The 57,671-nt window shown below is 55.4% G+C and carries 45 protein-coding genes and 3 tRNA genes (2 of these 48 cut by a window edge); 13 read left to right on the top strand and 35 right to left on the bottom strand.

The genetic code is table 11. The features are described from left to right. From ACPXSQ_RS13965 to rlmD, 6 genes are all read right to left on the bottom strand, one after another. Positions 1–356, bottom strand: the beginning of a protein-coding gene (locus ACPXSQ_RS13965; protein WP_022623104.1) for an endonuclease/exonuclease/phosphatase family protein. It extends 760 nt beyond the left edge of the window; 356 of the gene's 1,116 nt are visible here — the first part of the coding sequence; it begins with the start codon at positions 354–356; the stop codon falls past the left edge of the window. A gap of 239 nt (positions 357–595) precedes the next feature. After that, positions 596–1,891: a phosphopyruvate hydratase gene (gene eno, locus ACPXSQ_RS13960; RefSeq protein ID WP_013026946.1), complete on the bottom strand. Its 1,296-nt coding sequence runs from the start codon at positions 1,889–1,891 to the stop codon at positions 596–598. Positions 1,892–1,967: 76 nt separating this feature from the next. Beyond that, positions 1,968–3,605: a glutamine hydrolyzing CTP synthase gene (gene pyrG, locus ACPXSQ_RS13955; protein WP_013026947.1), complete on the bottom strand. Its 1,638-nt coding sequence runs from the start codon at positions 3,603–3,605 to the stop codon at positions 1,968–1,970. Between the two features lie 229 nt (positions 3,606–3,834). After that, a complete protein-coding gene (gene mazG / locus ACPXSQ_RS13950; protein ID WP_426144100.1) occupies positions 3,835–4,623 on the bottom strand; it encodes a nucleoside triphosphate pyrophosphohydrolase in 789 nt (262 codons plus the stop codon). A gap of 92 nt (positions 4,624–4,715) precedes the next feature. Continuing rightward, on the bottom strand, positions 4,716–6,947 hold the full coding sequence (gene relA, locus ACPXSQ_RS13945; RefSeq protein ID WP_013026949.1) for a GTP diphosphokinase: 2,232 nt from the start codon (positions 6,945–6,947) through the stop codon (positions 4,716–4,718). A gap of 32 nt (positions 6,948–6,979) precedes the next feature. Then, complete coding sequence (gene rlmD, locus ACPXSQ_RS13940; protein ID WP_105078923.1) at positions 6,980–8,299, bottom strand: 23S rRNA (uracil(1939)-C(5))-methyltransferase RlmD; 1,320 nt, start codon at positions 8,297–8,299, stop codon at positions 6,980–6,982. An 86-nt stretch (positions 8,300–8,385) separates the two neighbouring features. Here rlmD and barA point away from each other — a divergent pair, with 86 nt between their 5' ends. After that, positions 8,386–11,115, top strand: coding sequence for a two-component sensor histidine kinase BarA (gene barA, locus ACPXSQ_RS13935; protein WP_026020900.1), 2,730 nt, complete (start codon positions 8,386–8,388; stop codon positions 11,113–11,115). A 56-nt stretch (positions 11,116–11,171) separates the two neighbouring features. Here barA and ACPXSQ_RS13930 read toward each other — a convergent pair whose 3' ends face one another. The 6 genes from ACPXSQ_RS13930 to ACPXSQ_RS13905 form a co-directional block, all read right to left on the bottom strand. Continuing rightward, positions 11,172–12,311 (bottom strand): glycerate kinase, encoded by a 1,140-nt coding sequence (locus ACPXSQ_RS13930; protein WP_014605158.1) that lies wholly within the window; start codon positions 12,309–12,311, stop codon positions 11,172–11,174. Positions 12,312–12,385: 74 nt separating this feature from the next. Further along, entirely contained in the window at positions 12,386–13,270 is an 885-nt protein-coding gene (garR, locus tag ACPXSQ_RS13925; protein WP_013026953.1) for a 2-hydroxy-3-oxopropionate reductase, read from the bottom strand. Positions 13,271–13,288: 18 nt separating this feature from the next. Next, positions 13,289–14,059, bottom strand: coding sequence for a 2-dehydro-3-deoxyglucarate aldolase (gene garL / locus ACPXSQ_RS13920; RefSeq protein ID WP_019104734.1), 771 nt, complete (start codon positions 14,057–14,059; stop codon positions 13,289–13,291). A 46-nt stretch (positions 14,060–14,105) separates the two neighbouring features. Then, a complete protein-coding gene (gudD, locus tag ACPXSQ_RS13915) occupies positions 14,106–15,437 on the bottom strand; it encodes a glucarate dehydratase (protein ID WP_024471447.1) in 1,332 nt (443 codons plus the stop codon). A 10-nt stretch (positions 15,438–15,447) separates the two neighbouring features. Continuing rightward, a complete protein-coding gene (locus ACPXSQ_RS13910; RefSeq protein ID WP_426144096.1) occupies positions 15,448–16,794 on the bottom strand; it encodes an enolase C-terminal domain-like protein in 1,347 nt (448 codons plus the stop codon). 9 nt (positions 16,795–16,803) lie between these two features. Beyond that, positions 16,804–18,147 (bottom strand): MFS transporter, encoded by a 1,344-nt coding sequence (locus ACPXSQ_RS13905; RefSeq protein WP_014594458.1) that lies wholly within the window; start codon positions 18,145–18,147, stop codon positions 16,804–16,806. A 511-nt stretch (positions 18,148–18,658) separates the two neighbouring features. Between ACPXSQ_RS13905 and garD the strand changes: the two genes are divergently transcribed. After that, positions 18,659–20,218: a galactarate dehydratase gene (garD, locus tag ACPXSQ_RS13900; RefSeq protein WP_426144094.1), complete on the top strand. Its 1,560-nt coding sequence runs from the start codon at positions 18,659–18,661 to the stop codon at positions 20,216–20,218. 119 nt (positions 20,219–20,337) lie between these two features. Here the strand turns inward: garD and ACPXSQ_RS13895 are convergent, their stop codons facing one another. The 4 genes from ACPXSQ_RS13895 to syd all read right to left on the bottom strand — a co-directional run bounded on the left by ACPXSQ_RS13895 (position 20,338) and on the right by syd (position 23,033). Next, complete coding sequence (locus ACPXSQ_RS13895; RefSeq protein WP_015699618.1) at positions 20,338–20,784, bottom strand: flavodoxin; 447 nt, start codon at positions 20,782–20,784, stop codon at positions 20,338–20,340. Between the two features lie 12 nt (positions 20,785–20,796). After that, positions 20,797–21,576: a tRNA pseudouridine(65) synthase TruC gene (gene truC, locus ACPXSQ_RS13890; RefSeq protein WP_014594461.1), complete on the bottom strand. Its 780-nt coding sequence runs from the start codon at positions 21,574–21,576 to the stop codon at positions 20,797–20,799. Further along, on the bottom strand, positions 21,576–21,905 hold the full coding sequence (locus ACPXSQ_RS13885; RefSeq protein ID WP_013026961.1) for a YqcC family protein: 330 nt from the start codon (positions 21,903–21,905) through the stop codon (positions 21,576–21,578). The genes truC and ACPXSQ_RS13885 overlap by 1 nt, the downstream gene beginning before the upstream one ends. Positions 21,906–22,484: 579 nt before the next feature. Then, positions 22,485–23,033 carry a SecY-interacting protein gene (gene syd / locus ACPXSQ_RS13880; RefSeq protein ID WP_019104739.1) on the bottom strand — a complete coding sequence of 183 codons (549 nt, stop codon included), beginning with the start codon at positions 23,031–23,033 and terminating at the stop codon, positions 22,485–22,487. A 61-nt stretch (positions 23,034–23,094) separates the two neighbouring features. On the opposite strand from syd, the gene queF reads away from it, so the two are divergent. From queF to xni, 3 genes are all read left to right on the top strand, one after another. Then, on the top strand, positions 23,095–23,940 hold the full coding sequence (queF, locus tag ACPXSQ_RS13875; protein WP_024471444.1) for an NADPH-dependent 7-cyano-7-deazaguanine reductase QueF: 846 nt from the start codon (positions 23,095–23,097) through the stop codon (positions 23,938–23,940). A 169-nt stretch (positions 23,941–24,109) separates the two neighbouring features. Continuing rightward, a complete protein-coding gene (gene ppnN / locus ACPXSQ_RS13870; RefSeq protein ID WP_014605152.1) occupies positions 24,110–25,474 on the top strand; it encodes a nucleotide 5'-monophosphate nucleosidase PpnN in 1,365 nt (454 codons plus the stop codon). A gap of 33 nt (positions 25,475–25,507) precedes the next feature. Further along, the gene (gene xni, locus ACPXSQ_RS13865; RefSeq protein WP_014605151.1) at positions 25,508–26,266 is read left to right on the top strand and encodes a flap endonuclease Xni; all 759 of its coding nucleotides are present in this window, start codon (positions 25,508–25,510) and stop codon (positions 26,264–26,266) included. Positions 26,267–26,308: 42 nt separating this feature from the next. Here xni and rlmM read toward each other — a convergent pair whose 3' ends face one another. The 4 genes from rlmM to ACPXSQ_RS13845 form a co-directional block, all read right to left on the bottom strand. After that, positions 26,309–27,409 carry a 23S rRNA (cytidine(2498)-2'-O)-methyltransferase RlmM gene (gene rlmM / locus ACPXSQ_RS13860; RefSeq protein ID WP_013026966.1) on the bottom strand — a complete coding sequence of 367 codons (1,101 nt, stop codon included), beginning with the start codon at positions 27,407–27,409 and terminating at the stop codon, positions 26,309–26,311. Continuing rightward, positions 27,402–27,797: a DUF423 domain-containing protein gene (locus ACPXSQ_RS13855; RefSeq protein ID WP_014605150.1), complete on the bottom strand. Its 396-nt coding sequence runs from the start codon at positions 27,795–27,797 to the stop codon at positions 27,402–27,404. Before ACPXSQ_RS13855 ends, rlmM begins: the two co-directional genes overlap by 8 nt. A 50-nt stretch (positions 27,798–27,847) precedes the next feature. Beyond that, positions 27,848–28,765 carry a transcriptional regulator GcvA gene (locus ACPXSQ_RS13850; protein ID WP_426144089.1) on the bottom strand — a complete coding sequence of 306 codons (918 nt, stop codon included), beginning with the start codon at positions 28,763–28,765 and terminating at the stop codon, positions 27,848–27,850. A 336-nt stretch (positions 28,766–29,101) separates the two neighbouring features. Then, positions 29,102–29,323: a YgdI/YgdR family lipoprotein gene (locus ACPXSQ_RS13845; protein WP_013026969.1), complete on the bottom strand. Its 222-nt coding sequence runs from the start codon at positions 29,321–29,323 to the stop codon at positions 29,102–29,104. 211 nt (positions 29,324–29,534) lie between these two features. On the opposite strand from ACPXSQ_RS13845, the gene csdA reads away from it, so the two are divergent. Next, positions 29,535–30,743 (top strand): cysteine desulfurase CsdA, encoded by a 1,209-nt coding sequence (gene csdA, locus ACPXSQ_RS13840; protein WP_105091895.1) that lies wholly within the window; start codon positions 29,535–29,537, stop codon positions 30,741–30,743. A 2-nt stretch (positions 30,744–30,745) separates the two neighbouring features. Further along, on the top strand, positions 30,746–31,195 hold the full coding sequence (gene csdE / locus ACPXSQ_RS13835; RefSeq protein ID WP_013026971.1) for a cysteine desulfurase sulfur acceptor subunit CsdE: 450 nt from the start codon (positions 30,746–30,748) through the stop codon (positions 31,193–31,195). On the opposite strand, the gene tcdA is transcribed toward csdE, so the two are convergent. Together tcdA and mltA are read right to left on the bottom strand one after the other, a co-directional pair. Continuing rightward, positions 31,192–31,992 (bottom strand): tRNA cyclic N6-threonylcarbamoyladenosine(37) synthase TcdA, encoded by an 801-nt coding sequence (tcdA, locus tag ACPXSQ_RS13830; protein WP_014594469.1) that lies wholly within the window; start codon positions 31,990–31,992, stop codon positions 31,192–31,194. The genes csdE and tcdA overlap by 4 nt on opposite strands. Positions 31,993–32,041: 49 nt before the next feature. After that, on the bottom strand, positions 32,042–33,190 hold the full coding sequence (gene mltA / locus ACPXSQ_RS13825) for a murein transglycosylase A (protein WP_019104743.1): 1,149 nt from the start codon (positions 33,188–33,190) through the stop codon (positions 32,042–32,044). A gap of 204 nt (positions 33,191–33,394) precedes the next feature. Here mltA and ACPXSQ_RS13820 point away from each other — a divergent pair. From ACPXSQ_RS13820 to dsdA, 4 genes are all read left to right on the top strand, one after another. Further along, a tRNA-Met gene (locus ACPXSQ_RS13820) sits at positions 33,395–33,471 on the top strand. Between the two features lie 61 nt (positions 33,472–33,532). Then, positions 33,533–33,609, top strand: a tRNA-Met gene (locus ACPXSQ_RS13815). A 60-nt stretch (positions 33,610–33,669) separates the two neighbouring features. Next, positions 33,670–33,746, top strand: a tRNA-Met gene (locus tag ACPXSQ_RS13810). 196 nt (positions 33,747–33,942) lie between these two features. Then, the gene (gene dsdA, locus ACPXSQ_RS13805; RefSeq protein ID WP_426144085.1) at positions 33,943–35,271 is read left to right on the top strand and encodes a D-serine ammonia-lyase; all 1,329 of its coding nucleotides are present in this window, start codon (positions 33,943–33,945) and stop codon (positions 35,269–35,271) included. Positions 35,272–35,401: 130 nt separating this feature from the next. Here dsdA and amiC read toward each other — a convergent pair whose 3' ends face one another. Then, positions 35,402–36,646, bottom strand: a complete 1,245-nt coding sequence (gene amiC, locus ACPXSQ_RS13800) for an N-acetylmuramoyl-L-alanine amidase AmiC (RefSeq protein WP_128391887.1) — start codon at positions 36,644–36,646, stop codon at positions 35,402–35,404. A 234-nt stretch (positions 36,647–36,880) separates the two neighbouring features. Here amiC and argA point away from each other — a divergent pair, with 234 nt between their 5' ends. After that, positions 36,881–38,209 (top strand): amino-acid N-acetyltransferase, encoded by a 1,329-nt coding sequence (gene argA / locus ACPXSQ_RS13795; RefSeq protein WP_013026976.1) that lies wholly within the window; start codon positions 36,881–36,883, stop codon positions 38,207–38,209. Between the two features lie 34 nt (positions 38,210–38,243). Here the strand turns inward: argA and recD are convergent, their stop codons facing one another. The 12 genes from recD to rppH all read right to left on the bottom strand — a co-directional run bounded on the left by recD (position 38,244) and on the right by rppH (position 56,549). After that, entirely contained in the window at positions 38,244–40,091 is a 1,848-nt protein-coding gene (recD, locus tag ACPXSQ_RS13790; protein ID WP_013026977.1) for an exodeoxyribonuclease V subunit alpha, read from the bottom strand. Continuing rightward, complete coding sequence (gene recB / locus ACPXSQ_RS13785) at positions 40,088–43,627, bottom strand: exodeoxyribonuclease V subunit beta (protein WP_426144082.1); 3,540 nt, start codon at positions 43,625–43,627, stop codon at positions 40,088–40,090. Before recB ends, recD begins: the two co-directional genes overlap by 4 nt. Continuing rightward, positions 43,624–46,515 (bottom strand): pitrilysin, encoded by a 2,892-nt coding sequence (ptrA, locus tag ACPXSQ_RS13780; RefSeq protein ID WP_426144080.1) that lies wholly within the window; start codon positions 46,513–46,515, stop codon positions 43,624–43,626. The genes recB and ptrA overlap by 4 nt, the downstream gene beginning before the upstream one ends. A gap of 101 nt (positions 46,516–46,616) precedes the next feature. After that, a complete protein-coding gene (recC, locus tag ACPXSQ_RS13775) occupies positions 46,617–49,994 on the bottom strand; it encodes an exodeoxyribonuclease V subunit gamma (protein ID WP_015699608.1) in 3,378 nt (1,125 codons plus the stop codon). Positions 49,995–50,106: 112 nt separating this feature from the next. Continuing rightward, complete coding sequence (locus ACPXSQ_RS13770; RefSeq protein ID WP_019104747.1) at positions 50,107–50,433, bottom strand: prepilin-type N-terminal cleavage/methylation domain-containing protein; 327 nt, start codon at positions 50,431–50,433, stop codon at positions 50,107–50,109. Then, positions 50,393–50,797: a DUF2509 family protein gene (locus tag ACPXSQ_RS13765; RefSeq protein ID WP_426144077.1), complete on the bottom strand. Its 405-nt coding sequence runs from the start codon at positions 50,795–50,797 to the stop codon at positions 50,393–50,395. Before ACPXSQ_RS13765 ends, ACPXSQ_RS13770 begins: the two co-directional genes overlap by 41 nt. Next, the gene (locus ACPXSQ_RS13760) at positions 50,794–51,321 is read right to left on the bottom strand and encodes a prepilin peptidase-dependent protein (RefSeq protein ID WP_028715745.1); all 528 of its coding nucleotides are present in this window, start codon (positions 51,319–51,321) and stop codon (positions 50,794–50,796) included. Before ACPXSQ_RS13760 ends, ACPXSQ_RS13765 begins: the two co-directional genes overlap by 4 nt. Further along, positions 51,318–51,788, bottom strand: a complete 471-nt coding sequence (locus tag ACPXSQ_RS13755; protein WP_013026984.1) for a prepilin peptidase-dependent protein — start codon at positions 51,786–51,788, stop codon at positions 51,318–51,320. The genes ACPXSQ_RS13760 and ACPXSQ_RS13755 overlap by 4 nt, the downstream gene beginning before the upstream one ends. Before the next feature lie 192 nt (positions 51,789–51,980). Next, positions 51,981–52,775: a thymidylate synthase gene (gene thyA / locus ACPXSQ_RS13750; RefSeq protein WP_014594480.1), complete on the bottom strand. Its 795-nt coding sequence runs from the start codon at positions 52,773–52,775 to the stop codon at positions 51,981–51,983. Further along, complete coding sequence (gene lgt / locus ACPXSQ_RS13745; protein ID WP_024471441.1) at positions 52,772–53,653, bottom strand: prolipoprotein diacylglyceryl transferase; 882 nt, start codon at positions 53,651–53,653, stop codon at positions 52,772–52,774. The genes thyA and lgt overlap by 4 nt, the downstream gene beginning before the upstream one ends. A gap of 109 nt (positions 53,654–53,762) precedes the next feature. Next, positions 53,763–56,009, bottom strand: a complete 2,247-nt coding sequence (ptsP, locus tag ACPXSQ_RS13740; protein WP_028715746.1) for a phosphoenolpyruvate--protein phosphotransferase — start codon at positions 56,007–56,009, stop codon at positions 53,763–53,765. A 12-nt stretch (positions 56,010–56,021) separates the two neighbouring features. Beyond that, positions 56,022–56,549, bottom strand: a complete 528-nt coding sequence (gene rppH, locus ACPXSQ_RS13735; protein ID WP_013026988.1) for an RNA pyrophosphohydrolase — start codon at positions 56,547–56,549, stop codon at positions 56,022–56,024. Between the two features lie 686 nt (positions 56,550–57,235). Between rppH and mutH the strand changes: the two genes are divergently transcribed. Then, on the top strand, positions 57,236–57,671 hold the 5' portion of the coding sequence (mutH, locus tag ACPXSQ_RS13730; protein WP_426144073.1) for a DNA mismatch repair endonuclease MutH. It continues 242 nt past the right edge of the window; the window shows 436 of its 678 coding nt (coding positions 1–436); its start codon is at positions 57,236–57,238; its stop codon lies beyond the right edge, outside the window.

The following is a 57,671-nucleotide window of genomic DNA, read 5'->3' as shown; positions in this document are numbered from 1 at the left end:
GTTAATCCCATAGCTATTTCATCTACCGGCGCACGCCGCAGTTCCAGCGAACCGACCCAGTCGGCGCGTCCTGCGGCAATAATCTTTATTCCGCTGTTGTCTGTGGGGCGGGTCAACAGCTTGCCCCGGTTACGCCGGAGGATAACAAAGGGCCCGGTATCTGACTTTTGCAGCCCCAGCGCCTCCATCAATTCCACCATTTGCTTCTTAGTCGCATCGCTGTATTCCACCTGCCCCAGCAGTGCATTCAGTTGGGCGAATTTTTCCAGCGTCGGTTTGCCCTCACGCCATTCGTTTTGGTTCATTGCTCTGGCGCGATCGAACAGGTTTTCCACGTTATAAGAAGCCAGTCTCATGCGTTTCCCCCTTCTGCCTGTCAGAAATGTGAACCTGAAGCGCGTGCTTCAGGCCAGCGGTAAGGTGCGGGGTCAGCCCGGCGCACCTTGCTCGTTATTCAGTGTCGGTGGGTTTTATTAAGAACGGATGTAAACAGCATAGACGTCGCGCAAAAAGATGGAGGAAGCCGCATAAGGTCCGGGCATAAAAAAACCCGCCACGTGGGCGGGTTATGATCAGAAGTCAGACGGCAGTAAACTTACTGACCTTTAACTTCTTTCAGACCGTTGAAGGGGGCTTTTGAACCCAGCGCTTCTTCGATACGGATCAGCTGGTTGTACTTAGCAACACGGTCAGAACGGCTCATTGAACCGGTTTTGATCTGGCCCGCAGCTGTACCGACCGCCAGGTCAGCGATGGTCGCATCTTCAGTTTCGCCTGAGCGGTGAGAGATCACAGCGGTATAGCCTGCATCTTTCGCCATTTTAATTGCAGCCAGGGTTTCGGTCAGTGAACCGATCTGGTTGAATTTGATCAGGATAGAGTTAGCAATGCCTTTCTCGATACCTTCTTTCAGGATTTTGGTGTTGGTTACGAACAGGTCGTCGCCCACCAGCTGGATTTTGTCGCCCAGCACTTTGGTCTGGTAGGCGAAGCCATCCCAGTCAGACTCGTCCAGGCCATCTTCGATAGAAACGATCGGATACTGTTTAGTCAGATCTTCCAGGAAGTGGGTGAACTCTTCTGAGGTAAACGCTTTACCGCCTTCACCGGCCAGAACGTATTTGCCATCTTTGTAGAATTCAGAAGCCGCACAGTCCATGGCCAGAGTGATGTCTTTACCCAGCTCGTAACCGGCTGCTTTTACCGCTTCAGCGATAACGGCCAGCGCTTCGGCGTTAGAACCCAGGTTTGGCGCATAGCCACCTTCGTCACCCACCGCCGTGCTCATGCCTTTGCTTTTCAGCACTTTTGCCAGGTTGTGGAACACTTCAGAACCCATACGGATCGCTTCTTTAACGTTTGAAGCGCCAACCGGCTGAATCATGAATTCCTGAATGTCGACGTTGTTGTCTGCGTGTTCGCCGCCGTTGATGATGTTCATCATTGGCAGTGGCATAGAGTATTTGCCCGGGGTGCCGTTCAGCTCAGCGATGTGCTCATACAGCGCCTGACCTTTAGAGGCTGCTGCGGCTTTCGCTGCTGCCAGGGAAACAGCCAGAATGGCGTTAGCACCGAAGTTAGATTTGTTCTCAGTACCGTCCAGGTCGATCATGATTTTATCGATGTTCGCCTGATCTTTCGCGTCTTTGCCTTTTACCGCTTCAGCAATCGGGCCGTTAACCGCAGCAACGGCTTTGGTTACGCCTTTGCCCAGGAAACGGGATTTGTCACCGTCACGCAGTTCCAGTGCTTCACGAGAACCGGTAGATGCACCTGACGGTGCCGCAGCCAGACCAACGAAACCACCTTCCAGGTGAACTTCTGCTTCAACAGTTGGGTTGCCACGTGAGTCGATAATTTCGCGACCGATGACTTTTACGATTTTGGCCATTACGATTTTCCTCAGTACAAGTTAGTCAATCCTAAGACAAACAACGCGCGAAAAGTTCGCGCGTTGTTCGTTAAACTTATTTCGCTAAACGCTTCTGATGCTCATGTGCTGCTTTCACAAAACCCGCAAACAACGGATGACCATCGCGAGGCGTCGATGTGAACTCAGGGTGGAACTGGCAAGCAATAAACCATGGATGATTCGGGATCTCAATGATCTCAACCAACTGATCGTCACCTGAACGACCTGCCACGCGTAAACCCGCTGCCTCAATTTGCTTCAGCAGCATGTTGTTCACTTCATAGCGGTGACGATGGCGCTCAACAATGGTGTCAGAACCGTACAGCTGGCGAACCTTACTTTCCGGATTCAGCTGGCACTGCTGGCTGCCCAGGCGCATGGTGCCACCCAGATCGCTCTGTTCAGTACGCACTTCCACGTTGCCTTCTTCGTCACGCCATTCGGTGATCAGTGCCACCACCGGATACTTACAGTCTGGCACAAATTCAGTGGAGTTAGCGCCTTCCATTCCGGCGACGTTACGGGCGAACTCCATCAGTGCGACCTGCATGCCGAGGCAGATGCCGAGATAAGGCACGTTGTTTTCACGCGCGTATTTCGCCGTCATCAGCTTGCCTTCTACGCCACGGTAGCCAAAGCCGCCAGGGATCAGAATGGCATCCAAATCTTTCAGCAATTCGACACCACGGGTTTCAACGTCCTGTGAGTCGATCAGCTTGATGTTTACGGTCACACGATTTTTCAGACCGCCGTGCTTCAGCGCTTCAATAACGGATTTATAGGCATCCGGCAGCTCGACATATTTGCCCACCATGCCAATGGTGACTTCGCCGCCCGGATTGGCTTCTTCATAAATCACCTGCTCCCACTCGGCCAGATTGGCTTCCGGGGCGTTCAGGTTGAAACGCTTACAGATGTAGTCGTCCAGGCCCTGTGATTTCAACATGCCAGGAATTTTATAAATTGAATCGACGTCTTTCAGCGAGATAACGGCTTTTTCCGGCACGTTACAGAACAGGGCAATTTTGCCACGCTCATTGGCTGGCACCGCACGATCGGACCGGCAAATGAGCACGTCAGGCTGAATACCGATGGAGAGCAGCTCTTTGACCGAGTGCTGCGTCGGCTTGGTTTTCACCTCGCCTGCGGCGGCCATGTAAGGCACCAGCGTCAGGTGCATATACATCGTATGCTCGCGGCCCACATCCACCGCCATCTGACGAATCGCTTCCAGGAACGGCAGGGATTCGATATCACCGACCGTACCGCCGATTTCGACCAGCACCACATCGTGGCCTTCACCGCCTTCAAGAATGCGCTCTTTGATCGCATTCGTGATATGAGGGATGACCTGAATAGTGGCGCCAAGGTAGTCACCGCGACGCTCTTTGCGCAGGACTTCTGAGTAGATACGGCCCGTGGTGAAGTTGTTGCGGCGCGACATTTTAGTGCGGATGAAGCGCTCGTAGTGGCCCAAATCCAGATCGGTTTCGGCACCATCATCGGTGACAAACACTTCACCATGCTGAGTAGGGCTCATGGTACCCGGATCGACGTTGATGTACGGATCCAGTTTCATGATGGTCACATTCAGACCACGCGCTTCGAGAATGGCTGCGAGGGAGGCTGCGGCAATGCCTTTACCCAGAGAGGATACGACCCCGCCGGTCACAAAAATATAATTCGTTGTCATGCTGAACCTGAGAGTTTAGGTTTAAAGACGGTGGAATAACCAGGACGGGAAAACAGTATACTGGAAACCGCTATCAGCCACAATTGATGAATCACATCCCTCTCCCAAAGCATTGCTGCGGGTAACATAGCGGATAGCGGTAAACAAAATTTTGACCTGCGTCACAAATCTGACGTCAGGCTGAATCGAGTAAGCTCGAGCGCACACTTTATGCGCGGTACAGGAATAATCAGCTTTTTTCCGTTGCCTTCACCTGCTGCCAGGCGGCCTCCATCTGTTCCAGCGTCGCCCCCGGCATTGTCAGGCCCTGCGCGCTGATAATAGCTTCTACCGCGCGGAAACGTCGCTCAAACTTGTCGTTGGCTTTCTGCAGCGCCGTTTCGGCCTTGCTGCCCAAATGACGAGAGAGGTTAACGGTCGCAAACAGGAGATCGCCAATCTCTTCTTCCAGCTTTTGGGGATCGATAACGCTTTGCTGCGCTTCATGCATGACTTCGTCAATCTCTTCATGCACCTTATCGACCACCGGCCCCAGTGTGCTCCAGTCGAAGCCCACGTTGTGGCATCGTTTCTGAATTTTATGGGCGCGCATCAGGGCTGGCAGGGCTTTGGGAATATCGTCCAGCGCCGAGTGCTGGGCTTTTTCTGACCGTTCGGCGCTTTTAATCGCTTCCCAGTTTTTTAACACGTCTGCGCTGTTCTCTGCCGTGCCGTCCGCAAAAATGTGTGGATGGCGGCGTTCCAGCTTGTCACTGATGGCATGGCAGATATCATCAAAATTAAAACGCCCCTGCTCCTGGGCCATCTGGGCATAAAACACCACCTGAAACAGCAAATCGCCCAGCTCCCCCCGCAGATCGTCGAAGTCCTCGCGCTGGATGGCGTCCAGCACTTCATAGGTTTCTTCCAGCGTGTAAGGCGCGATAGTGGCAAAGGTCTGCTCGCGATCCCACGGGCAACCCTGCTGCGGATCGCGCAGGGTTTTCATAATGCCCAGCAGGCGATCAATTGACGTCATAGGGAAATCCTTCAGGTGTTCAGTTGGCATAACAGCGGTGATAAAAGCAGCCAGGCGCACGTCGGTCAAGACATGCGCCTGATAACGGACGATTAGTGCAGGCGGCGGGCATCGATAATGTCAGGCACCTGATTCAGGCGAGACAGCACGCGCCCCAGGACCTGATGGTTATAAATCTCGATGTCCATATCAATGGTGGCGAGCTGTTTTTTGGTATCGCTGCGGCTTGAAACGCCCAGGACGTTAACCTTCTCATTCGCGAGGATGGTGGTGATATCGCGTAACAGCCCGCTACGATCGTTGGCCGTCACCCTTACGACCAGCGAATAGCCGCTGGAGTAGCTTTCGCCCCATACGGCATCAACAATGCGCTCGGGCGCGGTAGAAATCAGCTCAGACAGCTGGTCGCAATCGGCGCGGTGAATCGAAATGCCCCGTCCGTGCGTGATAAAACCCACGATGTCGTCACCCGGAATCGGCTGACAGCAGCGTGCAATATGGTGCATCAGGTTGCCCACGCCTTCCACGACCACACGGCCGCTCTCTTTGCGTGACGTTGGCGCATGCGATTTTTGTGTGAGCTGGCGCAGGGCTTCACGATCCTGCTCTTCCGCCGTCGGCTTATTGAGCTTCGCCTGCAGGAAATTCACCATCTGATGAAGGCGAATGTCCCCCCCGCCGATGGCAGCCAGCAACTCGTCCAGCGAGGTAACGTTATAGCGCGGCAGCAGCAGTTTCTCGGCTTCACGCAGGCTGATATCCATCTGATTCAGCTCGTTATCCAGAATCTGACGACCGGCAAGAATGTTTTTATCGCGATCCTGCTTGCGGAACCAGTTATGAATCTTGGCGCGGCCTCGGCTGGTGGTGATGAACCCCAGATTAGGGTTCAGCCAGTCACGACTCGGATTCGGCTGTTTTTGGGTGATGACTTCCACCTGATCGCCCATCTGCAGCTGATAGGTGAAGGGCACGATGCGGCCACCAATCTTGGCACCGATGCAGCGGTGACCGATATCGCTGTGAATGTGGTAAGCGAAATCCAGCGGGGTAGAACCTGCCGGCAAATCGACCACGTCCCCTTTTGGCGTAAAGACATAGACACGGTCGTCAAATACCTGGCTGCGCACCTCTTCCAGCAGCTCGCCGGAATCCGCCATCTCTTCCTGCCATGAGATCAGCTTACGTAGCCAGGCAATGCGCTCTTCGTGACCTGCCGCGCCACGCGCATGGCTGGACGACGGCCCTTCTTTGTATTTCCAGTGCGCGGCGACGCCCAGCTCGGCGTCCTCATGCATCTGGCGGGTACGGATCTGGATCTCGACGGTTTTGCCCTCGGGCCCTAGAACCACGGTATGAATGGACTGATAGCCGTTAGGTTTGGGGTTGGCGACATAGTCGTCGAACTCGTTGGGCAGGTGGCGATACAGCGTGTGCACCGTGCCCAGCGCGCCGTAGCAGTCCTGCAGTCGCTCGGCAACAATACGCACCGCGCGAACATCAAATAGCTCATCAAACGCCAGCGACTTCTTCTGCATCTTGCGCCAGATGCTGTAGATATGTTTAGGACGGCCGTACACTTCGGCCCGCACGCCCTCTTTTGCCATCTCTTTGCGCAGATTATCGACAAAGTTATCGATGTACTGCTCACGGTCGATGCGGCGCTCGTGCAGCAGCTTAGCAATGCGCTTGTACTCGTCGGGATGCAGGTAGCGGAAGCAGTAATCTTCCAGCTCCCACTTAAGCTGACCGATGCCCAGGCGGTTCGCCAGCGGGGCATAAATATTGGTGCTCTCTTTCGCCGCCAGTACGCGTTCATCTTCCGGCGCGTCTTTAACTTCGCGCAGGTTCATGATGCGCTCAGCCAACTTCAGCACCACGCAGCGGAAATCTTCCACCATGGCGAGCAACATACGGCGGACATTATCCACCTGCTCAGAAGCCATTGAATCGTTATGAATAGCTTTCAGCTGACGAATGGCGTCCATATCGCGGACCCCGTGCACCAGCGAAACGATGCCCGGACCGACGGTTTTTTCCAGCTCTTCTTCGCTGACCACTTCGTCATTCGCGAGCGGGAAAATCAATGCGGCGCACAGGCTTTCGATATCCATGCTGAGCATCGAGAGAATTTCCACCATCTCGATGCCGCGCCACAGCAGCAGCGACTGGTGAGGATGCCCCTGAGTCTGCGCTTCACAATAGCGCCAGGTTTCAGCAAGGCGATCACAGGAATGCGGGTTAGCAACGCCAAGACTGGCGATCCACTGGTCAAGGGCAAACTCCCCTTCCGTATTTAAATGCGCACTTCTGACCGCAACCATATCCTCTCCTGCACAGCGCCCCTGCCGGACACTTATATTTTTTTTCTGAACAGCACCATGGATTCGAGATGACGGGTATGAGGAAACATATCCAGCATCGCGACCCTTTCCAATTGGTAACCCGCTGACAGCAATGTTTCACTGTCACGTGCGAGTGTCACAGGATTACACGAAACATAGACCACGCATTCTGGCGATAATTTGACGACATGTGCCATGACACCTGCCGCCCCAGCGCGAGCCGGATCGAGTAATACCTTGTTAAATCCCTGCATAGCCCAGGGCTGGCGCGAAACATCTTCTTCCAGATTATGCTGGAAGAATTTGACGTTTTTTAGCGCATTCACGTCAGCATTATACTCTGCCTGCTGCACTAATGCTGCAACGCCCTCCACACCCACGGCACTTTGTACCGATTTTCCTACAGGAAGCGTAAAGTTTCCCATGCCGCAAAACAGATCCAGCACCCGATCTTCAGGTTGCAAATCCAGCCACGCAATGGCCTTCGCCACCATCTGCTGATTCACCGTATCGTTGACCTGAATAAAATCCTTTGGACTGAAGATTAGCTCAAGCTGGTGAGAATGATAAAACGGCTGCCGATCGCCAGATGCGCGCAGCGTCTCGCTTCCATCATCCAGAAACAGCATCAGTTGGTGCTGATGCGAAAAACGTTCCAGTTTTGCAATATCATCGCTACTTAATGCATCGAGATGGCGCAATAACAGCACCGGGCCGTTGTCAGCCAGCACCAGCTCAACATGACCTAAGCGTTTGACAGCATTAAGCATAGTGAGACAATTGCGCAGCGGAATAATCAGCGCTTCAAGCTGGGGCACCATGATGGGGCACTGCTGGATATCGACGAGATCGTTGGTGGCCGCCTGGCGAAACCCCATCAGCAACTGCTGTGTTTTGTTCTGCCACTGCAGGCCAAGCCTGACGCGGCGACGGTAGCCCCAGGCCGGTCCGGCAATGATCTCATCAACCGCCACCGGCTGGTTCGCTGCCTGGGTCAACATCCGTGCCAGCGCACGTGATTTACTTTGCTGTTGTAACGCCTCGTCGACATGCTGCTGCTGACAACCGCCACAGCGGCTAAAATGGGGACAGCGCGGCGCAACCCGTGAAGGACTGTGGTTAAGCAGGCGCACGGCTTTCGCTCTGGCATACTGGCGTTTATCCTCCAGCAGGGTGACCTCGGCCTGCTCTCCGGGCAGCGCGCCCGAGACAAACAGGGTTTTGCCCTTGTAGCGGGCAACGCCCTGACCAAACGGGTCGAGGTCTTCAATGGTGACGGTGATCCGTTGTTGGGTCGTCACGCGCTGTTTTGCGGAGTAAAATTGCGCCATAGTGTGGTTCTTTCTCTTTAAGATTCGATGTGCACAAGGTTCAGCAGATGCACAGGGACGTTCATGCCGGACAGCAGGCGACTATTATGACCAAATACAGCCTGCGGGCGCGAATGATGATTTTAATTTTGGCCCCAACGTTGATGGTTGGGTTACTGCTCAGCTCATTTTTTGTCGTGCATCGTTATAATGAGCTGCAGCGCCAGGTCATCGATGCCGGGGCCAATATCATCGAACCGCTGGCGGTTTCTACCGAATACAGCATGACATGGCACAATCGTGACGCGCTACGTGAACTGGTCAGTTTACTGCATCGCCGCCATTCCGGGATCGTGCGCGCCATCTCCGTTTTCGACGATAATAATCAGCTTTATGTCACCTCTAATAATCACCAAAACCTGAGTCTGGAAAGCAAGCAGGCTATTCGCGCGCTGCCTGAGGATGTGTCCGTTGAAGGCAGTGGCAACCTGCTGATCTTACGCAAGCCGATTATCTCTGAACGTTACGCCGTGGATGAGCTGCCGGGTCAGGATGCCAAACCCGCAGGTAACCCGTTGGGCTATGTGGCGATAGAGCTGGATCTGCAATCCGTGCGCTTACAGCAATATCGGGAAGTTTTTATTGCTACCCTGATGCTGCTGTTCTGCCTGTGTATTGCCATGCTGTTTGCCTATCGCCTGATGCGGGACGTCACCGGCCCTATTCGTAATATGGTTAGCACCGTTGACCGAATTCGTCGTGGACAACTGGACAGCCGGGTTGAAGGCCATATGCTGGGTGAATTGAGTATCCTGAAAAACGGTATCAACGCGATGGCGATGTCGCTCACCGCCTATCACGAAGAGATGCAGCACAATATCGATCAGGCCACATGGGACCTGCGGGAAACGCTGGAGCAGTTGGAGATTCAGAACGTCGAGCTGGATCTGGCCAAAAAGCGCGCGCAGGAAGCCGCCCGTATCAAATCCGAATTTCTGGCAAATATGTCGCATGAGTTGCGTACGCCGCTTAATGGCGTGCTGGGCTTTACCCGTCAGATGTTGAAAACGCCGCTGCGCACCACGCAGCGCGACTACATGCTGACCATTGAGCGCTCGGCCAACAATCTCCTGTCCATCATTAATGACGTGCTTGATTTTTCCAGACTGGAAGCCGGCAAGCTGATGCTGGAGTCCATTCCCTTTCCGTTGCGCGCCACCCTGGATGAAACCCTGGTTTTGCTGGCCCCATCCGCCCATGAGAAGGGGCTGGAGTTGACCGTGGTCTGCGATAACAGCGTGCCGGACAACGTGATTGGCGATGCGCTCCGCCTGCAGCAGATCCTGATCAACCTGATGGGCAACGCGATTAAATTTACCGAAAAAGGGACCATCAATTTACGGGTAGAACAGCACACGATTACGGCGACGCATGTTGAACTGGAGATTCAGGTTCGCGACACAGGGATTGGCATTTCTGAAGAGCAGCAGGCCCAGCTGTTTCAGGCCTTTCGCCAGGCGGATGCCAGTATTTCCCGCCGCCACGGAGGATCGGGGCTGGGCCTGGTCATTACCCAAAAACTGGTAAGGGAAATGAACGGGGAGATCACCTTCGTCAGCCGTCAGAACCACGGCTCCACCTTTTGGGTGCGCGTTAAACTGGACCTCAATCCCAATGCACCGAGTATGCCTCGAGTGCTGGATGCACTGTCGAACACGCGCATGGCCTATGTGGAGGCGAACCCCGACGTCGCCAGCGCGGTGGTAGAGATTTTAGGTGCCACGCCGTTGCAGGTTGAGCACAGTTTAACCCTGGAGGGCCTGAGCCAGTCGCGCTATCCCATTGTGTTAATGGCCATGCCGGTCAACGCCAGCCAGCCGCAGGTGCTTGAGGACAGGCTGATCCATACGCTTTTGGAGCGCGCCGACCAGGTCATTATGGCGCTGCCGAGTCCGATGATGTTACTGGCCGATGAGCTGAAAGTGCGTGGTATTGATGGCTGCATCGCAAAACCCGTCTCGCAGACGCGCCTGTTGCCGATGCTGCTGGAGCTGCATGCCCGTCACAGCAGCGAACTATCGGCCTCACCGCGTCTGCCGCTGACCGTGATGGCCGTGGACGACAATCCCGCTAACCTCAAGCTGATTGGGGCGCTGCTGGAAGAGCAGGTCCAACATATCGTACTGTGCAATAATGCGGAGCAGGCCATCCGTGTGGCCCACAGGCAAGTGCTGGACGTGATCTTAATGGATATACAAATGCCCGATATTGATGGCATTCGGGCCAGCGAGATCATCCGCACGCTGCCCAACCACGCAACCACCCCGATAGTCGCCGTTACCGCCCACGCTATTGACGGTGAACGCGAACATCTTATCCGGGCCGGCATGAACGACTACCTGGCCAAGCCTATTGATGAAAACAAGCTCGCTCAGGTCCTGGCCCGCTATATGCCCAGCCCGAGCACCACGGCGCCCGAGATCCCCCCAATATTACCCACGCTGGACTGGAAGCTGGCATTACGCCAGGCAGCGAATAAGCCGGATCTGGCGCGGGATTTACTCCGAATGCTGTTGGCATTCCTGCCGGAAGTGCACGGTAAAATGGCGCAGTTTATCGCCGACAACGACGCGACCTCCCTGCGTGAGATCATTCATAAACTTCACGGCAGCGCCAGCTACAGCGGCGTCCCGCGGATGAAACAACTGTGCCGTAAGCTTGAGAAAGAGCTTCATCAGGCAAGCGATATCGAAGCGCTGGAGCCGGAACTGCTGGAGCTTCAGGATGAAATGGAGAACGTCGCCAGACAGGCACGGCGCATCCTCTCCATGCCTTAGCCGGGCATACTGCGGAAGAACGAACGGCCCTGTCAGGTGAAGGGCCGTGAATACGCTTAGTGAAACCCGGCGATTTTCATTGTGGCAGCCACATTGCGCGCGGTGAGACGGACATTGTTTTCTGCCCCTTTTAGCGCCTCATCCAGCGAGCAAATACGGTAAAGCACGCTAAATACGGCATCCAGGCCATGCTGATGCACCACACCGACATCGTCAGTCAGGCTACCGGCAATGCCTATCACGGGAATATTAAAACGCTTAGCGACCTTTGCCACACCAATCGGCACCTTGCCCTTGATGCTCTGGCTGTCGATTCGCCCCTCGCCGGTAATGACCAGATCGGCATCTTTTACCTGCTCCTCCAGGCCCAGCGCTTCCGTCACAATCTCAATCCCACGGCGTAATTCCGCCTGACAAAACGCGTGCAGCGCAGCCCCCATGCCACCGGCAGCGCCGCCACCGCTGATCTGCAGCACATCAATACCCAAATCGCGCTGAATAAGCGCAGCGTAATGTGTCAGGGCTCGATCCAGTTGCTCAACCCGTTCTGGCGTCGCGCCTTTCTGGGGGCCAAACACCGCAGAGGCACCGTGATCGCCCGTCAGCGTATTGGTTACATCGCAGGCCACTTCAACGCGGCACTGCCGAATGCGCGGGTCCAGTCCGGTAACGTCAATGCTTGCCAGGTCAGGCAATGCGCCACCTCCCCGACCAATTTGCTCGCCTTGTTTATCCAGCAAGCGAGCGCCCAGCGCCTGCATCATGCCAGCACCACCGTCATTGGTGGCGCTGCCACCGATACCGATAATGATGTGTCGGACGCCTTTATCCAGCGCGTTTTTAATTAGCTCCCCAGTCCCAAACGAGGTGGTGATCAGGGGATCCCGCTGCGCTGCCGGTACCAGCTCCAGGCCGCTGGCCGCCGCCATCTCGATATAGGCGGTATCTTCATTACCCGACAGGCCGTAAAACGCCTCGACAGGTTCACCCAGCGGACCGGTGACCTTTAACCTGACCCGCTTTCCCTGGGTCGCAGCCACCATGGCTTCCACCGTGCCTTCACCACCATCAGCAACCGGTATTTTCACATAATGGGCATCGGGAAAAACCTCACGGAACCCCGCTTCGATTGCCGATGCCACTTCCAGGGCCGAAAGACTTTCTTTATATGAATCCGGTGCGATTACGATTTTCATAGGCAATCCAGGCGGTATTAATTAACGATCAGAGCGTGAAATCGGCCCGGCCTCCACAGAAGCCGGGCAAGGCATTAGCGAGAGATCTCAACCTTTGCTAATTTTTCATAATAGCAGGCCAGCGCGCTGTGGTCGGCACTCCCCTGTCCGTCATTACGCAACGCCTGCATCATTTCCATCACGGCCGCCGTCAGCGGAAGGTGCGCACCAAGGCTGTGCGAGGTATCCAGCGCGTTAGCCAGATCCTTGATATGTAAATCAATGCGGAAACCCGGCTTAAAGTTGCGGTCCATCACCATGGGCGCTTTGGCATCCAGCACGGTGCTGCCCGCCAGACCGCCACGAATCGCCTGATACACCAGTTCCGGGCTGACGCCCGCTTTGGTCGCCAGTGACAAGGCTTCAGACATGGCGGCAATATTCAGCGCCACAATGACCTGATTTGCCAGCTTCGTCACGTTGCCTGCGCCGATATCGCCGGTATGAACCACCGATCCTGCCATGGCTTTCATGATGTCGTAGCACTGGTCAAACACGGCTTTATCGCCGCCCACCATCACGGATAACGTCCCCTCAATCGCTTTGGGCTCGCCGCCGCTCACCGGCGCATCCAGCATGTGAATCTGCTTTGCTGCCAGCGCATCGTGGACTTCACGGCTCGCCAGCGGCGCAATGGAGCTCATATCGATCACAATCAGGCCCGGTTTCGCGCCATCGATAATGCCGTTTTCGCCCAGGCAAACCTCTTTCACCTGTGGGGAATTTGGCACCATGGTGATCACCACATCGCACTGTTGCGCCAGTTCTTTGGCATTCGCCGCCGTAGTCGCGCCCAGCTGCACCAGCTCGGCTTCGTTTTCTGCATTATGATCGCGTACCACCAGTGAATAACCGGCTTTCAGCAGGTTTTTACTCATTGGTTTGCCCATGATGCCCAGGCCAATAAAGCCAATTTTCATGTCGTTTCTCCTGGATGATTACTTTTTAAATTTGTCGCACAACGCCTGCGTGGCACTGCGGAAAACACCGAGATCGCTGCCAACGGCAACAAAGGTTGCGCCCCATTCGAGATAGCGACGGGCATCGGCTTCCACCGGTGCCAGAATGCCGCTGGGCTTGTTGGCGGCTTTTGCCCGCTCAAAGATGTGTTTGATGACCGTTAACACCTCCGGATGGGCCGGCTGTCCGAGATAGCCGAGAGCGGCAGAGAGATCGCCCGGCCCGACAAAAATGCCGTCCACGCCGTCAACAGCGGCGATGGCGTCAATGTTGTCGACAGCCTGCTGGGTTTCTATTTGGACCAGCACCGAAATGTTGTCGTTGATGGTGGCGTTATAATTCGGCACCGTGCCGTACATGTTGCTGCGATGGGAAACCGACACGCCGCGAATTCCGGCAGGCGGATAGCGCGTTGAGGCAACTGCACGTCTGGCTTCGTCTTCATTCTCGACAAAGGGAACAAGGATGTTATTAAAACCAATATCCAGCAGGCGCTTGATGATGACCGGTTCATTACAGGGTGGACGCACCACCGGCGCGCTGCGGCTGCCCTTCAGCGCCATTAGCTGGGGAACAAACGTGGTGATATCGTTCGGTGCGTGCTCGCCATCCAGAACTAACCAGTCAAATCCGGCCAGCCCTAACACCTCGGTCGAAACAGGACTTGCCAGGGCGCACCAACTGCCGATCAGGGTTTCACCTGCCAGCAGGCGGCGACGGAATTCATTTGGCCAGGCTGTATTACTCATGATTTGACTCCTGTGGAACGGGCTTCCTGAAGGAAGCCCAAAAAAGTTAACGCACCAGGCACGGACGCTTGTTATCAAACGTCCACTGTGGGATCAGGAACTGCATGGCCTGAGCATCATCACGTGCGCCAAGGCCATGCTTTTGATACAGCGCGTTAGCCTGCATGACCTGGTCCATATCCAGTTCAATGCCCAGGCCCGGTGCCTGCGGCACTGCGACCATGCCGCCTTCAATCTGGAAAGGCGTTTTCGTCAGTCGTTGATTGCCTTCCTGCCAGATCCAATGGGTATCAATAGCGGTGATCTTGCCCGGCGCGGCAGCGGCAACGTGGGTAAACATCGCCAGTGAAATATCGAAATGGTTGTTGGAGTGCGAACCCCACGTCAGGCCAAACGCGTGGCACATTTGCGCCACGCGCACGGAACCCTGCATCGTCCAGAAGTGCGGATCGGCCAGTGGGATATCCACCGACTGTAATGACAACGTGTGGCCCATTTGACGCCAGTCAGTGGCGATCATATTCGTCGCCGTCGGCAGACCGGTAGCGCGCCGGAACTCGGCCATCACTTCACGCCCCGAATAGCCCTGCTCTGCGCCACAGGGATCTTCTGCATAGGCGAGGACGTTTTTAAGCTGCTTACCTAGCGTAATGGCTTCGTCAAGCGACCAGGCACCGTTGGGATCGATAGTGACGCGCGCTTGGGGGAAGCGCTTCGCGAGTGCAGTAATCGCTTCTGCCTCATCACTGCCGCTCAGCACGCCGCCTTTAAGTTTAAAATCGTTGAACCCGTATTTTTCATAGGCCGCTTCGGCCAGCCGCACCACGGCATCCGGCGTGAGCGCTTCCTGATGGCGCAGGCGATACCAGTCGCAGGTATCGTTGTCCTGATGCTGGTAGGCCAGCGAGGTCTTGTTGCGATCGCCAACGTAGAACAGATAACCCAGCATTTCGACTTTGTCGCGCTGCTGTCCGTCGCCCAATAGCGAGGCGACATTGACGCCCAGATGCTGCCCCAGCAGATCCAGCAGTGAGGCTTCGATGCCGGTGACCACGTGAATGGTGGTGCGAAGATCAAAGGTCTGATTACCTCGCCCAGCGGCATCGCGATCGGCAAAAGTGGCGCGAACCTGGCTCAGGATGTTTTTATATTCGCCAATCGTTTTGCCCACCACCAGCGCGGCAGCCTCTTCCAGGGTTTGACGAATCTTTTCGCCACCGGGAATTTCACCTACGCCAGTATGGCCTGCGTTGTCTTCAATGATCACGATATTGCGGGTGAAAAAAGGCGAATGTGCGCCGCTCAGGTTCAGTAACATGCTGTCATAGCCGGCAACTGGGATGACCTGCATGGCGGTAATTTTTGGTGTGGTATTCATCTGTTATCCCTTAAGCAGAGGCCCGGCCAAAGGCCGGCCGTTTACGGTCAAATGTCCAGCCTGGTAGCAAGTACTGCATGGCTGTGGCGTCATTACGTCCGCCCGCCGGCAGTGATTTGTAGTGTTCGTTTGCCAGGCGGAGTCGTTCCCAATCCAGTTCAATGCCCAGGCCAGGCGCATCTGGCACCGTGATTTTGCCCTGACGGATCTGCAGCGGCTCTTTTGTCAGGCGTTGATCGCCCTCCTGCCAGATCCAGTGCGTATCTATGGCGGTGGGATTACCGGGCGCGGCGGCACCGACGTGGGTGAACATCGCGAGAGAAATATCAAAGTGGTTATTCGAGTGGCAGCCCCAGATTAAGCCCCATTCATCGCACAGTTGCGCGACCCGAACGGCGCCGCTCATCGTCCAGAAGTGTGGATCGGCCAGTGGGATATCGACAGCATTGAGCATCAGCGCATGGTTCATTTCACGCCAGTTGGTGGCGATCATGTTGGTGGCGACCGGTAATCCGGTCGCACGACGAAACTCGGCCATCACCTCGCGCCCTGAATAACCCTGCTCGGCGCCACAGGGATCTTCTGCATAGGTCAGGACATCCTGCATGCCCTTACAGAATCCGATCGCCTCGTCCAGCCACCACGCGCCGTTAGGATCGACGGTGATGCGCGCCTCGGGGAAGCGCTTTTTCAGCGCCTGCGCGGTGGCGATCTCCTGTTCGCCCGGCAGCACTCCGCCCTTGAGTTTGAAATCTTTGAAACCGTATTTATCCTGCGCCGCCTCGGCCAGCCGGACAACCGACTCGCTATTCAGCGCTTCCTGATGGCGCAGGTGATACCAGTCATGCTGCGCCTTCTCACCCGTCAGATAAGGCAAATCGGTTTTACGGCGATCGCCTAAGTAGAACAGGTAGCCTAAAACCGTCACCTCATCGCGCTGCTTACCCGGTCCAAGCAGTTCGGCGACCGGCACGCCCAGGCATTGTCCCAGAAGGTCCAGCAGTGCGGCTTCCAGTGCCGCGACCGCGTTGACGCGCAGCTCAAAGGTCCAGGCCCCTTTGCCAAAAGTCTCGAAATCGGCGGACTGATTCCCCTGATGAATCTTCTGCACCAGCCGGTTCATACGGGCGACCTGCTGACCGATCACCTGCGGCGCGGCCTCGACTAAGGTCTGATAGAGGGTTTCTCCCCCCGGTGCTTCACCCAGCCCGGTGTGTCCTGCACTGTCGGTCAGGATCACGATATTGCGCGTGAAGCGGGCATTGTGTGCCCCGCCAATGTTGAGCAGCATACTGTCGTAGCCAGCCACAGGGACCACCTGCATAGTCGTAATAACGGGCGTCGATTGCGTATTCATGCAGGCTCCTTAGCGTGTTTTCAGCTCAATGCGCTTGATGTTATCCACCAGCACCAGGTAGCTGAGTACGGCAACGAACGCGTGGATACCGACATAAACCAGCGCGCCGTTATAAGAACCGGTAGAGGCAATGATGTAGCCGATCGCGATGGGGGTAATAATGCCGGATGCATTACCGAACATATTGAACAGACCGCCGCTCAGGCCGCTAATCTCTTTCGGTGCGGTGTCCGCCATGACTGCCCATCCCAGCGCGCCAATCCCTTTACCAAAGAAGGCGGTTGCCATGAACAGCACCACAACCCAGTCCGTCTCGACATAGTTACAGACCACCATGGACGTCGAGAGCAACATGCCGAGCACAATCGGGGTTTTACGGGCGATATTGAGTGAGCCGGTTTTGCGCATCAGCCAGTCAGAGATCACCCCGCCGAGCACGCCACCGATAAAGCCGCACAGCGCAGGCACCGAGGCGACAAAGCCCGCTTTAAGGATCGACATGCCCCTTGCCTGCACCAGATAAACCGGAAACCAGGTGATAAAGAAGTAGGTCAGAGCGTTGATGCAGTACTGGCCAATGTAGACACCGATCATCATGCGCGACTGCAGCAGTTGCTTGATCTGGAACCACTTATCACTGAAGCTGACTTTTTGCTTCTCGCTTTTCTGATCCATATTGATCAGGGCGCCGCCCTCCGCCATGTAGTCCAGCTCCGCTTTGTTCACGCCGGGATGATCGCAGGGATCGTAAATCACTTTGAGCCAGATAAAGCTCAAAATAATGCCCAGCCCTCCCATAAACCAGAACACGTGCGCCCAGCCCACCGCGGAGGTCAACCAGCCCATGATGGGCGCGAAAATTACCGTCGCGAAGTATTGTGCGGAGTTGAAAATCGCCACGGCAGTGCCGCGCTCCTGAGCCGGAAACCAGGCTGCCACAATACGGCTGTTACCCGGGAATGAAGGGGCTTCCGCCAGCCCGACCATAAAGCGCAGCATAAACAGCGCCATGACGATGGTGTAGCCGCTGAACACGTCCACGAACCCCTGCAGCAGGGTAAACAACGACCAAAGAAAGATACTCCAGAAATAGACGCGCTTAGAACCAAAGCGATCCAACAGCCAGCCACCGGGGATTTGCCCAATGACATAGGCCCATGAAAAAGCAGAGAAGATAAACCCCATCCCCACGGGATCGAGGCCAATTTCTTTTGCCATGGCCGAACCCGCGATAGACAACGTGGCGCGGTCACCGTAGTTGAATGAGGTCACAATAAACAGCATGACCACTATCCAGTAACGCGCGTTCGTCCGTTTTTGTACCGCCTCCGTTGTCTGGTGATAACTACTCATGATGCACTCCTGAAATATAGCGAAAGCTACATTCGCTCTGACTGCATACACATCGCGTTGGGTATCAGAGAGATGTAGGTTAAACACGGCGATTTTTTTTAATGGCAAACCGATAATGCGTCGTGACGAATAACCTGATCGGGAAAACGGAAATCAGTATAGGAAGCGGGTTTGGGTGAGGCATTGGAACATCACCCTGGAATAAGGTGAATGAACGATGATTTTTTGGGCTAATGCATAAACTGCTGCGGGACGTTTCACGTTATTTGTAAAAAGTCACAATAAGCACGCCCAAACAGGCGTTGATAAGCGGCTTTGTGAGAATCTTCACTTGATTTAGTAAAAAGATAATAAAACCGCGTCATCTCTCAGCCGAATATAGGTCAATTGCACAATGTGCAGGCGGTAACACCTTCTTATACTGACGGTGGCAAATACCGAACCTGTGACACCTGACGTCTCATAATGAATGCGCCGTACCAGCAAGGCGCTACGCACTGGAAGGTGAGCGATGAACCCCATTTCAAAAGAGCAGCCGCTTTACATTAAAGTTCACGAAAACGATAACGTTGCGATTGTGGTAAACAGCCAGGGGCTGACTGCGGGCACCACGTTTAAAGATGGATTAACACTAACCGAACATGTACCGCAGGGGCATAAGGTGGCGTTGGTTGCCATTCCTCAGGGTCAGCCTGTGTTGCGCTATGGTGAAATTATTGGCCTTGCCGTTCGTGATATTGCCCAAGGCAGTTGGATCGATGAGTCACTCATTGCGCTTCCGGACGCACCGGATTTGCAGAGTTTGCCCCTGGCGAATAACGTGCCGCCTGACTTACCGCCGCTTGAAGGTTATACCTTCGAGGGCTATCGCAACGCTGACGGCAGCGTGGGCACCCGTAACCTGTTGGGCATTACCACCAGCGTTCACTGCGTGGCGGGCGTGGTGGATTATGTGGTGCAGATCATAGAGCGTGATTTGCTGCCCCGTTATCCCAATGTGGACGGCGTGGTTGCGCTAAATCATCTCTATGGCTGCGGCGTGGCAATCAACGCGCCTGCGGCGGTTATTCCTATCCGTTCCGTCCACAACCTGGCCCTTAACGCGAATTTTGGCGGGGAGATCATGGTAGTCAGTCTGGGTTGTGAAAAACTACAACCTGAGCGCTTGTTGACCGGTACGCCCGACGTGCAGCCCATCTCGCTGGATGAGGAGGATATTGTGCGTTTGCAGGATGAGAAGCTGGTGGGCTTTGGCGCCATGGTGGATGAGATCCTCCAGGTCGCAGAGCGCCATCTGAAACGGCTTAACCAGCGCCAGCGTGAAACCTGCCCTGCCTCGGAACTGGTCGTGGGCATGCAGTGCGGCGGCAGTGATGCTTTTTCTGGCGTGACGGCGAATCCCGCGGTGGGCTTTGCTTCCGACCTGCTGGTGCGCAGCGGCGCGACCGTTATGTTCTCTGAGGTCACCGAGGTGCGCGATGCTATTCACTTACTGACACCGCGCGTGACCAATCAGGAAGTGGGTCAGCGGCTGATTGAAGAGATGGCATGGTATGACCGCTACCTTGATCAAGGCAAAACCGATCGCAGCGCCAATCCCTCACCGGGCAACAAGAAAGGTGGGCTGGCAAACGTGGTGGAAAAAGCCCTGGGTTCCATTGCCAAATCAGGCCGAAGCCCGATTGTGGAGGTTCTGTCGCCCGGACAGCGTCCGACACGACGTGGACTGATTTTTGCCGCGACGCCCGCCAGCGATTTTGTGTGCGGCACGCAGCAGCTCGCCTCAGGTATCACCCTGCAGGTCTTTACCACCGGCAGAGGAACCCCGTATGGCCTGGCGGCAATCCCGGTGATAAAAATGGCTACCCGTAACGCGCTGGCCGAGCGCTGGCATGACCTGATGGACATCAATGCTGGCACGATTGCGACAGGCGAGGAAACCATTGAGCAGGTTGGCTGGCGGTTGTTTGAATTGATACTGGACATTGCCAGTGGCAGAAAGCAAACCTGGTCAGATCGCTGGGGAATTCGTAATCAGCTGGCCGTATTTAATCCCGCGCCGATAACCTGAGAAACGGGAGCGCGCAGGGCAATGACGGAACGCGCTGTACGCAGAATCCTGTTGTCGTAACACCGCTGCCGCCGGTGTAATCCGGACGGCAGCGGAACAGCGTAGCAGCCTTGATCTTATCAGAGCTGCTTGCCCCACTGCTCAACCCACGGCGTGGTGACGGATTCAGGTTCTGGATGTTCCGTGGCATCAACCAGCAGAACCTCACCTACCCGTTTAGCCTGGTGCTCCTGTAACAGGGCATCAAAGCGCTTACCCGCACCGCAGAAATTCTCGTAGCTGCTGTCGCCCAAGGCAATAACGCCGTAGCGCAGCCCTGGCTGGTGGCCCAGTTTGTCCTGCACGTCATGGAACAGGCCAGAAATAGTATCCGGGAAATCGCCCTGACCGGTGGTTGATGTAATCACTAAGGCGACATCATTCGCATAGTTTTGCCATTCGGCTAACGTAGGATCTTCAAAAATCTTCACGTCATGGCCCTGCTGCTGCAATGCCGGTTCTGCTTCTTCTGCAACCAGTAATGCATTGCCATAAACGGTGCCTACAAAAATACCAATTTTCGCCATTTCTTTTCCCCTTTATTCCGTCCCGCTATCCTGACCTGAGCCAGCCATAAACTCAACCCGTGGCACATCCGGCATACAGGCCTGCCAGCCAAACTGATCCATCACCCGTTGCCAGACAAGATCAAGTCCGGCGCGAATAACCAAGGGTTCTCCCGTCACCGGGTGGCTGAGCGACAAGCTACTGGCATGCAACATTAAACGATTTGCGCCAAAGTGTGCAGCCGCCCCCCGATTCTGACGCAAATCGCCATGGGCCGAATCGCCGATAATGGGATGGCGAAGATGAGACATATGCCGACGCAGCTGATGCTTGCGTCCGGTTTTGGGTTTGAGCTCAATCAGGCTGTAACGCGCAGTGGGATAACGACTCACTGCGACCGGCATTTCTACGGTTGCCAGTGAGGCGTAATCGGTCACCGCAGGCTGAGGCGCGCGGGGGTCGCTGACAAATTTGTCGGCAATTTTATCCAGTTCTTCGACAAGCGGATAATCCAGCCGATCGCGGCCTTCAAGCCAGCCGCGCACCACGGCATGATAGGTCTTCTCCATCTGATGATGCTCAAACTGCTGGGAAAGCAGGCGGCCCACCTCACTGGACAGGCCCATTAGCAGAACGCCCGATGTGGGGCGATCAAGCCGGTGCGCCGTGAAAACATGCTGGCCTATCTGGTCGCGTACCGTCTGCATGACAAACTGCGTTTCATGGCGATCAAGCCAGCTACGGTGGACCAGCCAACCAGCGGGTTTGTTCACCGCCACCAGCCACGCATCCTGATAAATGATCTCTAACATCAGGCAGACTCATCCTCCAGAAGGGCATCCAGCTGCTTTAACGTCAACACCAGCAGGGCACGACCGGGCTGCCCGGGCGTTAACGCCACTTCAAAATAGGGGGCGATCGCGACGTTCTTCGGCAACGGCTGCCCGGCACCAATGATGGCCTGAACGCGCGGTATCAGCACCCACTGTAACCATTCCAGCGGCTGAAGCGTATCAAGGAAGAAAGGTTGCTGGCTGGTGAACGCGTGATCGTCTGGCGCAACAGACTGCCAGAGATCGTGCTCGCGCATTATCGCTTCGACCTGTTCGAGTCGTTGCAAAATTAAGTGTTCCAGCGTCATGCTTCACCTCTGACCGGATAAAAATGGGCGGCAAGCATAACCCGCAGGCATAAAAAAAGGGAGCACTGTATTAAACAGTGCTCCCGGTTCGTTTGCAGCTTTCCCGCTACGTTAGTGCTCCCTGCTCATCCGTGACAACTTTTCCCGTGCGAATTCCATTCGCGCATCATCCTGACAAATCCTTAGCATCCAGGCCCGCCACCTCTTCTGAGGGGCTCTCATTCTCCGTCCTGGAGGTGTCCTTTAACTCAATCCAGAGTGTCCTGCTTCATCCTGAAGCCTTCCTTGTGACGTAAACTCCGTTACGCTCCGGCCTCCTGGCTACCGTCATCCTGACGGCTCCTGTTGTCCAGGACATCCTGTCCGCGAGTGATATTCTCGTCAGAAATTACTCAGAGCACAAGGTGGTAAAACGCCTTATAACGATATCTTATGAAAAGCGCTCATCAGCGCAGCTAATAAGTTAATGATTTACAATATTTTTACATCTTTCCGAAATGATCACTGCGTGAAGGATAGAGCGATCTCTCACAGAGCTTGTAAGAGATCTCTCACACCGCCGATAGCGGATATCTGCAACTAGTCACTAAGCGGTTGTAAATCATTAAGAAATGATGGGATATCAGGTGCCAGCGTCTGGCGATGTTTGCGCCCTGGGGTTTCGAGAATGACATGTCCGCTCAGGTTACACAGCGAGATAATGTTTTCTTCGGAATCTGTTGTCGCGATAAACAGCGTCGGCGCCTGCTTCAGCCGGCGCTGCATCACTAAATGACCAATCAGATTTTCCTGCAGTCGGACAAAATCCTCTTCGCTCCAGACCTGCAGAAGCGTTAGCCTGATTTGGTCGTGAGTGGCGCGCATGTCTCCCGCGAACTGGTGGGTATAAAATGCGATAATCTGCGGCTGTAGCTGGATATCCAGCGCGCGCTCAACGGCATCCAGAGACGGCGGCAGGCTAAAGGGCTGCGGCTGCCACAGCGCCCGCTCGCCACGATTTTCAATCAGGCAGGGTGAAGGAACGCCATAAAGATCGCTACTGGCCGGTGCATGGCCATTATTCTGCTGCCAGTGCAGACAGTATCGGGTGGTAAAATCAGTTAACGCTTCAGCCGTTTGCTGCATCATTCAAATTCTCACTTCTGATAGGTTACACTTACTCACTTTGATGACCTCAGTGGTAACCGTTATGTCTTCTTATCAGCCGGATCCGGCGCTCAGCAACCTGACGCTTGGCAAGCCCACAGCTTATCACGATCGCTATGACAACAGCTTATTACAGGCCGTTCCGCGCAGCATGAACCGCGAACCACTCGGCCTTTATCCTGACAACCTGCCTTTTACCGGAGGCGATATCTGGACGCTATATGAACTCTCCTGGCTCAACAGCAAAGGCGTTCCGCAGGTGGCGGTTGGCGAAGTGGTGCTGGACGCCCATAGTCGTAATCTTATCGAGTCCAAGAGTTTCAAACTCTATCTTAACAGCTTTAACCAGACGCGGTTCGCAGACTGGGGCGAGGTGCGCCAGACGCTGGAGCAGGATCTGCGTGTCTGTGCCGAAGGCGAGGTGCGCGTCGCGCTGTTTCGGTTAAATGAAATTGAAGGTCAACCTGTGGGACACTTTGCAGGCTACTGCATAGATGAGCAGGATATCGAAATTGAAGATTATGCCTTCAATGCCGATTATCTGATTAACGCAGCCGGTCAGGAACAGGTGGAAGAAACGCTGGTCAGTCACCTGCTGAAGTCCAACTGTCTGATCACGAATCAGCCTGACTGGGGCTCGGTGATGATTCGCTATAAGGGCCCACGGCTCGATCGCGAAGCGCTGCTGCGCTACATCATTTCATTTCGTCAGCATAATGAGTTTCATGAACAGTGCGTTGAGCGTATCTTCAATGACCTGATGCGTTTTTGTCAGCCCGAACAGCTCACCGTTTACGCGCGTTATACGCGTCGGGGCGGACTGGATATTAATCCATGGCGCAGTAATGTGCCCTTTACGCCGGGTCATTCTCGTCTGGTTCGTCAGTAGTTTGCGAGGTATTTCTCAGGCTGCCGGTCAACTATAGCGTTCCACTTGAGTCAGACCTGCCGACAAGGCTACTCTGGGCAAGGCGGCATACAGTGGATTGCCAACCAGGGATTTTCGTCACTGCATTTGCAGTGTCAGCCATCACCCCAGCGGGTGCAAAGGAGTTCATTTGATTACACATGTCAGCCCTCTTGGCTCTATGGATCTGCTCTCCCAACTGGAAGTAGATATGCTGAAGCGCACAGCCAGCAGCGATTTATATCAACTTTTCCGTAACTGCTCGCTCGCCGTGCTCAATTCTGGCAGCCAGACTGACAGCAGCCACGAGCTCCTGTCCCGCTTTGAGAACTTCGATATTAACGTGCTGCGCCGCGAGCGCGGCATCAAGCTTGAACTGATCAATCCCCCCGAAGAGGCCTTTGTTGACGGCCATATTATTCGTTCACTGCAGGCTAACCTGTTTGCCGTGCTGCGCGATATCCTGTTTGTTAACGGCCAGTTAGCCAGTTCCGGCCGGTTACCCTGCGCAGAAGACAACGATTCGGTCATGATTACCAACACCGTGTTTTCTATTCTGCGTAATGCCCGGGCATTACACGTGGGCGAATATCCCAATACCGTTGTCTGTTGGGGCGGCCACTCGATTAACGCGGTGGAATACCAGTACTGTCGTAACGTCGGTACGCAGTTGGGCCTGCGTGAACTGAATATTTGTACCGGCTGTGGCCCGGGCGTGATGGAAGCACCCATGAAGGGGGCGGCGGTAGGCCATGCGCAGCAACGCTACCGCGACAGCCGCTTTATCGGTTTAACCGAGCCGTCGATTATCGCGGCTGAACCGCCTAACCCGCTGGTGAACGAACTGATCATCATGCCGGACATCGAAAAACGTCTGGAAGCCTTTGTACGCATTGCACATGGCATCATTATTTTCCCTGGCGGCGTGGGGACGGCAGAGGAGTTTCTTTACCTGCTGGGCATTCTGATGAATCCGCAAAATGAGCATCAGGTTCTGCCGCTCATTCTGACCGGGCCGAAAGAAAGCGCCGACTATTTCCGTGTGCTGGATGACTTTATTGTCAGCACGCTCGGGGAGCAGGCACGTAAGCATTATCAGATCATTATTGATGATGCCGCCGAGGTGGCCCGCCTGATGAGAAAAGCGATGCCGCAGGTGAAAGAACACCGCCGCGAAACGGGTGATGCCTACAGCTTTAACTGGTCTATCCGCATCGCGCAGGATTTGCAGGTGCCCTTTATGCCAACGCATGAAAATATGGCCAATCTCAATCTCTACACTAACCAGCCGCCGGAAAAATTGGCAGCCGACCTGCGCCGGGCGTTCTCGGGCATTGTGGCAGGTAACGTTAAAGAGATGGGCATCCGTGAGATCCGGGAAAAAGGCCCTTATAAACTGCACGGTGATGCCGACATCATGCACCGCATGGATGAACTGCTACAGGGCTTTGTGGCGCAGCAGCGTATGAAACTGCCAGGTACTGCCTATATCCCGTGCTACGAAATCATTAAGTAAATCAGGAGGCAGCCGCTGGGCTGCCCTTACCTTATGTCACATCACTTACTTATTGTTGATGCACTCAATCTCATTCGCCGCCTTCATGCCGTTCAAGGCTCTCCCTGTGTGGACGGCTGCGTGGCGGCATTGCGCCAGCTTCTCGGCCACACGCGTCCTTCTCACGTTGTGGCCGTGTTTGACGGGGAAGCGCGCCATCAGGGATGGCGGCATCAGCTGCTGCCCGACTATAAAAGCGGTCGCCCGCCCATGCCGGAAGATTTGCAGGCTGAAATGCCCGCTTTGCAGGCGGCGTTTCGGGCCGTGGGCGTGAGCTGCTGGATTGCCGAACAGGATGAAGCCGACGATCTGGCGGCCACGCTGGCGGTAAAAATGGCGCGGGCGGGCCATCAGGCCACTATCGTTTCCACCGACAAAGGCTACTGTCAGCTACTGGCACCGGACATTCGCATCCGCGATTATTTTCAGAAGCGCTGGCTGGATTTGCCGTTTATTGAAACGGAGTTTGGCGTTGCGCCCACTGTACTGCCCGACTACTGGGGATTATGCGGCATCAGCAGCAGTAAAATCCCGGGTATCGCGGGCATCGGCCCCAAAAGCGCCCGGGAACTGCTGCAGCAGTTTGGCTCACTGGAATCGCTTTACCAACAGTTGGATCAGGTCCCCACCAAATGGCGCAATAAACTGCAGACAGGGCAAGAGATGGCGTTTATAAGCCGCGACGTCGCCCGGCTGAAACAGGATTTGGTGCTGGAAGGAAATCTGAATTTACTGCGTTACAGCGGTGACTAGCATCGTCAACCGATCGGGCGCCATCGCGCCCGATCGGTTCGATTAGCGCTCGTCGCGACGGCCACCGACCGCGGCCCAGATACGACGAATATGCACCGTTACTTCTTCACGATCGTGGTAGAGCTGGCGTGCGCGAATTTGCGCATTAATGCCATTTTCCGTGAGGCGCTGCTCGATCATGGCCAGATTCTGCGTGACTTCTTCATACCGCTTCTTCATGGGCAGCTTCAGGTTGAAAATGGCCTCACGACACCAGCCATTCACCAGCCAGTCCGCCATCAGATTTGCCACGCGAGCCGGTTTTTCCACCATGTCGCAGACCAGCCAGCTGATATTGGTGCGCGGTGGGCGGAAGCGGAAACCGTCTTCGCGTTCGTGAAAGACCTGTCCGGTATCCATCAGACTCGGTGCCATGGGGCCGTTATCCACGGCGTAGACCATCATGCTGCGCTGTACCAGCTGATACGTCCAGCCGCCAGGGCAGGCGCCCAGATCCACCGCATACATGCCGCTGGCTAACCGCTCATCCCACTCGTCGGCGGGTACAAAAACGTGGAAAGCCTCTTCCAGCTTAAGCGTTGAACGGCTTGGCGCATCAGAGGGAAACTTAAGACGCGGAATGCCCATATAAAAGGGGGAATTGTTTTCTGGCAGCGAATAGCCCACGTAACAGGTACCGGGAGCAATAAAGAACACGTGCACGACCGGGCGTTTTGGGCTCTCGTAATTAAGCAGAATTTTGCTCTCACGCAGGCTGGCACGTAGGGGAACGGTAAACTTGCGGCAGAATTTGGTGAGCTCTTTTGCTTCATTGGTGTCAGGCACCTCAACACGCAGCTCGCCGCCTTTCTCGACCACACCGCTCAACATGCCAACGATAGGCGAAATACGATCGTCCTGAGGCAAGTCACGCAGCAGCTCGCCGACAACCAGCATCTGGCGGGCGAAAATCAGGGTTTCAAATGGCAGTTCCCGAATCAGCCTTTCCGCATCGGGCTGCTGATAGCATTCAAACAGCACATAACCGGCATCTTCTTTTACCCGTGGAAAGCCGTAGACGTTACGCTCTGCGGCTTTCGCACTAATCTCTGCCGCACACTCTTTTTCAAAGCCGGAGCGGCAATACAGTAAAACTTTATTCATGGCGTTCTGCCTTGGTTTTAAGACGCAGTGCGCCAATCAACATCAATAGCCAGCCGACGAGGAAGAATAGGCCTCCGACTGGCGTGATAAATACAAAAAACGTTAAATGCGACAGCGCCAGTGAATAGAGGCTGCCGCTAAATAATACGGTTCCCAGCGCCATAGACGCACTGCTCCAGTAAAACCAGATGTTACAGCGATACAGCATTGCCGCACCCAGCCCCAGTACAGCCAGCGTATGGTAAGCCTGATATTCCAGCCCGGTGTGAATCCAGGCCATTTCAGTGGCTCCCAGCGTTTTGTTCAACACGTGAGCACCAAAAGCACCAAATGCCACCAGGAAAAAGCCGCTGATGGCCGCAAAAATAAACATGGCACGTCTGGACATCAATCTATCCTCAAGGTGCGTTTGCAGGTCCCTGCAAAAAAATCAAAAAGTTACTGATCATAACGAAAGCGGAATTTTTCTTGTTCGGTTGACGCTTTAGCGAGGATCCACTGTCGAAAGGCGGCTATTTTACCCAGTTCTGCCTGGCTGTCATGACAAACCAGATAAAAAGCATTTTTGCTCACTAAAACGTCATTAAACGGACAAATCAACCGCCCCGCTTCGATTTCGCTCTGCGCCATAACGTTATTGGCCAATGCCACGCCCTGACCATGAATCGCCGCCTGCAACACCATGGCGCTGTGACTGAAGATGGGGCCCTGTTGAACGTTGATATGCTGAACGCCGAGCTGACGAATATAGGATTGCCAGTCACGACGCGACGCATCATGCAGCAGAGTAAAGCGAGCAAGATCCATAGGGGTTTTAAGCGGATTTTCCCCGGTCATCAACGCCGGAGAACAGACCGGCAGCAGGTATTCTGCGTAGAGTTTTTCCACCCGTAAGCCAGGCCAGTTGCCCCGACCATAGAAAATCGCCACGTCCACATCGTCGGCCAGTTTCTCCTCATCGCGGTCAACGGCCTGGATACGGACATCGATTCCCGGATAAGCCAGATTAAAGCTGGAGAGGCGCGGCACGAGCCATTGAATGGCAAAACTCGGCAGTAAACTGACCGTGAGCGCGCCTTTGGCACTGCGTGCCTGCAGCTTGCGCGTGGCTTCATTCAGGGCAGAGAAGATTTCTTTAATGTCCAGATAGTAGCTTTGCCCCTCTTCCGTGAGCAAAAGCGAACGATTCCTCCGCCTGAACAGCTTTAATCCCAGAAAATCTTCCAGTGATTTGATCTGATGGCTGACGGCAGCCTGGGTGACAAACAGCTCTTCAGCCGCTTTGGTAAAGCTTAAATGGCGTGCTGCGGCATCGAAAACCCGCAGTGCATTAAGGGGAGGAAGACGTTTTGACATGGTTATCCATAGCCAGCGTGGCAAAAAATACGCGAACTAATACAAAGGCTTTACGTATTAGAATTTATAATCCGAGACATTATAAATTGTCCGTTGATGAAGCTCCAGCAAATACCTATAGTTGCGCTACTTCCTGAGCCGGAACGAAAAGTTTTTAGATTTGTGAGTGAGTTCGCAGATTTTCTGAAAGCTTTTGGCTTGTGGTCGTGATGTTGTGTTTGCAATTTTGGTCTGACCTTTACAGATCAAGCTTTTTTAATTCCTGTAGATTTACCCTGTCTGTCCATTGTGATATTGAGTAGCACCGCAAATTGCGGTGCTTTTTTTATGGGCTGATTACTTCATTTCAACCATTTCTTTCACATCTGAACGGTTAATCTGCTGCTCATTGCCATTCGCATCTTTATAGCTGATCATACCGGTGTCAGTATCGACCTTTGGTTTGCCTTCAGCGACGATAGTGCGTCCATCATTGGTATGCATCACGTAGTTGCTTGAACAGGCAGCCAGGGTAAAGGCCATTGTACAAATGGCCAGCATTGCGGCGAGTTTTTTCATCTTCTATCTCCTTGCAGATTGATTGCACCAAACCCCCCGCGTTACGCTGACCAAAGAAACGGTCAAGTGCGATCGACTGTAAGTAGGTCGTCTCGCCATGCGGGTTAAGTTTATACCTTGCAATACTCAGCATAACCCGCTTTTCCAGCTTTGCCAGACAGACAGCCATCTTTCAGCCTGGACCTGAAAATTAACAACCTGTGAGCCACGTATGAGCGCCTTCAACCCTTCTTCATTTCGTCAGCAGTTTCCTGCGCTAAACGATGCCGGTGTCTATCTTGACAGTGCCGCCACCATGCTGAAACCGCAGACGGTGATAGACGCGACGCAGCAATTCTACAGCCTGAGCGCTGGCACCGTTCACCGGAGCCAGTTTGCTGCTGCCCGCCAGTTAACGGAGCAGTACGAACAGGCGCGTAGCATGGTGGCACACTGGCTGAATGCCGCCAGCGATCGCCAGATCGTATGGACGCGCGGCACCACTGATGCGATAAACCTGGTGGCGCATGGCTGGTTAGCGCCGCGTTTACAACCTGGCGATGAGATAATTGTCAGTGAGGCAGAACATCATGCGAATCTGGTGCCCTGGCTGATGGTTGCGCAGGCCAGCGGCGCGCGGGTGGTGAAATGGCCGATTGGTGCCGATCGCCTGCCGGATATCTCACTGCTGCCTGCGCTGATTAACAACCGGACCCGGCTGCTTGCGGTCGGGCAGATGTCTAACGTGACCGGCGGCTGTCCCGATTTAGCGCAGGCCATTGCGCTGGCCCACGCAGCAGGCGCAAAAGTCATGGTGGATGGCGCTCAGGGCGTGGTGCATTGCCCACCGGATGTGCAGGCGCTGGATATTGATTTTTATGCTTTTTCCGGCCACAAGCTCTATGGGCCAATGGGCATTGGCGTGCTGTACGGAAAAGCGGAACAGCTGGAAGAGATGGTTCCCTTACAGGGCGGCGGAAAGATGCTGACACAGGTCGATTTTACCGGCTTTACGCCGCAGCCCGTTCCCTGGCGTTTCGAGGCGGGCACACCCAACGTTGCTGGCGTTACCGGGTTAAGCGCCGCGCTCGGCTGGCTGAAGCAGTTGGATATGCGCAAAGCCGAGATGTGGAGCCAGCAGCTTGCCAGCCTGGCCGAGGAGCAACTGGCTGAACTGCCCGGCTTTCGTAGCTTCCGCTGTGGCAGTGCCAGCCTGCTGGCCTTCGACATTCAGGGCATTCATCACAGCGACATCGTGACGCTTCTGGCCGAGCACGGTATCGCCCTGCGGGCGGGTCAGCATTGCGCTCAGCCATTGATGGCGGCATTGGGCGTTGACGGCACGCTGCGCGTTTCGTTTGCACCTTATAATAATCTTCAGGATGTCGATGCCCTGCTGCGCGCCATGCGCAGCGCCATCGATCTGTTATCGGAGTTTTAATAATGAACGCACCGCTGTTAGCGCCTCACCCGTTCGGCGCTGAAATCACCACGGCTGATTTACAGGCTACCTTCTCCCGCTTTCATCAGTGGGAAGATCGCTACCGGCAGCTGATTTTACTGGGACGGCAGTTACCCGGGTTGCCTGACGCGTTAAAAACAGCGGATATCGAACTGAGCGGCTGCGAAAACCGCGTCTGGTTCGGCAGTCAACTGGGAGAGAAGGGTACCCTGCACTTCTATGGAGACAGCGAAGGTCGTATCGTGCGCGGTCTGCTGGCCGTGTTGCTGACCGCCGTTGAAGGCAAGACGCCAGCTCAGTTGCTGGCGTCCGATCCGCTCGATCTGTTTGAGGCGCTGGGCCTGCGCGCTCAGCTTAGCGCATCACGCAGCAGTGGCCTGAAAGCGCTGGCTGACGCCGTGCGGCAGAGTGCCCAACGGTATCAGGGTTAAGCCTGGCGCGCCGCGCGCGCCAGAAACTTCTTCAGGGCATGGGATACCGCAACAAAGCCGAAGGTGGCCGTCACCATCGTTGCCGCGCCAAACCCGGATTCGCAGTCCATTCTTTTCGGCCCTTCTGCCGTACTGCGTGAGGCGCAAACCGTGCCATCCGCCTGCGGATAAACCAGCGCCTCAGTAGAAAATACGCAGTCGATGCCCAGCTTGCCTTTGCTGTTCTTCACGACACCAAACTGTTTAAGGCGCTCGCGCAGTTTGGCCGCAAGCGGATCCTGGATCGTTTTGGCTAAATCGGTGACCTGAATTTGTGTCGGATCGATCTGGCCGCCTGCGCCACCGGTAGTGACCAGCGGGATCTTGTTGCGCCGACACCAGGCAATCAGCGCGGCTTTGGGCCGCACGCTATCAATGGCATCAATCACGTAATCGATATCGCCCGTCAGCAGGGTCGCCGTGTTTTCCGGCGTAATAAAATCATCAATGCACACCACTTCACAATCAGGATTAATGGCGCGCAGGCGATCCGCCATGACTTCCGTCTTGGCTTTACCCACGTTGCCATGGATCGCATGTATCTGACGATTGGTATTGGTGATGCAGACATCGTCCATATCGATCAGGGTAATCCTGCCGATACCGGTGCGTACCAATGCCTCTGCAGCCCAGGAACCTACGCCACCAATCCCAATGACGCAGAAATGCGCATCCGCAAACCGCTGCAGAGCCTGCTGGCCATAAAGACGTGCCGTGCCACCAAAGCGCTGGTGCCAGGCATCGTTTAACACTTTCATAGTCAAACCTGTTACAGAGTGCGGGCCAGAACGCCCGCCACATCAAAAATTAGTTAGCACCCAACAACAGGGTGCCGTTGTTGCCGCCCTGCGCATTGCTGAACAGCGGCTGACCGGCGCCAGGGGCAGATTTAAGCACCCATACGCGTCCATAATGGTTATAGAAACCGGCAAGATGAGCGGCATCCGGGCCCACGCCCTGATAAATGTCGAAGTGCTGGCCTTTGATGGCACCGCCAACATCCAGCGCCACCATCATTCGCATCTCATATTTACCGTTAAATTTCCCTTTTTCATTTAACTGCGGCACTTCTGCCAGCAACACCGTTCCGGCAGGAATCAGTGAGCGGTCTGATGCCACAGAAGCTTTCGCCACCAAAGGTACAGCGCTGGCACCGCGCACCGGCACATAGTCTTCAGGTTTGAAAAACACAAATGAAGGGTTGGTTTCTAACAGCGCACGCACTTCCTGCGGAGAATGCTCCTCAGCCCACTGGCGAATCGCCTGCATGGACATGTCTTCTCGCTTCACTTCGCCACGATCGATCAGCTCTTTACCGATGCTATGATAGCCCCAGCCGTTTTTTCCGCCATAACCAAAAAAGCGCATTGGACGCCCGTCGCCAAAATCAACGTAGCCGCTCCCCTGTACGTCCATAATAAAGTTATCGATGAGTGAATTACTCCAGGCAATCACATAGCGATCGTCCAACCCACCACTATATATAGAAGCACGGCTTGGCAGCTTTTGTCCGCGCTTACGTGGCGGCATCCGGTAAATGGGATACTGGAACTCACCCTGACGGGTGTAACGTGCCTCAACGACTGGCGTGTAGTACCCGGTGAACTGCACGTTGCCGTAATTGTCTGTGCCTTCCATCTGAAACGCGTCCAGACCAAACTGGCGCAGCTGGCGCGTATCGCCGCCGGCTATCAGCCAGTTTTCTACCGCACTGTAAGTACTGTTGTTACGGAGAAACAGGCCAGAGGAGGCAGACTGAATCTGCCTGACCTGTTCACCAAAGTCTCGGCCGTTAACCGGGCGGCCTTTAGCATTAGGTTGATTGACCAGCGCAAGGGGCTGATCCAGTTTGCCGTCTTTATATTGCTGACCCCGATCGGTTGGCTTACCGCTACAGCCAGCCAGCAGCGCTAAAAATGCGCCAGTAAGTGCGTACTTCGCCCAACGTCCTTTCATCTTCATCTCTTTTTATAACTGTTCGCCACGCGACGATAGCAAAGCCGTCATCAGAATGAAATCCATCCTGTTTCGTCATAACGGATATCGGCGCAATAAATCACCAAATGGAGGAATCCTTCATCAATTAACAGCAAATTTAGCCTTTTAGGGCAAAAAGGGGTTGCAACAATCATCGTGCGGAGTATAGTGCGCATCCACGGACGCGGGGTGGAGCAGCCTGGTAGCTCGTCGGGCTCATAACCCGAAGGTCGTCGGTTCAAATCCGGCCCCCGCAACCAATTCTTCTGTGATTTTGCTCATACAGAAGAGACAATGTGAAAGTCGCTATGCGCAATCGGACGCGGGGTGGAGCAGCCTGGTAGCTCGTCGGGCTCATAACCCGAAGGTCGTCGGTTCAAATCCGGCCTCCGCAACCAATTTTCTGTGATTTTGCTCACACAGAAGAGACAATGTGAAAGTCGCTATGCGCAATCGGACGCGGGGTGGAGCAGCCTGGTAGCTCGTCGGGCTCATAACCCGAAGGTCGTCGGTTCAAATCCGGCCCCCGCAACCACTTTAAACACCTGAAAGGGTGTTTTTTTGTTTCTGAAATTCGCTCAACCGCCAGCGTAGTCAACTCTCCTTCTCTCCCTCTTTTTAAGCTGTTATCGCGTTTTGCCACTCAGACAGAACCCTGTTCAGGCCGCAGCTATTGCTCTTGCCGCTATATTTCTGTTTTGATAATTCATTCGGACATCACAAGGTCTGCTATGAATAACCACAATATTGCTACACTGACCACTCAGTTTCCGCACGTCGCGGATTTAATTGCGCTCAATGAAACCACCTGGTTTAATCCCGCCACGACCACCGTCGCAGAAGCCTTACCCCATGTTGGCCTGACGGCCCAGGATGTTGAAGAGGCACATGCACGTCTGAACCGGTTTGCACCTTTTCTGGCACAGGCCTTTCCTGAAACGGCCGCCACGGGAGGAATTATTGAGTCGGAGCTCGTAGCCATACCGGCGATGCAGGCGCGGCTACAAAGAGAATACGGACAACACATTGCGGGTACGCTGCTATTGAAGAAAGACAGCCACCTGCCAATTTCTGGCTCAATCAAAGCGCGTGGTGGGATTTATGAAGTGCTGACCCATGCCGAGAAACTGGCACTGGATGCAGGTTTACTGACCCGGGAAGAGGATTACAGCAGGCTACTCTCGCCTTCGTTCAGGCAATTTTTTAACCGGTACAGTATTGCCGTGGGCTCAACCGGTAATCTTGGCCTGTCGATTGGCATCATCAGCGCCCGTCTTGGCTTTAAAGTTACCGTGCATATGTCGGCGGACGCCCGCGAATGGAAGAAAGCCAAACTACGCAGTCACGGCGTCACGGTAATTGAGTATCAACAGGATTATGGCGTAGCGGTAGAGCAAGGACGTAAAGCGGCAGAGTCCGACCCGGACTGTTTCTTTATCGACGATGAAAACTCCCGCACCCTGTTTTTAGGTTATGCCGTTGCCGGGCAGCGCCTGAAGGCTCAGTTTGAACAGCAGGGCCGCGTGGTTGACCGCCATCATCCGTTATTTGTGTATTTACCCTGCGGCGTGGGCGGTGGGCCCGGCGGCGTCGCCTTTGGTCTGAAGCTGGCTTTTGGTGAACACGTTCACTGCCTGTTCGCTGAACCCACCCACTCTCCCTGCATGTTGCTGGGCATCTGCACGGGTTTGCACGAGGGTATTTCGGTACAGGACATCGGCATCGACAATATCACGGCAGCCGATGGACTGGCGGTCGGACGCGCTTCCGGCTTCGTTGGCCGGGCCATGCAGCGCCTGCTGGACGGGCTCTATACGCTTGACGATCAAAGCCTGTACGACATGCTGAGCTGGCTGGCGCAGGAAGAAGACCTGCGGCTGGAGCCCTCGGCCCTTGCCGGTATGGCTGGCCCCCAGCGCGTCTGCAGTGCCACAGCTTACCTGCAAATGCACGGTTTTACCGCGGCGCAGTTAGGTCAGGCGACACATCTGGTCTGGGCAACGGGCGGCGGAATGGTGCCGGAAGACGAAATGGCCCGTTATCTGGCAAAGGGGCGCTGAGCACCCGGCGGCCTCTGAACAGCAGGCCAACCTGCGCGGCCTGATCCTGAAGCCGCGCGGAATCGCTTTCCGGTCCTGGTGTCTCAGCAGGCCAGGAAAATGCGCCAGCGGCCGTTTTCCTGAGGGTTACTCAGCGATGAGCCAGTGCGACACCGCTTTTAAAATAGGCTTTGATTCCTTCCAGTATCGCCTCTGCCACCTGATGCTGATAGCGCGTGGTGCGCAACTTACGCTCTTCTTCAACATTACTGATAAAGGCCGTTTCCACCAGGATAGAGGGAATATCTGGTGCCTTAAGCACGGCAAAACCGGCCTGATCCACAGTGCGTTTGTGCAGGTGATTGATGCGCCCCATGCGGTGCAAGACTTCTTTACCAAACTTCAGGCTGTCATGGATCGTCTGGCGCTGCACCATATCAAACATGGTGTGATCCAGATAGCGATCTCCACTCATGCTGACGCCACCAATCTGATCGGCTTCGTTCTGGGTTTGCGCCAGGAAACGCGCCGCCGCAGAGGTCGCGCCGCTGGTCGACAGCGCAAACACGGAAGAACCGCGCGCGGCCCGGCTGGTAAATGCATCGGCATGGATAGAGACAAACAGGTCGGCACGTTGCTTGCGTGCTTTAGCAACCCGCACCCGCAGAGGAATAAACACATCCTCGTTGCGGGTCATGTAAGCCTTCATGTTGTGCTCTTTTTCGATCAAGGTTTTCAGCCGACGGCCAATCTTCAGCACGATATCCTTTTCACGTGTTTTATGTTTACCGTGGGCACCGGGATCTTCACCGCCATGCCCGGGATCGATCATGATGATGATCGGGCGATCGCGCCCCGCTTTACCGGGCAGAGGCGCCTGAACGGCCTCATTTTTTTCCAGATCGCCCTGATTGTAATCTTTAAGTAATGCCAGAAGCGGATCATCTTCAACGCTCTCCTGGCTGGGATAGAGATCGACCACCAGTCGGTGTTTGATCGTGGACACCGGGTCAAGGCTGAAGATTTTAGGGGACACGTTGCGCTTCAGTTCCAGTACGACGCGCACGGTATTGGCATCAAACTGCCCCACTCTGGCGCTTTTAATAAAAGGATCGTCAACACGCACGTGCTGATTCACGCCCTTAAGGACTGAGTTAAGATGCAAGCCATCGATATCAATGACCAGGCGGTCAGGGTTCGTCAGGGCAAACTGCTTGTACTTAAGCGCGACGTTAGACTCCAGCGTCATACGCGAGTAAGTGGAAGAGGGCCAGATGCGGACCGCTAAAATATGGCTGGTCGCGGCCATACTCACACCGCTGACGCTGAGCAGTAACAGCGCCCCTGTACCTTTTAATAATCGTCTACGTGAAACCAGGGGATTACCTTCCGACATGCCACTCCAGCTGTTATATAGTGTTTAAAAAAAACGGCAGCCAAATAAAATGGCGGCGAAAACTTTATCCAATCCTGCAGGCAATGTCACCCCGGAAACCCCAAATAATGCAGGCTGTTAGCGGCTTTGGCACCAAAAAAAACGTAAATTATCGTCAGGATTAGCGCTTGCAAAACGATGGCTAAAGGCATAAAAATACACAAAATACGAATAAACATTCACTGAGGGTTAGCCGTGAAGGAACGTAGTACCGAACTGGTTCAGGGTTTTCGCCACACCGTTCCCTATATCAATGCGCATCGGGATAAGACATTCGTCATCATGCTCGGCGGTGAAGCCATTGAGCATGAGAATTTCTCCAGTATTGTCAATGATATCGGCTTGCTGCATAGCCTCGGTATCCGTCTGGTCGTGGTGTATGGCGCGCGCCCACAGATTGATGCCAGCCTGGCGGCACATCAGCTGGAACCGGCTTACCACAAATATACCCGTGTGACCGATGCTCAGTCGCTGGAACTCGTCAAACAGGCCGCAGGCCGGCTGCAGCTGGATATCACGGCCCGGCTCTCAATGAGCCTGAACAACACACCTTTGCAGGGCGCGCACATTAACGTGGTGAGCGGTAACTTCATTATTGCTCAACCGCTCGGCGTGGATGACGGGGTGGATTACTGCCACAGTGGACGCATTCGTCGTATTGATGAAGAGGCCATTCATCGTCAGTTGGATAACGATGCCATTGTGCTGCTTGGCCCGGTGGCGGTGTCGGTGACGGGTGAAAGCTTTAACCTGACGTCTGAAGAGGTTGCCACCCAGCTCGCCATTAAGCTCAAGGCCGAAAAGATGATTGGCTTCTGTTCTGAACAAGGCGTGATCGATCGTGAAGGCAATATTGTCTCGGAGCTCTTTCCTAACGATGCGCAGGCACGTATCGATGAAATGGAAAGCGACGGTGATTTTCTTTCAGGTACCGTGCGTTTTTTACGGGGCGCGGTAAAAGCCTGTCGCAGTGGCGTGCGCCGCAGCCATCTCATCAGCTATCAGGAAGACGGTGCGCTGCTGCAGGAGTTGTTCTCGCGCGACGGCATCGGGACGCAGATTGTGATGGAGTCGGCCGAGCAGATCCGCCGTGCCACCATCAACGACATCGGCGGTATTCTGGAGCTGATTCGCCCGCTGGAGCAGCAAGGCATTCTGGTACGTCGCTCACGTGAGCAACTGGAAATGGAGATCGATAAATTCACCATCATCCAGCGCGATAACCTGACCATCGCCTGTGCCGCGCTTTATCCGTTTATGGATGAAAAGATTGGGGAAATGGCCTGCGTCGCAGTGCATCCGGACTATCGCAGTTCATCGCGTGGCGAGTTGCTGTTGCAGCGCGTCGCGCTACAGGCTCGGCAAATGGGGCTGGAAAAACTGTTCGTGCTGACTACGCGCAGTATTCACTGGTTTCAGGAGCGCGGTTTTACGCCGGTGGATATTGAGTCGCTGCCAGAAAGTAAGAAAGAGATGTACAACTATCAGCGCCGCTCAAAGGTGCTGATGGCGGATTTAACCTGACAGTCACCGGGCGGCAGCCATGCCGCCCTTGCTGTTACGCCTGCCCGGCCGCCCCTAACCTTTCCACCAGCCCGCTTCGCCGCTGCGTTTGCAGCTGTACGGCGCGGTCAAATATTGCACGATCGCTGTAAAGCGTCAGTTGACTGCGCGCACGCGTAATTGCGGTATAAACCAGCTCGCGGGTCAGCACCGGCAGAAACTGGGTCGGCATGACCAGCGCGGTATGGTCAAACTCCGATCCCTGCGACTTATGTACCGTCATAACCCAGGCGGTTTCATGAGACGGCAAACGGCTGGGCTGAATCGCTTTCACGCTGCCGTCTGGCAACGGAAAAAAGACTCTGAGCTGGCCTTCTTCATCGCGCAGAGTAATACCGATATCGCCGTTAAACAGCCCCAGTGCGCTGTCATTACGGGTGATCATTACCGGCCTTCCCGCATACCAGCGGCTGCCCAACGCAGGACGTCTGATGCGCTGCAGCTGCATCAGGCGTTGCTCAATGCGCTGATTCAGCCCGTGCACGCCAAAGGGCCCTTCACGCAGGGCACACAACAGCTGATAACGGCTGAATGCGTCAATAACCTGCTCTGGCGTAGCCTGATGCTGAACGGCATGCAGATAATCGCTATAACCCCGCGCTACCTCGTCCAGCATGGCCTGATAAGCGTCGCCGTCGTTCAGCGGCTGAAAAGAAACATCCTGGTGTCCGGCGGCAAAAATCGCGCTCATCTGGCGCGCATCGCCCTGGTTCACCGCCCGTGCCAGCTGACCTATTCCAGACTTTTCATCAAAACGATAGCTCTGTCGCAGCAGGCAAATGCTGTCGCGAACGGCTGGCGCGGCCTCAACATCGTCGCCTGTGAGCGTGCAGCCGGTCAGGGCCGTCAGCTGTGCAGCCCGTGACGGGCTAAATCCTGTTTCGCTGCAGCGGCAAATATCCCCCAGCACGGCGCCCGCCTCCACCGAAGCCAGCTGATCGCGATCGCCCAGAAAGACCACGCGCGCATGCTGTGGCAAGGCAGAGATCAGTTTTGCCATCATGCTCAGGTCGACCATTGAGGCCTCATCGACCACCAGCACATCCAGATGCAACAGGTTGCCCGCGTGATAGCGCAGACGCTGCGTGTCCGGTTGTGCACCCAGCAGGCGGTGCAGCGTCGTCGCTTCCGCAGGGAACCGGGCGCGCTCTTCCTCGCTCACGGCCAGTCCCTGTAGAGCTTTACCCAGCGACTCCGTTAAACGGGCCGCGGCTTTGCCCGTGGGTGCCGCCAGCTGTATGCGCAGCGGCACCGTATTCAATCGGATTAGCGCAGCCAGCAGCTTTGCCACCGTGGTGGTTTTACCGGTTCCCGGCCCACCTGAAATCACGGCGGTTTTTCGCGTCAGCGCCACGGCTGCGGCAATCTTTTGCCAGTCGTCAGGACGGCTGCCAAACAGGCTGGTCAGTACCTCGCTGGCCCGGTGCGCATCAAATGTTCCTTCGTCGGGCTGCAACGAAAAAAAGCGCGCAACCTGCCCTTCGCTCTGCCACAAGCGATGCAGATACAAACGCTCATGGCTCAGCACCAGCGGGGTGACGGCACTGCCATCACTGATTGCTGACCAGCCCGCCAGTGCAGCATGCACATCGTCCGGCGCGCCTGCGGCCTGCCATAGTGCCTGGGCCAGGGCCGGCTGACGCCCCGCAAAGAGTCCGGCCTCGCTCAGATTAGCCAGCGGCAGACAGACGTGACCTTCTCCGGCATCGGCACTGACGCAGGCCGCTGCCAGCAGCAGAAAAGGCTGGGCGTCGTCCGCAATCAAGCGGGCAAACTGTATATCCAGAGGACGCAGTAAACGCTTTTCGACTGCCTGGAGCAGTAAGGCGTTTATATCACTCATAACATTTCCTCTGTATTGCCAAACAGCCTGTCCATTTCATCAATAAACGCCGGGTCGGGTCGGGTGGCGAAAATGCCGTTGTCGGCCGGGCAGCCATCGACGCCACGCAGAAACAGGTAAAAGACGCCGCCGAAATGCTGTTGGTAGTCATAGCCTGCCAGACGATGCTGGAGATAACGGTGCAGCGCCAGGGTATACAGCTGGTATTGCAGATCGTAGCGGTGGTCGATCATCGCCTGCTCCATCGCCTCGGGCGTGTATGCGGCATGACTTTCCCCCAGCCAGTTCGATTTATAATCCAGCAGATAGTATTTTCCCTGCCAGCGGAACACCAAATCAATAAACCCTTTCAACATGCCTTTCACCTGGCGGAAATCCAGTGCCGGACCGCGCTGCGACAGCGGATCGTACCGGCGTACCAGCGCATCCAGATCGGTCGCGGTCAGCAGGTTATTGATCGGGAGATAAAATTCCATTTCAATCAGCCGGTCGCGGCTGTTAATACTGGACAGCGTTACGCCTTCCTTGTTAAGCGGCGTTGTCAGGACGCGCGCAATCCACTGCTGAATGACCGGAAGCCAACTGAGTGAATACCCGTTTTGCTGGAGCTGATCTTCCAGCCACAGCGCCTCTGGCGGTTCGGTGAAATCGATTGATTCAAACAATCCGTGGAGAAACGTCCCGGGTGCCGCACCGCGCGGAAAATGGTGCGGCGTCAACAGGGTATCCTCTTCGTCTGCCGTTTCGCCTGCGGCGTCGATATCAAATTTAGGCAAGGCGTCCAGCAGCGGTGAGCTACCGTGCTGCTGCAAACCCGAATAACTGGTGACGCGCCAGCTGTCGGCCAGCGCTCGCGTCATTTCCCGACTGCTCAGCGCATCGTTGCTGCCCAGGCCTTCATGCCAGATCGCCCCGGGCTGGAGCGCGCTGCTGATAACCTCAATTCCCGCGCCCTCAAGCGCCTGCAGATGCTGACTGAGCTGCGCGGCATCGGCGATTTCGCCGCGCTGCACCAGGAAACCGAGCGCGCTTTTGTGCAAGTCGCTTTCACCCGCTTTTTTACGCGCGCCCTTAATCAGCGGTGCAATACCTACGCTGCAGTGGTGAACCGAACGGGTCAGTGCCACGTAGAGCAGGCGTAAATCCTCTGCCAGGCGCTCCTCTTCTGCCAGCGTCAGGCTGTACTCATCCCCCTGCACGTCCAGCATCGCAGCAAAGCTTTCACGATCGTGATACAGCGCACTGGCGGCCTCGCGGAATCCGGCGGCAAAGGGCAGCCAGACCAGGGGATACTGCAATCCTTTCGATTTATGAATGGTGACGATTTGCACCAGATGACGATCGCTTTCAAGACGCAGTTGCTGACTGGCCGCCTGGCTATCGGGGCGGGCAATTTGCTGTGCCAGAAAACGCACCAGCGCATGGGTGCTGTCGAGCTGAACCGCCGCTTCCTGCAGGAGTTCACCCAGGTGCATCAGATCGGTTAAGCGCCGTTCGCCATTGTCTGATGCCAGCATATTTTCGGCCAGTTGCCGCGTGATCATCACGTCGCGCAGCATGGGTAAAACGCCGCGCTGATGCCAGATTTGCTGCCAGCTGACAAACTGCTCCACCAGTGCATCCCAGTGGCGTTCGTTCTGCGCCAGCGCGTCCAGTTCGGCGGCATCAATAGCAAAGATGGACGTCGCCAGCGCGCTGCGCAGCAATCGCTCCTGTTCAGGTGACTGAACCGCCTGCAGGAGCCATAACAGTTCACGCGCTTCCGGCGTGGTGTAAACGCTGTCGCGGCTGGAAAGATAAACGGAGGGAATCGACAGGCTGTTTAGCGCATCGCGGATCAGGCTGGCCTCGTTACGGCTGCGCACCAGCACGGTAATGTCCGATGCCTTAACCGGCTGCAGGGCATCGCCTTTACCAATCAGCGCCTGCCCCTGCTGTCCGGCTACCAGCCAGCGGCTGATATCCGCGGCACACTGCTGCGCCATAAATTGTTGGTAATCACTTACTCCCACACCTTCACCCGGCTGAAGCCAGAAGCGCAGCGCGGGCTGCGGTTGCTGCTGATAAATCAGCTTCAGGGCCTGATTAGGCGCAGCCGGACTGACCGGGAGAAAAGGAATGGAAGAGAACAGAAACGGCGTATCAACCTGTGAAAACAGCCGGTTAACGCTGTCCACCATGTCAGGCGAGGAGCGCCAGTTAGTATCTAATGTGTAGTGAGCACTAACTTCACTACGGGCGCGCAGATAGGTAAAGATATCCGCACCACGGAAGGCATAAATCGCCTGTTTGGGATCGCCAATAAGCAGCAGGGCTAACTCTGGCTGATGGAGATACAGCGTACGAAAGATACGATACTGCTGCGGATCGGTATCCTGGAATTCATCAATCAGCGCGACCGGGAAGCGCCCGCGAATCGTTTCCGCCAGCAGTGCCCCGCCCGGCTGTTGAAGCGCCTCATCCAGACGGCTCAACAGGTCATCAAAGCTCAGTAGTGCGCGCTGACGCTTTTCGCGCTGGACCGCCTCGCGGACCTCGGTCAGGGCCTGCCAGATAATGACGTCTCGCAACGTCAGCGGTTCGGCCAGAAAGCGATCTACCGCATCAAACAATGCATGTTGCGGTGCCTCGCCCTTTTTGGTCTTCTCGTGCAGCACCTGCTGCCCAAAGCGCTCCAGCTCTTTGGGCAACTGGTAATCAAGCGTGTCATCGAGTGCCCACTGGGTGACTTTAGCCACCCAGTTAGGTAAGTGCTTACTGCTATAACTGCGCTTATCAACACCAGACGCGCTAATGAGCCCTTCCACATCGGCGCTGGCAGCCTGCCACTGCTGCTTAAGGGCGTTAATTCGCTCAAGATTGGCCGCATGGCGGGAGGCCAGCGTTTCCTCTGGGCGAGGTGGGCGCCTGAGCGTCGGTGACTCCCCCTGCAGCCAGGGCCGCAGCGTGGTCAGTAAGCTGTCCGGCCCGCTCCACTCCGCCGCAATGACTCTGGCCACATCCAGCGACAGGGGATAACACTGGCGACGCCAGAAATCGGCCGTGGCCTGTCGGAGCAACGTTTGTTCGTTTTCAATCAGCTCCTGCTCGAACAGCATGCCCGATTCAAAAGCGTTCAGGTTAAGCATGCGCTGACAAAAGCCGTGGATGGTAAAAATTGCCGCCTCATCCATTTGTCGCTCGGCCGCCAGCAGTTGTGACGCGGCCTGGGGCAGATCGGCGATCTGCTCCATCAGCTGTTGGTGCATGGGGTTATGGCTTTTACCACGCACGCAGGCCAGACGTAGCTGATGGATATTGTCACGGATACGACCGCGCAGTTCAGCCGTAGCGGCTTCGGTAAAGGTCACCACCAGAATCTCTTCGACGGACAGCGGCCTGCGCCAGGCGTTCTCGCCGCCCAGCCCTAATAGCAGACGTAAATAGAGCAGGCCGATCGTAAAGGTTTTACCGGTCCCCGCTGACGCCTCAATTAACCGCTCGCCGCTCAGCGGCAGCGTTAACGGGTTAAGCGACTCGGGTCTTGACTGCATCATTGGGTTTCACTCTTTACCGGCAGCGACTGCTGCAGTTTGGCGATTTCCTGCCAGGTTCTCCAGCCAGGCAGCGGGGCAAATTCGATTTTACGCTCGCCGCTTCCGGCGATCTGCGACGTCATGGCCATGCCTTTTTTCTGCATCACGGCCTGATGAAAGAAATCGGCCAGGCCGGCAGGCGTAAGCAGCTGGACCTGCTCCATCAGCTTTTGCCGGGTATCGAAGTCGTTGTTTTGGCGATCAAAATCGCGGCTGAAACGATCGGCTTCTTCGTTCAGCGTTTGTGGACGCTGTCTGAGATCGTTGAGCATCGCCTGCTGATACTGCGTAAAATCGGCCTGGCTCATCGTACGCAGACGCTGCTCAGCCTGGGGATAAAATGCCTGATAGCGCTGCATTAGATAGGCGGGCTGCTTGCTGTTACTCTGCAACAGAAAACCAATTCCCCACTGACGTCCCACCGGCATCCGGAAGGCAAAGACGGCATAGCCCAGTTGCTCTTCCGTCCGTAGCTGATTGTAAAACCATGGCTGCACGATCTGGCTGAGCATCGCGCTGTTGGCCATGCTCTGGTATTCGTCATAGCCTAAAGGAATATAGAGCGCGGCCAGCGCAGAGTCGGTACTGCTGCCGTGCTGCTCCAGATTCGCCTTTAACGGCTTTTCAACGCTGAGGTAGTTGCTGTGCCAGTAGTGAGTCCCTTTGCACTGCATCTGCTGTTTCAGATCGCGCCCCAACTGCGTGACGCTGTCGGCGCTCAGGTTGCCAACCGCCATCATCTCAGGCGTGGCATTTTTTAATAACGCATCGCGGTAAGCCACCACCTCATCCAGCGTAATGCCGCTCACCAGTTTGCGGCGGGTTTCTCGCTGAGTATAAGGCAGTTGCGACAGGAGCTGCATTGGCTGAATAGCCTGCTCAAAGGCTTTGCCTTTTTCGGCCGCGTCCAGTCGCTCCAGGTACCAGGATTTAGCCTGCTCCAGCTGCGACTCACTGGGCTGGAAGGTGCGGTAACGATCCACCAGCTGTTTAAGCAAGGCGGGCAGACGTTGCGTAAAGCCACTGGCGTTAAAGACCAGACCATCGTTCTCACTGGTCGAAAAGCTGATACCGCCAATGGAGGCCTGTGAGCTCAACTCATCCAGCGCCAGGCTGGCCAGATAGTCATTCAGACCAAACAGCACCTGCTGGCGCGCATCGCTGATGGCCTGCTGGTTTCGCAACGCCACGGTAATGCTGGCTTTGGGCTCATTCGCATAGAACTGGCTTGGCATCCAGTAAATACGCATCCCGAAATCGTTATCTAGCTTTACCGGATGGCGATAGGCCTTCTCTGCGGCAGAAACCAGCGTAAAATCATCGGGAATATAGGGATTCAGCACCGGCATCGCGAGCTGAATCCCGCGCCCGCGCTGCTGCCACTGCGTAAACGTCTGAGCGGTAATTTTATCTACCTGATAAGGCGCATTGACGAAATAGGCCAGCCTGTTGTGCGGCTCCTGCGGGCTGATATACCAGATGCGCGCCTTCTGCGGCGTCATCTCTTCCAGACGGGCCTGAATTGCCCCGGCATCGTAGCGGTCGGCAAGATAAGGGGCATCCAGCGTGTGCTCTACCGGTACCCGTAGCATCGTATCGGCCAGCCACTCGATATAATCCATGTTGCGGGTAATGGAGGGATAACGGAAATCCAGCGCCAGAACATGTGAAACTTCGTCGAAGTAGCGACGATCGATGCCTTTTTCGCGCAGCATGGCAATGTAGCTAAAGACGGCCGCCACGACGTCGTCGCGCTGGGCGAGGCCTTTATCGGTGAGTGAGACGCTGATCGTAAAGATGCCGCTGTTGCGCTCGGTAACCGGATCGGCTCCGGCGCTGACGCCATCGGCCAGCCCCTGTTTTTGCAGCCAGTCAGCCAGCGTATTGGAGCTACGGTTGCCAATTAAATAGCCGATGAGCGTGTCCGTTTTACTACGGAAGCGATCGCTGTTATTCGGAATGCGGAACTCAATTTTGAGCTGTTTACGGGGTTGTGCAGGCACATAATGAATAAGAATACCCTGCTGCGCCTCGGTGACAACAGGCTCGTTAATCATCGGAACGCTGGCATTGTGGTTAGCCACCCGACCAAAGGTGTCTGCCGCAATGGCAGCCATCTGCGCCAGGGACTGGTTGCTGTAGATAACGGCCTTCATCAGGTTGGCAGAATAGTGGCTGTGGTAAAAGTCCAGCAGCGCCTGATGCAGGTTACTGCCGGGTTTATCTCGCAGGGTTTCAAGATTGCCCCCATAGAAGTGCGCTGCCGGATGGGCCGGATTGATCGTCTCGGCCCCCACCTGCCCCATGCGCAAAGCGTCGCGGGCGCGCGCCATTGTCAGCTCAGCATTGACCGCATGACGTTCCCGATCGGCATTGACCGGATCCAGTAACGGCGCCGCAATGGCGTCGGCCAGGCGATCGACGGCAGGCGCAAGGGCATCGTTTTCCACTTCAAGGTAAAAAGCGGTGCGGTAGGACGCCGTGCTGGCATTGTGGCTGCCACCATGCTTTTTGAGGAAGTCCGCCAGGCTGTCAGGTTCCGGATAACGCGTTGAGCCCATCAGCACCATGTGCTCAAGATAATGTGCCAGGCCAGCCTGTTGCGCAGGATCGTCCAGTGAACCAATCGGCAGGGTTAAAGCCGCCAGCGATTTAGGAGCATCCTTGTCTGACACCAGCAGCACGGTCATGCCATTATCCAGCGTAATAGCCTGATACTGACGCGGATCCTGTTCGCTTTTACCGATGGTACTGTTGACGGGCTGCCAGCCCTGGCCCGTTTCGGCCTGAACCGTAAACGCCACCAGGCTGAACAGAATGGCCAGGATCAAGCGTGCATGTGTGCGCATGTAAACCTCTTACGTTACCCAAAAGCCGCCTTGCCAGCGCATTGGCGGCTGAAAATACAACAAACGTTCGTTGGTGTTCTCATCACCTGCAAAGGTGTGACTTACCGATCGTCCTGATGGGCCTGCAGCACCGGTGAGTACCAGCACGCCGCCGCCTCGGTTATGCGCTGTAGCTGGGATTCGTCCAGTACTCTGCACAGCCGCTGCAAATAGGGATCGCTTCCCTCGCCCTCCTGCTGATACCCCCCCACCCAGGCCGCCAGCAAATTGTTGCGGGCTTTGAGCTGCGTGGCCTCATCACTGAGGAACTGATGGCTTTTCTTATCAAAACAGGTGCTAATCCAGGCGCCCCCGCTTTTGGTCAGGAGCATCAAGGGTTCGCGCATTCCTTGCAGATAACCTTGCATGTAGCGCGCTAACTGGGCCGTGGCGTCATCCGGCGCAACGGCGTGGAAGCACCAGTAGCTCTGCTGGCGGCCAAACATGCGGCTTCTGCCGTTACCGCCCAGTGCACAATAAACTAAATGTTCGAGCCACAGTAATAAACCATCATTGATATTCAGCACGCCTGGCCGCCAGCGCAGTAGCCCGTCACTCTGCACCTGAGTCAGCCAGCCGGACAGGCTGACGCCGTCCAGATCCAGATTGATTTCCCAGCTTTCCCCTTCGCTACGTTGAGAGGTGACGTCTGCCGCCACCTCCTGCATCTCTTCACGCTGAGCCTGCCAGAACAGTTCACCAAACGCGCCGTAAGGTAAGTTTCCGGCAGCGCGGTGATGGGCATAAAGACGATCGGTGTCCTCGCCTGTTACCAGTGCATTCAGCAGTTGGGCATTAATCTGGTAACGCTCCAGGCTATCCAGCGCAAAGGGTTCGCTGTCGGGGAGTTCATTTTCTTCAAGCCAGAAACTCACGCCCAGGCGTTGCTGAAACCAGGCCCGCACGGGATGACGCCAGAATCGCAGGAACTGTTCAAGGGCTAATGTCTCTACGGGCGGCGTGAGCAGGGGCTGAACGAAATCGGGCTGGGGCTGACCCGTACCCCGCGCGGCGGGAAGCCATTCGCGGGCAAAACTGTGGGCTGCCGACGCGGGCTGAAAGTTCTCGGGCGCGAACGGCATCCGGCTGTGTAAGTGTTCCAGATGCGCCCTGACCCGGCGCGCGCTCTCGTCCAGATCCTGGTCTTCATCGCCTGGCAGATAAAAACTTTGCCCAATATATTCCAGTAATTCTGTGACCAGCACGGACGGATAACGTTCGGTATTGTCCTGTATGGCGCGTCCGATATAGCTGATATAGAGCTGTTGCTGCGCGGAGATCAGGGCCTCCAGAAACAGGTAACGGTCGTCATCACGGCGGCTACGGTCACCTTTACGCGACTGCTGTTGCATCAGGTCAAATCCCAGCGGCGCCAGGGTACGCGGATAAACGCCATCGTTCATCCCCAGTAAACACACGACGCTAAACGGGATGGAACGCATTGGCATCAGGGTACAAAAGTTGATTTGTCCGGCGAGAAAACGCTGACTGATACGCTGCTGGTCCAGTCGGCCGCGCAGATCGTCGCGCAGCAACACCACCGGAATGGGCTCATCGAAGCGTGCGTCCATGCCGTATTCAATCAACGCCTTCCACTGCTCTTCCACCAGCAGCAGTGCAGCTTCAGTTTCGGGATCGGCCGTAAAGAATGCATTGAGCAGCTCGCGGCACAAAGGCAGCCACGCTTCCAGCGGGCGCGGTTCGGACAGCACCTGACGCCAGTGGTTGAGCCGCGACAGCAGCTCAGCCAGATGACCTGCCAGTTCGGCCACCAGTCCACTTGACTCATCGTAGGGCAGGATGCCCTGCCAGTCGCCATGCTGGCTTTCCATCGCATAGCCAAGCAGCATGCGTTGCAGCCCAAAGCGCCAGGTATGCTGACCGGTAACCGGCAGGGCCAGTGCCTCAACGCTGGCATCATCCAGCCCCCAGCGTACGCCCGATTCGCTCACCCAGCGCCGCAGTAAACGCAGCCCGCTTTCGTCAATTGAGAAGTGGTTCGCTAAGGCGGGCACGTCCAGCAGCGCCAGCACATCTTCGGAGACGAAACGGCTGTCGGGCAGCGCCAGTAAATGCAGAAAAGCCACAATCGCCGGATGCGCCTGACTGGCACGGCGGTCAGAGATGGCAAATGGCAGATAACGTTCGGCCGGAGCATTAGCAAACACGGCCTGAATAAAGGGCGCATAGGCGTCAATGTCGGCGACCATGACAATGATATCGCGTGCTTTTAGCCCGGGATCCGCCTCCATCCGCGCCAGTAAATGATCCTGCAACACTTCCACTTCGCGTTGGGCACTGTGACAAACCTGTATGGCGATGGATCGATCCGCTGGATCCAGACAACGCTTTTGCCCACTGTAGGCCAGTTCGTCGGCCGTCAGACCGATCACGGCCTTGTCCTGCAGATTGAGAAGATCGTGCTGCATGCTGTGCAGCAGGTTGTCTTCCTCTACATCGACAAAGGCATCAATTTCGCTGTTAAGATCCATCTGGCTGAGCAGGTAAAGGTTATCGCGCCCCAGCTTGCCCCAGGAGGCCAGGAGCGGGTTCGTGAGCTGCTGCTCGCCTTCGTCACTGAATAGCGCAGGCGCACGCGCCACATCGCTAAACAATCCACGATACTCCTCCCGATCGTGGCGGCGACGCTGACGGCTTTGTAACTTCGCCAGAAAAGCATAATCCTGAATGTCGCCCCAGTAGTCGCGGCAGGGATTCGTGAACAGCAGATAGATATCGATATGTCGCCCCAGCGCCTGTAACGCCTGAAGGTAGACCGGCGGAAGCGCTGATATGCCGCAAATAAAAACCCGTTCGGGCAGGTTGGCTGGTGGGGTCTGCGTCTGCTCCAGCGTATGGATAAAGCGCGCATAGAGGTTGGCACGGTGCCATTTAGGCTGGCCCAGTTCCTCGGTGTAATTCACTAAGTCACGCCATAGCGCCGCCTGCCAAATCTGGGCATCGCCCAGGCCGTCGATGTGCTGACCCCGCTCCCAACTGTTCAGCCAGTCGGCGCGATAAACCAGATACTGGTCAAACAGGTCAGCGACGCGGGCACTGAGCTGAAACAGTTTGCGCTTGTCACCATCATCGCTCAGGTAATGGCGCAGTGAGGCAAACTCATCCTGTAGCAGCAGCGAGGGTAAACGGTGCATCAGCTTCCAGCTCATGCTGGCTTTGCTAAAAGCGCTTTCGACCGGAATGTCCGGCAGTACGCGAACAAACATTTCCCAGATAAAACTGGCCGGTAGCGGAAATTCAATATTCGCCGCAATGCCAAAGGTGTGCGCCAGCTCCATCTGTAACCATTGCGCCATGCCCGGACTTTGTACCAGCACCATTTCTGAGGCAAAAGGATCGTCAAGCGGATCCAGTTTAATCACTCTGGCTGCCAGGCTTTTGAGCAGATCAAGCTGATTAGAGTGATAAACGTGAAACATGAAAACTCCTGTGGAAAATCAAAACGGCATAGCGACCTCAGAGGATACTCACTCTACCGCGTATCGCATTTCAAGCCTACCAAAAGGCGGGTAAGCATAATGCCCTAACCGCTTAACAGGTTAAACGCATCAGGCTGGCGTGACGTTGATGCGGCCCGCTCACCTCGGCTTTTTCCAGCACACAGCCTCCCGGACCTTGTGTTTTCTCGAAACGGGATTGCCAGCCTGGCACCTCGTGGCCAAGCAGTCGCTGCTCTGCAACGCGCCAGGCTTCTCGTTGCTGCCACTGCTGACTGAAACCCAGCGTCAACACCCGGTGATACTGAAGCAGAGCGCTGGTGCTCACAGCCATCAGTAGCAGGGCAAACAGGGCTTCCGGCAGGCTGAACCCACGCGCGTCAGAAACATTGCTCTGACGCGGCCAGCGGGCAGTAGTCAATCCAGCCCTGCGGCAAAGGGTGAATGGTGCTGCCCTGCACCCGTACCCAGCGCCACAGGGCCATCTCGCCAGTGCGGTCTTCACCTTTAAGTAATCCTTTGTCATCTGCGGTTCTTTGCAGGCAGCTCTGCCAGCCATACCGGTTCTCCTGTTGGCAGATCAACGGCGGCTGCTCGGGCCACTGTAAGGTCAGCCCCCACTGCAGCGCCGACTGCGCCTGCCAGAATCCCTGAATGAAACGCTGCTCATCGGCAACCCCGCGCATCCCCTGCGTCAGCATGTCGCGGCTGGCGTGCAGCGTTATGCCGCCTGTCAGCATGATGATTAACACCATCCCCAGCGCGCTGTTGCCCTGCGCCTTCACAAATTCATGCCCTCTACCCAGCGCACCACTGTTTCCTCCTGCTGACCCGTTCGCCCCTGCAGCATTATCCTGACCCGCTGGCCTTCCCGCTGCAGTTCAAAGGCTTCCACAGAGAGAAACGCGGGGTCGGACAAGCGCTCCCAGCCACTGCCATTGCAGTTATCCACACCGCGCTGCATCTCCAGCTGCTTTTGCCGCAGCCGGTAGCCGTAATAGTCGCTTTCACCATGGCTGATATCTTCCCAGCGACCGCTGCTGTTCTCATCAAAGCGGATAAGCAGGCAGCTCCCGGTTATTGTTAATCCTTCACGGCCACATTCTCCCTGGCAATAGCCTGCCCGTCGCACGGCTTTTTCCAGTGTAGACAACATCTGCTGCAGCTCCGTTTGCAATTGCACCCGCTGTTGCAGACGGAGATTTTCCCCCAACAGCAGCGGCATAAAGCGCCCTGCGCCCACCATCAGTACCGCACTGATGGCCATCGCAATCAGCATTTCCAGCAGGCTAAATCCGGCCACTTTCATTCGCAGCCTGCTTCCTCTGAGGAGCACAGGCGAATCCGCGCCCGTGACGAGATGATCAGCCGGATTCGTCCCGCTGGATTGACCAGCTCAATGCTGCCCGCTCTGGCCACGTTGCGCCGTCCGTAAAAGCCTGGCTCACCGCGTAGCGGCTGCAAGGTCACGCCCGTGTGCGGCGCAATAAAATGCAGGCGTCGGGCGGGATCACAGCCGTTTACCGGCGCATCGCCAACACCTAAGCACCAGGGCTGCATGGTTCGCGCCCATAACACAAAGTCGCGGTTTTGCCAGTTGGCCTGCGCCCGTACGCTGAGCAAAAAAAATTGCAGCTGGCGAGCGCTGTCACGCAGTTGCTGACGCTGCTGCCAGCGCTGCCAGCCCTGCGTGGCAAACGCGCTGAGAATGCCGACAATCACCATGACAAACAGTAGCTCTGCCAGCGTAAACCCTTTTGATGTTGGTCTTTTCATGGCAACAGCGTGCGATCTGGCGGGCGGGATGGCAATGTGTAAAAGCGGGAACGGGAAGCGGCGCTGCAGACTATTTCAGCTGCATGCCGTGTTTGAAGCATCGTTTGAGATCATCGCCGCAAAGCGCCGGGCGGAAAGATAAAAAAAGCCCCGGTATGCAAAGTCATACCGGGGCTTAGTATCAGGAAACCGTCAGACGGCAACCGGGGCTTTAATCGCCGGATGCGGATCGTAACCTTCAATCTCGAAATCGTCGAAGCGATAATCGAACAACGAAGCAGGTTTGCGCTTGATGACAAGCGTCGGCAGCGGTCGCGGCTCACGTGTCAGCTGCAGACGGGCCTGCTCCAGATGGTTGCTGTAAAGGTGCGTATCGCCCCCGGTCCAGACAAAATCACCCACGTCCAGATCGCACTGCTGTGCCACCATATGCACCAGCAACGCATAGCTGGCGATATTAAACGGCAGCCCCAGGAAGATATCGCAAGAACGCTGATAAAGCTGACAGGAGAGTTTACCGTCCGCAACATAGAACTGGAAAAACGCATGGCACGGTGCCAGCGCCATCTCATCCAGCTCGCCGACGTTCCAGGCTGACACAATAATGCGGCGGGAATCCGGATCGCGTTTCAGTTGTTCAATCACCTTGGTGATTTGATCAATTTCCTGACCGCTTGCCGTGCCCCAGCTGCGCCACTGCTTGCCGTAGACTGGCCCAAGATTACCCTGCTCGTCCGCCCACTCATCCCAGATTGAGACGTTGTTTTCTTTCAGGTAACCGATATTGGTATCGCCTTGCAGAAACCACAGCAGTTCATGAATGATGGAGCGCAGGTGGCACTTTTTTGTGGTGACCAGCGGAAAACCATCCTGCAGATTAAAACGCATCTGGTGACCAAAAATTGAAAGCGTGCCTGTACCGGTACGGTCAGATTTTGGTGTGCCTTCGTTCAGCACGTAGCGCATTAAGTCCAGATACTGTTTCATTTTTCCTCGTGAAGTTGTTGCTGCGGGCGACGGCGATAAGCCCAAATCATCATAATCACACCGGCAATAATCATTGGGATCGACAGGAGTTGCCCCATGCTCAGTCCACCGGTGAGCAAACCAAGCTGTGCGTCTGGCTGACGGAAGAATTCAACAATAATGCGGAATGTGCCGTAGCCAATCAGGAACAGGCCAGAGACGCTGCCCATCGGGCGAGGTTTACGAATAAACAGGTTCAGGATAATGAACAGCACGATGCCTTCAAGAAACAGCTCGTACAGCTGTGAAGGATGACGCGGCAGTACGCCATAGGTGTTCAGTAAGGCCTGATATTGTGGGTTGTTGGCCGCCAGCGCGATATCTTCGCTGCGCGAGCCGGGGAACAGCATGGCGAAACGGAAATTGGGATCGACGCGGCCCCAGAGTTCACCATTGATAAAATTACCCAGGCGACCAGCGCCCAGGCCAAACGGAATAAGCGGCGCAATAAAATCAGAGACCTGAAAGAAATTACGTTTGGTGCGACGCGCAAATATCAGCATCACCAGGATCACGCCAATCAGCCCGCCGTGGAATGACATACCGCCATCCCAGACTTTAAACAGGTAAAGCGGATTATCGAGAAACAGCGGCAGGTTATAAAACAGCACATAACCAATTCGACCACCCAGGAAAACGCCCAGGAAGCCCGCGTAAAGCAGGTTCTCTACTTCCTCTTTTTTCCAGCCGCTGCCTGGCTTGTTGGCCCGACGCACCGCCAGCCACATGGCGAAAACAAACCCCACCAGATACATCAATCCGTACCAGTGAAGCGAAAGCGGTCCGATCGAGAAGATTACCGGATCGAACTGCGGAAATGCGATATAGCCGTTATTCATCATTCACCGTTTATTTTCAGCCCTGAAAAGGGGACGTGATGCACATAAATTAGGGCTGGGCATGATAGCACAGCCAGTTTTCTGAGTAGCCGCAGAAATGTAACCTGGGTTAACGACCGCCGCGAATCAGGCCGCCCAGGCCGCGCTCTTCCATAAACGCCGAGACCAGCTGACGCACATCTGACGCTGAATAGGCTTTGAGCGCCTGGGTGCTGAGTTTCTGGACTTCTTCGTAATCCAGATGACGCAGCAGATATTTCACGCGTGAGACATTCTTGCCGTTCATGCTGAGATGGTGATATCCCATCCCTATCAATAGCGCCACACACATCGGATCGCCCGCCATTTCACCACATAAGCATAATTCCAGATTCGCCAAATGGGCTTCAATGGAAATTGCCTGTAGCGCCCGCAGCATAGCCGGATGCAGCGAATCATACAGGTTCGCCACGCGGGTATTGTTACGATCTACCGCCAGTAAATACTGCGTCAGGTCATTGGTTCCGACAGAGACGAAATCGACGCGCGACGCCAGGTGCGGGATCATAAACAGCATAGAAGGCACTTCAATCATAATCCCGATGCGCGGCGTCGGAATGGTATAGCCGAGCATCTCTTCCACTTCTGTCCCGGCACGCTGAATGAGCCGCCTGGCTTCGTCGATCTCATCGATATGGCTGATCATCGGCAACAAAATGCTCAAATTGCCTGACGCGGCGTTAGCACGCAGCATGGCGCGCACCTGCACCATAAAAATCTCGGGTTGGTCGAGCGTGAGACGAATGCCCCGCCAGCCAAGGCAAGGATTCTCTTCACTGATTGGCATGTAAGGCAGCTGCTTATCTGCCCCGATATCCAGCGTGCGCAGCGTCACCGGCTTTTCGTGGAACAGCTGCAGCATGCCCTGATACTGAGCAACCTGCTCTTCTTCCGATGGAAAACCGCTTTGCAGCATAAAGGGAATTTCAGTGCGGTAAAGGCCAATGCCGTCAACCCAGCTGCCCAGCGTTTGCTCATGCTCCGGGCTCAGCCCCGCGTTCAGCATAACCTGTATACGTTGACCGCTACGCAGCTCGCCCGGCCTGTCCACGCCGCCTTCAGCCATTTTGCTGAGGGCATTTTCTTCACTGATTAGCCGCTGGTACTCCTGCACCAGAACCGGTTCAGGATCGATCAGCAGTTCACCGCGATAGCCATCGACAATCAGCAAACGTTTGTTTAACTGACTGGGTTGAATGTCCGCGCCCATGACGGTCGGAATGCCCATCGCCCGGGTCAAAATGGCCGCATGGGAGTTCGCCGCGCCGTCGCGTACCACAATCCCTGCCAGCCGCTCGTGCGGAATTTCCGCCAGCGTTGTGGCGGTGAGTTCGTCTGCCACCAGCACGAAACGCTCAGGCCAGGCGTTCACGCCCACCAGAGAATCATCGAGATGGAACAGCAAACGTTGACCCAACACCCGCAGATCGCCGGCGCGCTCTTTCAGATAGCTGTCCGTCAGGCTGGCAAACTGGGCGGCAAACTTTTCAATGACGGTTTTGACCGCCCACTCGGCAACGGATCCCCGCTCGATCTCCGCGAAAAGATCCTTTTTCAGGCGTGCGTCCGTTAACAGGTGCGAGTAGAGATCGAAGATCGCCGCGCTCTCTTTTTGCGCGCTGGCGGTAAAGCGTTTACTGAAGCGACGGAATTCACTGGCGGCTTCGGTCATGGCCAGTGACAAACGCTCGCGTTCACGCTGCGGATCCAGCGTTGAGGCGGCAGAAACCTGATCGAGTAAGGGCTGGGTTTCGTCTACCCAGCCCGGCGCGACGGCAACGCCTGGGGCGGCAGCAATGGCCCGAATGCGTGCCAGACGATACTGACCAAACAACTGACTCAGTTGCGATTGTGACAGTAAGGCAGCCAGCTGCGTGGCCAGGGTAACGAGAAACGACTCTTCACTTTCGTCAAACTGCCGATGTTCACGCTGCTGAACCACCAGCACGCCCATAAGCTGGCGGCGGCTGATAATAGGCACACCAAGGAAAGAGCGATAGCGCTCTTCCTTTACTGAAGGAATGTACTTAAAGCTGGGATGGCTCTGCGCATCGGCAAGGTTAATCGGCTCAGCGAGTCGCCCCACCAGACCGACAATACCTTCATCAAACGCCAGCTTGACCGTTAGCCCACGCGGTTTTTTCAAACCGCGTGTCGCCATCAGGTAATAACAGCGACGTTCGTGATCGGCGAGGTAGACGGAACAGACTTCCGTTTCCATCGCCAGGCAGATCTCATTAACCAGAATGTCGAGTGCTTCATTCAGACGTGGCGCACTCGCCACCTTTTCAACAATTTCTCGCAACTGAGTGAGCATAAAGGGCGTGGCCTATCCTCTTTTACGTCGATGGGCAGGATGATTTCGCTGCACCGCACTCTCCTGCATGGACATCACTACGCCAGCGAATTCTTTCATCACCCGACGATAAACATCGCGCTTAAAAGAGACAACCTGACGGACCGGATACCAAAAGCTTACCCACCGCCAGCCGTCGAATTCCGGCGTGCTGCTGTGCTGCACATTAATGTCTGCGTCATTACACATCAACTGCAGAAGAAACCACTTTTGTTTCTGACCAATACAAACCGGTTTTGTGTCCCAACGCACCAAACGTTTTGGCAACTTGTAGCGCAACCAGTTACGGGTAGATGCAAGTATTCGAACATCTTTGCGGTGTAACCCGACTTCTTCGAACAGTTCGCGATACATCGCCTGTTCCGCGGTTTCACCGGGATTGATGCCTCCCTGAGGAAATTGCCAGGAGTGCTGTCCAAAGCGCCTGGCCCATAACACTTGCCCCTGCCTGTTACAAATTACGATACCAACATTCGGGCGGTAGCCATCATCATCGATCACCGGACTACCTCAAAAGCTAAAATTGAATGGTCTGATTGTTTCACACTCCTTACAGGCGGTAAACCACTGGATTTGCGGGCGCTTAGGGGCGTAATGTCGGGATAACTCACAGACTCATGCGAAGTTATAAACAAAAGTCCGTAAAAAGAGAGATCTTATTCACGTTTTCTGTGGATAGCTTTGTGCAGAACACGGGAGTTAACTGAATAACGTACCAGGATGAATCTGAAGGCACCAAAAACCAGACCACGATTTACTCTTGAAATATAAGCCTATTTTTTTACTCTGCTGCCTTTTACCCTGCCGGAAAGGGGGCGGATAATTCCTTCGTGCTGACAATTGGCTAAAGATCCACCACAATGCTTTTTATCCACAGCGATCGGCTCAAGCTTGCATCAAACGGCTTAATTTTTGTTGAAAAACAGCAAAGTCAAGGCTGTAAATGGAACCAGTAGGCAACCTGAGACGGGGTTATCCCATTTTTCTGTGGATAACTGGGCTTGAGATCCTGTTCATTGTTGATAGCAAGTTGGGATAACCTGCGACATGAGTTGGAGCCTGCCAATTTCGCTGTAAAAAAAAGTACTATGTTTCATGTTATTATGTGAGTTATACCGCGTTCTTTCCTGTGGAAAACCTGAGGCTGCTGCAGGCTGCTTAATTATTAATCATTATGAGTTATTCACATGACATTCCTTCCCGGGCCACCTGAAGATGAGTCAACACTGTTATCGCGCGCCCAGTCACTGGCAGGTTTAACGCTGCAAACCCTGGCCGACCAGGCAGGCATTCCGATACCGGCCAACCTGAAACGGGATAAAGGCTGGGTCGGGATGCTGCTGGAATGGCATCTGGGTGCCAGTGCGGGCAGTAAAGCAGAACAGGATTTCGCACACCTGGGAATTGAACTGAAAACGATCCCTGTCGATCGCTATGGCAAGCCGCTGGAAACAACATTTGTTTGCGGTGCGCCCCTCACCGGAAACAGCGGCGTCACCTGGCAAAACAGCCATGTCCGCCATAAGCTGGCGCGCGTCCTGTGGATGCCGGTAGAGGGCGAGCGTGACATCCCGTTAGGCGAACGTCGGGTTGGCGCGCCGCTGCTGTGGAGCCCCGACGCGC

This window comes from Pantoea sp. EEL5, from assembly GCF_049892805.1.
Lineage (GTDB): Bacteria > Pseudomonadota > Gammaproteobacteria > Enterobacterales > Enterobacteriaceae > Pantoea > Pantoea ananatis.
This window is presented reverse-complemented; position numbering and strand designations above follow the sequence as displayed.

Coding starts and splice junctions, on each gene's coding strand:
- ACPXSQ_RS13845 (WP_013026969.1), bottom strand. CDS start 29,323: ATGAAAAAACTCGCCGCAATGCTGGCCATTTGTACAATGGCCTTTACC.
- rlmD (WP_105078923.1), bottom strand. CDS start 8,299: ATGGCGCAATTTTACTCCGCAAAACAGCGCGTGACGACCCAACAACGG.
- queF (WP_024471444.1), top strand. CDS start 23,095: ATGTCTTCTTATCAGCCGGATCCGGCGCTCAGCAACCTGACGCTTGGC.
- truC (WP_014594461.1), bottom strand. CDS start 21,576: ATGTTAGAGATCATTTATCAGGATGCGTGGCTGGTGGCGGTGAACAAA.
- ACPXSQ_RS13855 (WP_014605150.1), bottom strand. CDS start 27,797: ATGTCCAGACGTGCCATGTTTATTTTTGCGGCCATCAGCGGCTTTTTC.
- ACPXSQ_RS13760 (WP_028715745.1), bottom strand. CDS start 51,321: ATGAAAGTGGCCGGATTTAGCCTGCTGGAAATGCTGATTGCGATGGCC.
- ptsP (WP_028715746.1), bottom strand. CDS start 56,009: ATGCTCACTCAGTTGCGAGAAATTGTTGAAAAGGTGGCGAGTGCGCCA.
- lgt (WP_024471441.1), bottom strand. CDS start 53,653: ATGAATAACGGCTATATCGCATTTCCGCAGTTCGATCCGGTAATCTTC.
- garL (WP_019104734.1), bottom strand. CDS start 14,059: ATGAGTAATACAGCCTGGCCAAATGAATTCCGTCGCCGCCTGCTGGCA.
- garD (WP_426144094.1), top strand. CDS start 18,659: ATGAACCCCATTTCAAAAGAGCAGCCGCTTTACATTAAAGTTCACGAA.
- ptrA (WP_426144080.1), bottom strand. CDS start 46,515: ATGCGCACACATGCACGCTTGATCCTGGCCATTCTGTTCAGCCTGGTG.
- relA (WP_013026949.1), bottom strand. CDS start 6,947: ATGGTTGCGGTCAGAAGTGCGCATTTAAATACGGAAGGGGAGTTTGCC.
- barA (WP_026020900.1), top strand. CDS start 8,386: ATGACCAAATACAGCCTGCGGGCGCGAATGATGATTTTAATTTTGGCC.
- ACPXSQ_RS13885 (WP_013026961.1), bottom strand. CDS start 21,905: ATGACGCTGGAACACTTAATTTTGCAACGACTCGAACAGGTCGAAGCG.
- thyA (WP_014594480.1), bottom strand. CDS start 52,775: ATGAAACAGTATCTGGACTTAATGCGCTACGTGCTGAACGAAGGCACA.
- eno (WP_013026946.1), bottom strand. CDS start 1,891: ATGGCCAAAATCGTAAAAGTCATCGGTCGCGAAATTATCGACTCACGT.
- ACPXSQ_RS13930 (WP_014605158.1), bottom strand. CDS start 12,311: ATGAAAATCGTAATCGCACCGGATTCATATAAAGAAAGTCTTTCGGCC.
- ACPXSQ_RS13895 (WP_015699618.1), bottom strand. CDS start 20,784: ATGGCGAAAATTGGTATTTTTGTAGGCACCGTTTATGGCAATGCATTA.
- recB (WP_426144082.1), bottom strand. CDS start 43,627: ATGATGCAGTCAAGACCCGAGTCGCTTAACCCGTTAACGCTGCCGCTG.
- recD (WP_013026977.1), bottom strand. CDS start 40,091: ATGAGTGATATAAACGCCTTACTGCTCCAGGCAGTCGAAAAGCGTTTA.
- mltA (WP_019104743.1), bottom strand. CDS start 33,190: ATGAAAGGACGTTGGGCGAAGTACGCACTTACTGGCGCATTTTTAGCG.
- ACPXSQ_RS13755 (WP_013026984.1), bottom strand. CDS start 51,788: ATGAAAAGACCAACATCAAAAGGGTTTACGCTGGCAGAGCTACTGTTT.
- ACPXSQ_RS13910 (WP_426144096.1), bottom strand. CDS start 16,794: ATGAATACGCAATCGACGCCCGTTATTACGACTATGCAGGTGGTCCCT.
- garR (WP_013026953.1), bottom strand. CDS start 13,270: ATGAAAATTGGCTTTATTGGCCTGGGCATCATGGGCAAACCAATGAGT.
- ACPXSQ_RS13905 (WP_014594458.1), bottom strand. CDS start 18,147: ATGAGTAGTTATCACCAGACAACGGAGGCGGTACAAAAACGGACGAAC.
- csdE (WP_013026971.1), top strand. CDS start 30,746: ATGAACGCACCGCTGTTAGCGCCTCACCCGTTCGGCGCTGAAATCACC.
- gudD (WP_024471447.1), bottom strand. CDS start 15,437: ATGAATACCACACCAAAAATTACCGCCATGCAGGTCATCCCAGTTGCC.
- csdA (WP_105091895.1), top strand. CDS start 29,535: ATGAGCGCCTTCAACCCTTCTTCATTTCGTCAGCAGTTTCCTGCGCTA.
- tcdA (WP_014594469.1), bottom strand. CDS start 31,992: ATGAAAGTGTTAAACGATGCCTGGCACCAGCGCTTTGGTGGCACGGCA.
- pyrG (WP_013026947.1), bottom strand. CDS start 3,605: ATGACAACGAATTATATTTTTGTGACCGGCGGGGTCGTATCCTCTCTG.
- amiC (WP_128391887.1), bottom strand. CDS start 36,646: ATGTCGGAAGGTAATCCCCTGGTTTCACGTAGACGATTATTAAAAGGT.
- syd (WP_019104739.1), bottom strand. CDS start 23,033: ATGATGCAGCAAACGGCTGAAGCGTTAACTGATTTTACCACCCGATAC.
- rlmM (WP_013026966.1), bottom strand. CDS start 27,409: ATGAATAAAGTTTTACTGTATTGCCGCTCCGGCTTTGAAAAAGAGTGT.
- dsdA (WP_426144085.1), top strand. CDS start 33,943: ATGAATAACCACAATATTGCTACACTGACCACTCAGTTTCCGCACGTC.
- xni (WP_014605151.1), top strand. CDS start 25,508: ATGTCACATCACTTACTTATTGTTGATGCACTCAATCTCATTCGCCGC.
- mazG (WP_426144100.1), bottom strand. CDS start 4,623: ATGACGTCAATTGATCGCCTGCTGGGCATTATGAAAACCCTGCGCGAT.
- recC (WP_015699608.1), bottom strand. CDS start 49,994: ATGTTTCACGTTTATCACTCTAATCAGCTTGATCTGCTCAAAAGCCTG.
- ACPXSQ_RS13850 (WP_426144089.1), bottom strand. CDS start 28,765: ATGTCAAAACGTCTTCCTCCCCTTAATGCACTGCGGGTTTTCGATGCC.